General features: G+C 60.8%; 51 protein-coding genes and 1 riboswitch. Of the genes, 18 read left to right on the top strand and 33 right to left on the bottom strand.

Features of this window, described 5'->3' with window-relative positions:
* The first annotated feature begins 131 nt into the window (after positions 1–131).
* Both H7C86_RS21845 and H7C86_RS21840 read left to right on the top strand, forming a co-directional pair.
* Positions 132–614 carry a hypothetical protein gene (locus tag H7C86_RS21845; protein WP_020970103.1) on the top strand — a complete coding sequence of 161 codons (483 nt, stop codon included), beginning with the start codon at positions 132–134 and terminating at the stop codon, positions 612–614.
* 212 nt (positions 615–826) lie between these two features.
* Positions 827–2,173: a T3SS (YopN, CesT) and YbjN peptide-binding chaperone 1 gene (locus tag H7C86_RS21840; protein WP_042923120.1), complete on the top strand. Its 1,347-nt coding sequence runs from the start codon at positions 827–829 to the stop codon at positions 2,171–2,173.
* A 20-nt stretch (positions 2,174–2,193) separates the two neighbouring features.
* On the opposite strand, the gene H7C86_RS21835 is transcribed toward H7C86_RS21840, so the two are convergent.
* From H7C86_RS21835 to H7C86_RS21825, 3 genes are all read right to left on the bottom strand, one after another.
* Positions 2,194–3,561: an acetamidase/formamidase family protein gene (locus H7C86_RS21835; protein ID WP_182262221.1), complete on the bottom strand. Its 1,368-nt coding sequence runs from the start codon at positions 3,559–3,561 to the stop codon at positions 2,194–2,196.
* A 113-nt stretch (positions 3,562–3,674) separates the two neighbouring features.
* A complete protein-coding gene (locus H7C86_RS21830; RefSeq protein ID WP_047889216.1) occupies positions 3,675–4,793 on the bottom strand; it encodes a class I SAM-dependent methyltransferase in 1,119 nt (372 codons plus the stop codon).
* Between the two features lie 129 nt (positions 4,794–4,922).
* On the bottom strand, positions 4,923–6,038 hold the full coding sequence (locus H7C86_RS21825) for a Glu/Leu/Phe/Val dehydrogenase (RefSeq protein ID WP_060938982.1): 1,116 nt from the start codon (positions 6,036–6,038) through the stop codon (positions 4,923–4,925).
* Positions 6,039–6,257: 219 nt separating this feature from the next.
* On the opposite strand from H7C86_RS21825, the gene H7C86_RS21820 reads away from it, so the two are divergent.
* The gene (locus tag H7C86_RS21820; protein ID WP_003941343.1) at positions 6,258–6,770 is read left to right on the top strand and encodes an Lrp/AsnC family transcriptional regulator; all 513 of its coding nucleotides are present in this window, start codon (positions 6,258–6,260) and stop codon (positions 6,768–6,770) included.
* 46 nt (positions 6,771–6,816) lie between these two features.
* Complete coding sequence (locus H7C86_RS21815) at positions 6,817–7,278, top strand: 6,7-dimethyl-8-ribityllumazine synthase (RefSeq protein WP_003941401.1); 462 nt, start codon at positions 6,817–6,819, stop codon at positions 7,276–7,278.
* 56 nt (positions 7,279–7,334) lie between these two features.
* Here H7C86_RS21815 and H7C86_RS21810 read toward each other — a convergent pair whose 3' ends face one another.
* The 4 genes from H7C86_RS21810 to H7C86_RS21795 all read right to left on the bottom strand — a co-directional run bounded on the left by H7C86_RS21810 (position 7,335) and on the right by H7C86_RS21795 (position 9,125).
* Positions 7,335–7,541, bottom strand: coding sequence for a hypothetical protein (locus H7C86_RS21810; protein WP_232329881.1), 207 nt, complete (start codon positions 7,539–7,541; stop codon positions 7,335–7,337).
* Between the two features lie 160 nt (positions 7,542–7,701).
* Complete coding sequence (locus H7C86_RS21805; protein ID WP_259349268.1) at positions 7,702–8,229, bottom strand: DUF3558 domain-containing protein; 528 nt, start codon at positions 8,227–8,229, stop codon at positions 7,702–7,704.
* A complete protein-coding gene (locus H7C86_RS21800) occupies positions 8,226–8,540 on the bottom strand; it encodes a hypothetical protein (RefSeq protein ID WP_238077037.1) in 315 nt (104 codons plus the stop codon). Before H7C86_RS21800 ends, H7C86_RS21805 begins: the two co-directional genes overlap by 4 nt.
* Positions 8,541–8,639: 99 nt before the next feature.
* Positions 8,640–9,125, bottom strand: coding sequence for a DUF3558 domain-containing protein (locus H7C86_RS21795; protein WP_259349270.1), 486 nt, complete (start codon positions 9,123–9,125; stop codon positions 8,640–8,642).
* Positions 9,126–9,347: 222 nt separating this feature from the next.
* Between H7C86_RS21795 and H7C86_RS21790 the strand changes: the two genes are divergently transcribed.
* The 3 genes from H7C86_RS21790 to H7C86_RS21780 all read left to right on the top strand — a co-directional run bounded on the left by H7C86_RS21790 (position 9,348) and on the right by H7C86_RS21780 (position 12,894).
* Entirely contained in the window at positions 9,348–11,024 is a 1,677-nt protein-coding gene (locus tag H7C86_RS21790) for an FAD-dependent oxidoreductase (RefSeq protein WP_019749255.1), read from the top strand.
* A gap of 9 nt (positions 11,025–11,033) precedes the next feature.
* Positions 11,034–12,470: an ATP-binding protein gene (locus tag H7C86_RS21785; protein ID WP_003941311.1), complete on the top strand. Its 1,437-nt coding sequence runs from the start codon at positions 11,034–11,036 to the stop codon at positions 12,468–12,470.
* A gap of 70 nt (positions 12,471–12,540) precedes the next feature.
* Positions 12,541–12,894, top strand: a complete 354-nt coding sequence (locus H7C86_RS21780; protein WP_020970111.1) for a UBP-type zinc finger domain-containing protein — start codon at positions 12,541–12,543, stop codon at positions 12,892–12,894.
* Between the two features lies 1 nt (position 12,895).
* On the opposite strand, the gene H7C86_RS21775 is transcribed toward H7C86_RS21780, so the two are convergent.
* Together H7C86_RS21775 and H7C86_RS21770 are read right to left on the bottom strand one after the other, a co-directional pair.
* Entirely contained in the window at positions 12,896–13,225 is a 330-nt protein-coding gene (locus H7C86_RS21775; RefSeq protein WP_020970112.1) for a hypothetical protein, read from the bottom strand.
* Between the two features lie 26 nt (positions 13,226–13,251).
* On the bottom strand, positions 13,252–13,749 hold the full coding sequence (locus tag H7C86_RS21770) for a DUF3558 domain-containing protein (RefSeq protein ID WP_182262219.1): 498 nt from the start codon (positions 13,747–13,749) through the stop codon (positions 13,252–13,254).
* A 175-nt stretch (positions 13,750–13,924) separates the two neighbouring features.
* Here H7C86_RS21770 and H7C86_RS21765 point away from each other — a divergent pair, with 175 nt between their 5' ends.
* Positions 13,925–14,980 (top strand): 2,3-butanediol dehydrogenase, encoded by a 1,056-nt coding sequence (locus H7C86_RS21765; protein ID WP_003941279.1) that lies wholly within the window; start codon positions 13,925–13,927, stop codon positions 14,978–14,980.
* On the opposite strand, the gene H7C86_RS21760 is transcribed toward H7C86_RS21765, so the two are convergent.
* The 3 genes from H7C86_RS21760 to H7C86_RS21750 all read right to left on the bottom strand — a co-directional run bounded on the left by H7C86_RS21760 (position 14,970) and on the right by H7C86_RS21750 (position 17,249).
* Positions 14,970–15,293: a ferredoxin family protein gene (locus H7C86_RS21760; protein WP_007726052.1), complete on the bottom strand. Its 324-nt coding sequence runs from the start codon at positions 15,291–15,293 to the stop codon at positions 14,970–14,972. The genes H7C86_RS21765 and H7C86_RS21760 overlap by 11 nt on opposite strands.
* Positions 15,290–16,879, bottom strand: coding sequence for an FAD-dependent oxidoreductase (locus tag H7C86_RS21755; protein WP_182262218.1), 1,590 nt, complete (start codon positions 16,877–16,879; stop codon positions 15,290–15,292). Before H7C86_RS21755 ends, H7C86_RS21760 begins: the two co-directional genes overlap by 4 nt.
* Before the next feature lie 124 nt (positions 16,880–17,003).
* Entirely contained in the window at positions 17,004–17,249 is a 246-nt protein-coding gene (locus H7C86_RS21750) for a hypothetical protein (protein ID WP_020908376.1), read from the bottom strand.
* 223 nt (positions 17,250–17,472) lie between these two features.
* Here H7C86_RS21750 and H7C86_RS21745 point away from each other — a divergent pair, with 223 nt between their 5' ends.
* On the top strand, positions 17,473–17,853 hold the full coding sequence (locus H7C86_RS21745; protein WP_003941392.1) for a helix-turn-helix domain-containing protein: 381 nt from the start codon (positions 17,473–17,475) through the stop codon (positions 17,851–17,853).
* Here the strand turns inward: H7C86_RS21745 and H7C86_RS21740 are convergent.
* From H7C86_RS21740 to H7C86_RS21725, 5 genes are all read right to left on the bottom strand, one after another.
* Positions 17,850–19,643: a long-chain fatty acid--CoA ligase gene (locus H7C86_RS21740; RefSeq protein WP_182262217.1), complete on the bottom strand. Its 1,794-nt coding sequence runs from the start codon at positions 19,641–19,643 to the stop codon at positions 17,850–17,852. The genes H7C86_RS21745 and H7C86_RS21740 overlap by 4 nt on opposite strands.
* Complete coding sequence (locus H7C86_RS21735; protein ID WP_020970117.1) at positions 19,640–20,083, bottom strand: MarR family winged helix-turn-helix transcriptional regulator; 444 nt, start codon at positions 20,081–20,083, stop codon at positions 19,640–19,642. Before H7C86_RS21735 ends, H7C86_RS21740 begins: the two co-directional genes overlap by 4 nt.
* Before the next feature lie 103 nt (positions 20,084–20,186).
* A complete protein-coding gene (locus tag H7C86_RS36970) occupies positions 20,187–20,318 on the bottom strand; it encodes a putative transporter small subunit (protein ID WP_003941363.1) in 132 nt (43 codons plus the stop codon).
* A 27-nt stretch (positions 20,319–20,345) separates the two neighbouring features.
* A complete protein-coding gene (locus H7C86_RS21730) occupies positions 20,346–21,998 on the bottom strand; it encodes a sodium:solute symporter family protein (RefSeq protein ID WP_182262229.1) in 1,653 nt (550 codons plus the stop codon).
* A gap of 388 nt (positions 21,999–22,386) precedes the next feature.
* A complete protein-coding gene (locus H7C86_RS21725; RefSeq protein WP_019749264.1) occupies positions 22,387–23,643 on the bottom strand; it encodes a plasmid pRiA4b ORF-3 family protein in 1,257 nt (418 codons plus the stop codon).
* A 381-nt stretch (positions 23,644–24,024) separates the two neighbouring features.
* Between H7C86_RS21725 and H7C86_RS21720 the strand changes: the two genes are divergently transcribed.
* Complete coding sequence (locus H7C86_RS21720; protein ID WP_019749265.1) at positions 24,025–24,615, top strand: T3SS (YopN, CesT) and YbjN peptide-binding chaperone 1; 591 nt, start codon at positions 24,025–24,027, stop codon at positions 24,613–24,615.
* Between the two features lie 45 nt (positions 24,616–24,660).
* Here the strand turns inward: H7C86_RS21720 and H7C86_RS21715 are convergent, their stop codons facing one another.
* From H7C86_RS21715 to H7C86_RS21685, 7 genes are all read right to left on the bottom strand, one after another.
* The gene (locus H7C86_RS21715; RefSeq protein WP_259349267.1) at positions 24,661–25,245 is read right to left on the bottom strand and encodes an HNH endonuclease; all 585 of its coding nucleotides are present in this window, start codon (positions 25,243–25,245) and stop codon (positions 24,661–24,663) included.
* A gap of 585 nt (positions 25,246–25,830) precedes the next feature.
* A complete protein-coding gene (locus H7C86_RS21710; RefSeq protein ID WP_029255760.1) occupies positions 25,831–26,322 on the bottom strand; it encodes a hypothetical protein in 492 nt (163 codons plus the stop codon).
* Positions 26,319–27,173 (bottom strand): ParA family protein, encoded by an 855-nt coding sequence (locus tag H7C86_RS21705; RefSeq protein ID WP_003940667.1) that lies wholly within the window; start codon positions 27,171–27,173, stop codon positions 26,319–26,321. Before H7C86_RS21705 ends, H7C86_RS21710 begins: the two co-directional genes overlap by 4 nt.
* Positions 27,174–27,206: 33 nt before the next feature.
* Positions 27,207–30,131 carry a Z1 domain-containing protein gene (locus H7C86_RS21700; RefSeq protein ID WP_019749268.1) on the bottom strand — a complete coding sequence of 975 codons (2,925 nt, stop codon included), beginning with the start codon at positions 30,129–30,131 and terminating at the stop codon, positions 27,207–27,209.
* Entirely contained in the window at positions 30,128–31,645 is a 1,518-nt protein-coding gene (locus tag H7C86_RS21695) for an ATP-binding protein (protein ID WP_182262216.1), read from the bottom strand. The genes H7C86_RS21700 and H7C86_RS21695 overlap by 4 nt, the downstream gene beginning before the upstream one ends.
* Positions 31,638–33,761 (bottom strand): hypothetical protein, encoded by a 2,124-nt coding sequence (locus tag H7C86_RS21690; RefSeq protein WP_256065425.1) that lies wholly within the window; start codon positions 33,759–33,761, stop codon positions 31,638–31,640. The genes H7C86_RS21695 and H7C86_RS21690 overlap by 8 nt, the downstream gene beginning before the upstream one ends.
* Before the next feature lie 109 nt (positions 33,762–33,870).
* A complete protein-coding gene (locus tag H7C86_RS21685) occupies positions 33,871–34,971 on the bottom strand; it encodes an LLM class flavin-dependent oxidoreductase (protein ID WP_029538420.1) in 1,101 nt (366 codons plus the stop codon).
* 297 nt (positions 34,972–35,268) lie between these two features.
* Between H7C86_RS21685 and H7C86_RS21680 the strand changes: the two genes are divergently transcribed.
* Entirely contained in the window at positions 35,269–36,270 is a 1,002-nt protein-coding gene (locus H7C86_RS21680) for an MBL fold metallo-hydrolase (RefSeq protein WP_019749272.1), read from the top strand.
* Positions 36,271–36,312: 42 nt separating this feature from the next.
* On the opposite strand, the gene H7C86_RS21675 is transcribed toward H7C86_RS21680, so the two are convergent.
* Positions 36,313–37,233, bottom strand: a complete 921-nt coding sequence (locus H7C86_RS21675; RefSeq protein ID WP_182262214.1) for a universal stress protein — start codon at positions 37,231–37,233, stop codon at positions 36,313–36,315.
* A complete protein-coding gene (locus H7C86_RS21670; RefSeq protein WP_182262213.1) occupies positions 37,230–38,675 on the bottom strand; it encodes an amino acid permease in 1,446 nt (481 codons plus the stop codon). The genes H7C86_RS21675 and H7C86_RS21670 overlap by 4 nt, the downstream gene beginning before the upstream one ends.
* Before the next feature lie 159 nt (positions 38,676–38,834).
* On the opposite strand from H7C86_RS21670, the gene H7C86_RS21665 reads away from it, so the two are divergent.
* Both H7C86_RS21665 and H7C86_RS37330 read left to right on the top strand, forming a co-directional pair.
* On the top strand, positions 38,835–40,628 hold the full coding sequence (locus H7C86_RS21665) for an alanine racemase (protein WP_065351173.1): 1,794 nt from the start codon (positions 38,835–38,837) through the stop codon (positions 40,626–40,628).
* A gap of 31 nt (positions 40,629–40,659) precedes the next feature.
* Entirely contained in the window at positions 40,660–40,944 is a 285-nt protein-coding gene (locus H7C86_RS37330; RefSeq protein WP_231915212.1) for a hypothetical protein, read from the top strand.
* A gap of 558 nt (positions 40,945–41,502) precedes the next feature.
* Here H7C86_RS37330 and H7C86_RS21655 read toward each other — a convergent pair.
* Positions 41,503–42,477, bottom strand: coding sequence for a TauD/TfdA family dioxygenase (locus H7C86_RS21655; protein ID WP_153212424.1), 975 nt, complete (start codon positions 42,475–42,477; stop codon positions 41,503–41,505).
* Positions 42,478–42,588: 111 nt separating this feature from the next.
* Between H7C86_RS21655 and H7C86_RS21650 the strand changes: the two genes are divergently transcribed.
* On the top strand, positions 42,589–43,137 hold the full coding sequence (locus H7C86_RS21650; RefSeq protein WP_259349266.1) for a nuclear transport factor 2 family protein: 549 nt from the start codon (positions 42,589–42,591) through the stop codon (positions 43,135–43,137).
* A 3-nt stretch (positions 43,138–43,140) separates the two neighbouring features.
* On the opposite strand, the gene H7C86_RS21645 is transcribed toward H7C86_RS21650, so the two are convergent.
* A complete protein-coding gene (locus H7C86_RS21645) occupies positions 43,141–43,374 on the bottom strand; it encodes a hypothetical protein (RefSeq protein ID WP_080910610.1) in 234 nt (77 codons plus the stop codon).
* A gap of 280 nt (positions 43,375–43,654) precedes the next feature.
* Between H7C86_RS21645 and H7C86_RS21640 the strand changes: the two genes are divergently transcribed.
* A complete protein-coding gene (locus H7C86_RS21640) occupies positions 43,655–45,148 on the top strand; it encodes a stealth family protein (protein WP_020970156.1) in 1,494 nt (497 codons plus the stop codon).
* 51 nt (positions 45,149–45,199) lie between these two features.
* Here the strand turns inward: H7C86_RS21640 and H7C86_RS21635 are convergent, their stop codons facing one another.
* The 3 genes from H7C86_RS21635 to H7C86_RS21625 all read right to left on the bottom strand — a co-directional run bounded on the left by H7C86_RS21635 (position 45,200) and on the right by H7C86_RS21625 (position 49,014).
* A complete protein-coding gene (locus tag H7C86_RS21635; RefSeq protein ID WP_182262212.1) occupies positions 45,200–46,567 on the bottom strand; it encodes an NtaA/DmoA family FMN-dependent monooxygenase in 1,368 nt (455 codons plus the stop codon).
* Positions 46,568–46,587: 20 nt separating this feature from the next.
* A complete protein-coding gene (locus tag H7C86_RS21630; RefSeq protein ID WP_182262211.1) occupies positions 46,588–47,934 on the bottom strand; it encodes an LLM class flavin-dependent oxidoreductase in 1,347 nt (448 codons plus the stop codon).
* Positions 47,917–48,030, bottom strand: a riboswitch (SAM riboswitch). (Overlaps the previous gene by 18 nt.)
* A 78-nt stretch (positions 48,031–48,108) precedes the next feature.
* Entirely contained in the window at positions 48,109–49,014 is a 906-nt protein-coding gene (locus tag H7C86_RS21625) for a phosphodiesterase (RefSeq protein WP_097387149.1), read from the bottom strand.
* A gap of 339 nt (positions 49,015–49,353) precedes the next feature.
* On the opposite strand from H7C86_RS21625, the gene H7C86_RS21620 reads away from it, so the two are divergent.
* Complete coding sequence (locus H7C86_RS21620) at positions 49,354–50,727, top strand: dicarboxylate/amino acid:cation symporter (RefSeq protein ID WP_042952395.1); 1,374 nt, start codon at positions 49,354–49,356, stop codon at positions 50,725–50,727.
* Positions 50,728–50,819: 92 nt separating this feature from the next.
* Here the strand turns inward: H7C86_RS21620 and H7C86_RS21615 are convergent, their stop codons facing one another.
* Positions 50,820–51,938, bottom strand: coding sequence for an alpha/beta hydrolase family protein (locus H7C86_RS21615; RefSeq protein ID WP_019749282.1), 1,119 nt, complete (start codon positions 51,936–51,938; stop codon positions 50,820–50,822).
* Positions 51,939–52,050: 112 nt separating this feature from the next.
* Here H7C86_RS21615 and H7C86_RS21610 point away from each other — a divergent pair, with 112 nt between their 5' ends.
* The gene (locus H7C86_RS21610; RefSeq protein WP_182262210.1) at positions 52,051–55,233 is read left to right on the top strand and encodes a DEAD/DEAH box helicase; all 3,183 of its coding nucleotides are present in this window, start codon (positions 52,051–52,053) and stop codon (positions 55,231–55,233) included.
* Between the two features lie 113 nt (positions 55,234–55,346).
* Positions 55,347–55,922, top strand: coding sequence for a TerD family protein (locus H7C86_RS21605; RefSeq protein WP_003940660.1), 576 nt, complete (start codon positions 55,347–55,349; stop codon positions 55,920–55,922).
* Between the two features lie 82 nt (positions 55,923–56,004).
* On the opposite strand, the gene H7C86_RS21600 is transcribed toward H7C86_RS21605, so the two are convergent.
* Positions 56,005–57,324, bottom strand: coding sequence for a plasmid pRiA4b ORF-3 family protein (locus H7C86_RS21600; RefSeq protein WP_259349265.1), 1,320 nt, complete (start codon positions 57,322–57,324; stop codon positions 56,005–56,007).
* Positions 57,325–57,671: the final 347 nt, after the last annotated feature.

Genomic DNA, 57,671 nt, shown 5'->3' with positions numbered 1-57,671 from the left:
CGCGTCGACACCCGGGGCCTTTTGTGTTCTACGCCACATAGATTCGCGTCCTGCCCAGCAGGCCCTGATACTCCATTGCGGCATCTTTTCGCCTACAGTACTTCCGTACTGCTCCCGAAGGACAGGTGTGCATGAAAGACAGAACAGTCATGATCGGCGCTGTCGCAGTGGCCGCTCTCTCTCTGACATCAGGCCTCGTTTTCGGCGGAGCAGCCGGCGCATTCGGTTCCGGCGGCCCTGTGGTGAAGCCTCCCGCTCTGGTCTCGTCGGTTTCCGTGGAGTCCGTCGCCGGGATCGAACCGGCCGCGTTCTACAGCTCGGTTGCAGTTCCCACGGTTGTCATCCCGCCGACGCCGACCTGGCGAATCGCCGACGAGACGACTGCTCCTCGTAATCAGCCGCTGGTGGTGACCGCGACAAGCACGAGCTCCGCTACGTCCACTACGACTGCAACGAGTACGACAACACCGGTCTCGTCCACGACCACCGCGTCGGCTACAGCGACCTCGTCACCGACCGCGACAGCCACGACCACCAAGACCAGCACCACCCCAGTTGTCACGACCGGGTCCACGCCGCCCGTCGTCGAGGTCTCGCCCGTTCTCGCCGGATAGTCATCGCCCTTTCGCCTGCATACCGCCTGGCGTGACGGCGGTTACAGGCACACTTCAGTCGCCGCTCTCAAATACCCGATCTACCTGCGACAACCTTCCTAGTCGTCACGGTTCGTGGCCCGCTGCAATCCGGTCGACCGGAAAAGGACAGCAGCATTGTCGGGACCTCGCGATACCGTATAGGTCTGAGCTTTTGCGGAAGGAGGTGGCTGATGAGCGCAATGGGCTTCGATCTCGATGTCAGTGTCGACCGGGCATGGGCAGAATTTCAACGTCGCCTCGGCGATCACATTTCCATCATGGTCGACGGCGACGTGCTTGCCGTGGAATCGTCCACCGGCGACTTCGATCCAGCTGACGGCGCAGCGCCATGTGTTCAGTTCCTCGTGTGGGACGAGAACACAGTCCGCTGCGAGGTTCCTTCCAACGACTTCCTTCATCCGCGCTATCGACTCGAAGATGCCGACGAACAAAAGTTGATCGCACTCGGCTGGAATCCGCCTTCCGAGAATCTCGAGGATCCGAACAACTCCCCAGCCTTCTGCGTCGACAAGGCGCAGAACTGGGCCGATCAGCTCGCAGCGATGACTGTCGCTGCGTTCCGTGATGTGTTCGGTGTGCAGCACCCGGCTTTTCTATCCAGCGATCTCACCGGCAACGAGCAGACTCCGGATTTCGATCCGTCGGTTGTCGAGTCGACAGAACTTCCGACACTCGACCCCACCGCGGCCTACATGCCCAACGACGTCGACCACCTCAAAGAGTTGGTCACTCTCGCTTTGCTTCCCATGCTCGGCACGCTTCCCGAGCGGGACAGCGACGGCGACATACCAATTCGGGTCGGTTCGACTGTCATGTTCGTCGGTCCGCTTTCCGAGTCCATGGACGTGCAGTTGTTCTCCCCACTCGTTCAGGACATCAGCAACCGCACTCGTGCAGCCGAGGTCATCGCCGATCTCAACCGCAAATGGTCGCGCATCAAGTTCGTCTTGATCGACGACCGTCTGTCGGTGTTCCTCGAGGTGGCGGGCTCACCATTCGTTCCCAAACAACTCACCGATACATGCGCAGCCTTGACGTCGTTCCTGCGTACCGTGGACGACGAGTTCGCCGCACGCGTCGGCGGAGACCTCTTCTTCGCGAACAAGAGCGGTGACTCCTCCTCGCTGCAGCCCGATCTGACGGCCGAGGACCTGCCTCCCGAACTCGAGACCCTGCTGCATCTCGATCTGGACGTGGCCGAGGATCTCGACGCGGTAGCCGATGTCTGCGGGCGCGATCGCGATCTGATTCTTCAGCTCCTCCACATCAGTAACGAATGGCAGATTCAGCTCCGCAGTCAGGCGGTGGACGCCCACAGTCGCGGGGACGCCGAAGAGGCTGCAGGATACGAGGATCAGGTCGGCGGGTGGGAACTCATGGTCGACCGTCTGCGCGGGGCTTTGCGACTGGTGGTCCTGCCCAATTCTCGAACCGAGACGCCGGCAAAGCCGCAACCTGAGCAGATGGGCCTGTTTGCCGATCCCTTGCAACAGAGTCTCTTCGACGATCCGTCCTGACACCACGGATCGCCTTCCCTCTATTCGAAGTGGGATTTGAAGATCTGTCCGTGGACGCCCACGGTTCGATCGACTACCTGCGAGACCGTGAAATCCGCTGCGGCAGAAAGATAGGCGTAGGCCGTCGCTCGATCCATTCCGCGATCATGCTCGAGGAAGTCGAGCGCGTTGACCACCGCGCGCCGCATGGCGCCGTTGAGGTCACTGTTCTGCCCATCGACCGAACCGTTGGGGTCGGACAGGCCGATCGGAATCCAGGCCTCCTCGGTCTCGGCGAACGGGTATCCGAAAGCCACCGATGGAGCGTCACCGGAATCCTTCTTGCACACGCTGAGTCGGAACGTGCCGCGCAGCGATCCTTCCATCGCCGTCAGCGCCGCCTCACCGTCGCCCATGGCCATGTGTGGGTCACCGACGTAGAAGAGGGCGCCTTCAGCGAATACCGGCAAATAGAAGGTTGATCCGACACCGAGATGCCTGATGTCGATGTTTCCGCCGCCCAGGGTCGGAGGAATGGAGTTCGACGACGGGGACGTCGGGTCGGCATCCGAGGAATAGGCAACTCCCATCATTCCCATGAAGGGCCGCAGGGGAAACCGCACCTTCGACTGTCCGAAAGGCATCACGCCCTTGCCGTCTTCGATCGCCGTGAAAGTGGAAACACCGCCGTACTTCAACGGGTCCTTGGTCGCGCGCCCGTCTGTGGCGACCGGCGGCATGACTTCGTCCAGAGTGATTCCCGCTGGAGCGGTTCCGTCTGCTGTGACGGCGAGAGCGCCCTTGCCATGTCTGCTCGACACAACGCCGTACGGCACGCGGGGAATGGCTTCGAGAGTCTCGATCTTGAGTACGTCTCCAGGCTGGGCGCCTTCGACGAAGACCGGGCCGGTGACGACGTGCGGTCCGTCCTTGTCGAAGTTTCGTTCGGTTCGGTTGTATTCGGCCGCAACGGCAATCGCATCTTCGAGCACGTCCTTCTCGGAAACGCCTTTGCTACCGAAGTATTCGAGAGGATTGCGCCCTTGATCCTCGAGAATTCCCTCGTGCGAGAGGGCGTCGATCGTGACGGTCTGGCCCGACTTCATCCGCATCACCTCGCGGGTGTGGATGTTGGGCACATAACCCCACATGACGTCCGACGGATCCGAACTCAGATAGTGATCGCCACTGACGTTTCCACTGCCCGGTTGCAGAATCGGAATGCCATCGGCGAACGGTAGTGCAGAGGAGGACGATCCAGCCGGTGACGCGTTCGAGTGCGCGCATCCCGAAGCCACACCGGCAACTCCTACGCCCGCACCGAGGGCAGCGACTGCCCTCATGAATCCGCGTCGGCCAAGACCTTTCGTCAGGTCCTCGGCTGCGTTGCGGGCAAGAGTGTTTTCCATCGAGATTCCTCCGGAGTGCGTGACGATGTGCGACTGCGAAGAAAGCTAGACCCGATTTGTTACTCGTTCATTACCATTTCATGGCAAGGAAATACCGCTGACTGAGAATGAATTCAGCGACGGCGAAGCCGCCAGAGCGAGGTCGTCTCTCGTGCCCGGGCAGCGTGAAGCGCATCGGTTCGGTCACTGACCTTTGCGTGCGTCGGTTTGACGTCGATGCGATCGACAACAGTGAGCCCACCGGCCGCAATCAGGTCGTGTAGTTCGGATCGCGTTCGGAGACCGAGGTGTTCGGCAATGTCCGAGAGGATCAGCCACGCTTCTCCCCCATCGTCCAGATGCGCTGCGACACCAGTCAGGAAGCCCTTCAGCATCGCTCCAGCAGGGTCGTAGACGGCGTATTCGATGGGCGAGGTGGCCTTGGCCGGAATCCAGGGAGGATTGCAGACCACCAACGGAGCGGTGCCTTCGGGAAAGAGGTCTGCTTCCACCACATTCACCTGATCGCCGTAGCCAAGCCGCGACAGGTTGGTGCGCGCGCATTGCAATGCCCGGGGGTCCTGGTCGGTGGCCGTCACTGTCTGAACTCCACGCCGCGCCAGGACGGCAGCAAGAACGCCGGTACCTGTTCCGATATCGAAAGCAGATTCCGTCGACGGTAGCGGAGCAGACGCGACAAGATCGACATACTCCCCGCGGACGGGTGAGAACACTCCGAAGGCGGGATGCACTCGTGCGTCGAGAGCCTCGATGAAAACACCTTTGCGGTGCCACTCGTGAGCGCCGATCGCGCCGAGGATGTCACGCAACGAGCGGACCGAAGGCTCACCGGTAATCCCGAAGGCTTCGGTCAACGCTACTTGCGCGTCCGGGGCTCGCCGGAGTGGAATCGACAGATCCGCATCCAAGGGAATGAGCAGCATGCCGAGGATCTGCGCGCGGCGTCCTTGGGTCTGCCGGTGGAGATGGAAGGCTTTGGCTGGGTCGTCGGACGCTCGGCGCGGCTTGCGGTCGATGCGCGACGCGACGGCCTTGGTCAGTTGGCGAGCGTTCTGAAAATCTCCGCGCCACAACAACGCCGTGCCTTCGCAAGCCAAGCGATAGGCGTCGTCGGCCTTCATCGTGTCGTCGGCGACGACAATGCGCTTGGGCACCGGGGCGTTGCTCGTCGAACCCCAACGGGCCGATTGCTCGGCGTCGTTCTCGGTCCACACTGCGAATTGTTCAGTCATGTAAGCCCTTCCGGCGTCCGACGCATAGCGGCCGGTCTACCGGCTGATGTGGTCCAGATCTGCAAAATCTGCTCGTCTGGTGTCCACACTAGTCGGGACCGGCCGCACTACATGACTGCGAGAGGGATGTCAGCCCTTGGCGACGCGAGCCGCCTCGGCGATCCGAGCCTCGGCGACCGCGTCAGCAGCCTCGCCGGCGAGGATCCCGTCGTTCTTCGACTTCGCGAAGATCTCGGTGACCGTGTCGAAGATCTTCTCGACCTTGAGCTTGACCTCTTCGGCCGAGTTGCCCTTCAGCTCGCCGGCAACCTGGATGAGGCCGCCGCCGTTGGCGACGTAGTCGGGGGTCCAGGTGATGCCGCGGTCGCGGAGGATGTTCTCGACCTCGGGCACGGTGAGCTGGTTGTTGGCAGCGCCGCAGACAACCTCGGCCTTGATCGAGCGTGCGGTCGTGTCGGTGAGGGTTGCGCCCATCGCACACGGTGCGTAGACGTCGAGATCGGCGTCGATGATGCTGTCGACGATGCTCACCTGCGGGAAGTCAGCCTTGACGCGGTCGAGTGCTCCGGCGTTGACGTCGGTCGCCAACACGGTTGCGCCGTCTGCGAGGAGAAGCTTGATGAGTTCGTAGCCGACCTTGCCTGTGCCCTCGACACCAACAGTCTTGCCTGCGAGCGACGGAGTGCCCCAATGCGACTGTGCCGCGGCGCGCATCGACTGGAATACGCCGAGGGCCGTCATCGGAGCGCTGTCGCCGGAACCGCCGACTGTAGCGTTGCGGCCGACGACGAAGTCGGTGTTACGACCGATGATGTCAAGATCGTTGGAGTTGGTTCCGACATCACCAGCGGTGATGTAGCGGCCGCCGAGGGTCTGGACGAATTTTGCGTAGGCGCCGAGCAATTCGTCGGTCTTGGCCGTTGCGGGGTCGCCGATGATGACTGCCTTGCCGCCGCCGAGGTCCACGCCGGCAACCGCAGCCTTGTAGGTCATTCCGCGCGAGAGACGCAAAACGTCTGTGACTGCGGCGGATTCGTCGGAGTACGGGTAGAAGCGCGTTCCGCCGAGCGCGGGGCCGAGCGTCGTGGAGTGGATGGCGACGATGGCCTTGAGGCCGCTCGCGGGATCCTGGAAGAAGCTCACCTGCTCGTGGGGGTAATCGCGCAGGTAGTCGGCGCGATCGAACACGCCCGCAGTGTCGTCATGGGAAACAACAGAGTTCACGGGCTCGGCGGTGAGAGTCATTGTGGGATAGACCTTTCCGAAGGATAAACGGGGTGCAGTCGAAACATTGGGACGAAATGGCCGTTGGGTACTATTGGGGACAAATAACCCAAAGAGAATCCCGCTGAGCAATTCGTGGAACCAATGCTCTGCCTGAGCTACGATTTGGTCAATGCAAATCTCTTGAACTAGTCAATTCGATCATCCAGTGACCCATATCACTGAGGAGAGGTTCACAAAGTGCTCAGCATCGACAAGCTCGACGTCCAGTTGCTCGGACTGCTCAGCAAGGACTCGAGGATGAGTGTGGCCGAGTTGGCCAACTCGTTGGGCGTCGCCCGCAACACCGTCCAGTCGCGAATGAAGCGCATGGAATCCAACGGACTTCTCACCGGGTTTCGGCCGAATCTCAATCTCCCCGAGGTCGGTATCCCAATTCAGGCATTTGTCGGTCTGGAACTCGAGCAGGGCAAGATCAGCGCAGTCGCTCGGAGTCTGACCGAGTTGCCCGAGGTGATCGAAATTCACGCCACAACCGGTCGCGAGGATTTGCTCGTTCGCGTCGCCACCTCGACGCACGCGGCGCTGCAGAAGTTGGCCGAGCAGATCGTGTCACTTCCAGGCGTCACGCATTCGACCACGACCATCGCTCTGACCAATCCCCTTCCGTATCGAATTCAGCCTCTCCTCGAGCACCTCACCAATGACGCCGGATGGGGTCGCTCGACCGCCTTCCCCCGTCAGCAGGACTAGGACGGGTGGTCGCGTCGATGCTTCCAAGTGCGCTAGTTTCATGGTTATGAGTGAGATCCAGGGACAGCGCATCGCGTTCATTCAGGCGACGTGGCATCGCAACATCGTCGACCGTGCACGCGACGGATTCACCGACGCGATCGTCGAGCTCGGCTACCCCAAGGACACGGTTGATTTCTTCGAGGTACCGGGAGCTTTCGAAATCCCGCTGCATGCTCGACGCTTGGCCAAGACCGGCCGCTACCAGGCGATCGTCGCCGCAGGTCTGGTCGTCGACGGCGGAATCTATCGGCATGACTTCGTGGCGACGGCTGTCATCGACGGTCTGATGCGCGTGCAGCTCGACACCGACGTTCCGGTCTTCTCGGTGGTCTTGACGCCGCATCACTTCCACGAGCACGCCGAGCACGTCGACTACTTCAGCACGCATTTCGTGAAGAAGGGCGCCGAGGCTGCTCGCGCGGTCGACGCCACCGTCAAGTCGTTGAAGGCCCTGCCCACCAGCTAGTCGTTACCCAAGTCTCGCTGAGTCGAATGCCATCGGCTCAGCGAGATTTTTTGTGTCTATCGAGGGGTGTCGACGCTTGCCAGTGCGGAGGCATTCGAGCCCTCGACTTCGCCGTAGCGGTCGACGCATTGCTGGAAGAAGTCCCGCATCTCGGTGACCACCTGGATGTGGCTGGTCAACGACTTCTCCAACGAATCTTCACCATCCTTAGCTTTCTTGGAGAACTTCTCGGCCAGGTTGATTCCAGATTGGAGCGTTCCCATTCCAGAAACATTCGCAATCACGAACAGATTTCTGCGCATTTGATCGAGTTCGCCAAGAAACCCTTCGCATGCCGCAACCACATCACGTGCGATGTCTGGCTCAACTTCCAGTCGCGAGTCGTCAGACCCATTGCTTCGATCAGACCCACTCACCGAGACCTCATTTCGGTAGCGTCGGTTCAAGATTGACCGACAGACGCTGCACAACAACACAACTGGACTCTTGCCGAGCCTCAGACAGCTTTCGTTCTACGTTGAACCAGATTGAGCCGTGTTCGACCGAGAAAGCAAGGTAGCAACCATTGTTGTCCCCGTCGTCGACGCGCTGATACTCGATACCACGCCGCCCACCGACATTAAGTTCCTCGAACCCTCGGAAATCAGGATTCCGTCGAACATCGTCGACGGTGTACGACGATGAATACACGGTCAAGAAATACCAGGACCCGCTCCACCCACAGATCTTCCATCCTGGCTGCTCCACGCCCGCCGCACCAGCTTCCTCGGTAGCCGGATCAAGCCCCACTTCTTCCAGAACTGAGTCCGGAATTTCCTTGCATGGATCGAACAAACCCTCTTGACCCGACGCAGGCTGCGGCGACCCTTGTACCGACGCGCCACACCCGGCTGCCAGTGCGCCCGCGAACAGAACGGCCACCACACTGCGGGCCTTCATCCGAAAGCTCACGAGCCTGGAAGGTCCTGTCCTGCAAGCATGACTGCGTTGGAAGCATCGACACCGCTGTAGCTGTCCAGACACTTCTGAAAGAAGTCCCGCATCTCGGTGACCACCTGGATGTGGCTGTTCAACGACTTCTCCAACGAATCCTCACCGCCGACGGCCTTCTTGGAGAATTTCGCGGCGAGGTCGATTCCAGATTGGAGCGTCCCCATCCCTTTAGCGTCCTTCACAACTTCTACGCTTCGAAGCGCTGCCGCCAGTTCATCGAGCAGCGCCTTGCAAGCCGAAGCCATCCTTGCAGCCGTGTCGAAATCCAAGGCGAAATGATCAGAACTCAGTCCAGTCATCGTTCCCATCCGGTCCACTCCGGGGCGAGTGCTCGCTCGCCCAAAATCAACATTGGTGCAAATCCAGCGCTATCTAGGCAAGGCGCCCAACAATGTGCGTGCGTACTCAGACGCGAGACCACACGTCGAGCCTTCCTGCTCTGCAATACCTTTCGTGTCGACCACGATCCAGATTGAACCCTGTTTCGCTTCCAACGCGATATAACACTTGTCGATTCTGACGTCTGAAGCTCGGTGGTACTGAACGCCACGACGCTCGTTCAAAGAGATCTCTTCAAAGCCGGTGTAGTCGGGGTTCTTCTTGGCATCGTCCACGGTGAAGCGGTTCGAGTAAATAATCAGGTAGTACCACGGTTCTGTCCACGAACAGATCTTCCAGCCGGGTTGTTCGACGCCCTCGATGTCAACTTCCTCGGTAGCCGGATCAAGCCCCACTTCTTCCAACACCGAGTCCGGGATATCCTTGCATGGATCGAACAAACCCTCTTGGCCGGATGCAGGCTCAGCCGCCCCCTCCACGACTGAGCTGCATCCTGCCGCAGCCCACACCAACATCCCAGCCATGAGCAGTCGCCCAACCCCCACCGACCCCCGCATGGCACCCCCTGTTGATGTGGACCCACTCTATTGGATGCATCGGAGGCTCGATCGGTTCCCGCAATCTTGAAATTCCCAGGTCACGATCGCTGGTTCACTCAGAGCGCATCTCCAGCGATTGACGCTCAGCTCAGCAGTCGCATACTGGAGAGGTTGACTACAACTTCGGGAAGGCACCGAGTGAGCGCACCGAAAGCCCCGGCCAAACCAGCGATCCTCAGCGTCGACGACGATCCTGGTGTTTCGCGTGCCGTCGTTCGAGACCTCCGCAAGCGGTACGGCGAGAAGTACCGAATCATTCGTGCGGAGTCCGGCGACCAGGCTCTCGAAACCTTGCGCGAAATGAAACTTCGCGGCGATGCAGTCGCTGTGATCGTCGCCGATTACCGCATGCCCGGTTTGAGTGGAATCGAGTTCCTCGAACAGGCAATGGACCTGTATCCCGTAGCTCGGCGCGTTCTCCTCACCGCGTACGCCGATACTGATGCTGCGATCGACGCCATCAACGTAGTCGACCTCGACCACTACCTCCTCAAGCCTTGGGATCCGCCGGAAGAGAAGCTGTACCCCGTCATCGATGCGCTGCTTGATGCCTGGGCAAGCTCGAGTCATCACCCCGCCGAGGAAACCAAGGTGATCGGCCATCGTTGGTCCGAGCGATCATCCGACGTCCGAGAGTTCTTGGCACGCAACCAACTTGCCTATCGCTGGTACATGTCGGACGAGCCGGAAGGCCAACGACTGCTCTCGGCTGCCGGTACCGACGAACTGCGGCTTCCCGTCGTCATCGCATCCAATGGGGATGTCCTCGTCGAGCCCACTGACGCCGAACTCGCCGACAAACTCGGGTTGAGTACCACCCTCTCCGAAGACTTTTACGATCTCGTTGTCATCGGCGGCGGCCCTGCGGGTCTGGGCGCTGCTCTGTACGGCGCTTCGGAGGGGCTTCGGACGGTTCTCATCGAACGGCGAGCGACAGGCGGTCAGGCCGGCCAGAGTTCGCGGATCGAGAACTACCTCGGCTTCCCCGACGGAGTCTCCGGCGCACAGTTGGCCGATCGGGCGAGGCGCCAGGCAACCAAGTTCGGCGCCGAAGTCATCACCGCTCGCGACGTCACCGGTTTGGAAATCAACGGCTCGGCCCGCACAGTGCGTTTCGACGACGGTTCGTCGGTCGACGCTCATTCGGTCATCTTGGCGACCGGTGTTTCCTATCGCCAGCTTTCGGCGCCGGGACTCGATACATACACCGGCCGAGGGGTTTACTACGGATCGGCCGTCACCGAAGCCGCACGGTGCAGCGAGCAGGATGTGTACATAGTCGGCGGCGCCAATTCGGCAGGCCAAGCTGCGGTCTATCTCTCCCGCGGAGCTAGGTCCGTCACCATTCTCATTCGCGGCAACTCGCTCGAAGCCTCGATGTCCTACTACCTGATTCAGCAGATCGAAAAGAATCCGAAGATCACCGTGCGCACGTGCACGGAGGTAGTCGGCGCTGAGGGTGACGATCACCTCGAACGAATCACACTGCGTAACAGAGCCACCGGAGAAGAAGACACTGTCGATGCTCAGTGGTTGTTCATCTTCATCGGTGCCGCTCCACTGACCGACTGGCTCGGAGACGTGGTGGTCCGCGACGGAAATGGCTTCGTTCTTGCCGGCCCGGACCTTCCGTCCGAAGGCGTCACACCGGACGGGTGGCCGCTCGACCGCGCACCACATCATCTCGAAACCAGTGTCCCCGGAGTGTTTGTCGCCGGGGACGTACACGCCGAATCGGCCAAGCGCGTCGCGTCGGCCGTCGGAGAGGGCGCGATGGCCGTGATGTTCGTCCACCGCTATCTCGCTCAACAATAGGGAGATTCGATGTCCATTCCTGAATGCAGCCCAGACTTGCTTCGCACCCTGTTCCTGTTCGAGAAGCTCACCGACGATCAGCTCGAATCACTGTGCCAGGCAGGCCATATCACCGAGATCGATCGAGGTCAGGTCTACCTCGAAGGTGAGCCTGCCACCTGCTTCTACGTCCTCATCGAGGGCGAGGTGGTGCTGTCCAAGCTGTCGGGCGGCGAAGACATCGAGATCAACAGGACCACCCAGCGCGGCGTCTACTCGGGAGGCTGGACGGCGTATCTCGGCGATCGTGTACCGCAGGTCTACGCGGGGTCGATGCGAGTGACGACTCCTTCGACGTTTTTCGTCCTGGACGCCGACAAGTTCGGCAACGCGATGCGCGAGTGGTTTCCAATGGCGGTTCATCTACTCGAAGGTGTTTTCTTCGGCAAGAAGAACACTCAGCAGATCATCGATCAGCGAGAGCGACTCCTTGCACTCGGATCACTTTCGGCCGGGTTGACTCACGAGCTCAATAACCCTGCAGCCGCAGCGGTTCGAGCGACCGCGTCTTTGCGCGAGCGTGTCGCAGGTATGCGTCACAAACTGGGAATGGTTGCATCGGGCACCTACGACCGCGATGCCCTCGTGACGCTCATGCGGCTTCAAGAGGAAGTTGCAGAGGTTGTCGCCAAGGCGCCGACGCTCACTCCCCTCGAAGCCTCGGATCGAGAGGATTCGTTGGGTGAATGGTTCGAGGATCATTCGATTCGAGAGGGTTGGGATCTGGCTCCGACCTTCGTGCAGGCTGGTCTCGACACCGCTTGGCTCGAGAATGTTGCTGCAGCCGTTGACGAGTCCGTACTCGAAGGCGCAATTCGCTGGCTGAATTACACCATCGAATCCGAACTCCTGATGAACGAGATCGCCGACTCCACAACGAGGATTTCGACTCTCGTCGGTGCGGCTAAACAGTATTCTCAGATGGACCGCGCGCCCTTCCAGACCATCGATGTCCACGAACTACTTGACAGCACGTTGATCATGTTGGGGCAAAAGATCGGAAGCGGAATCGAAGTGGTCAAGGAATACGACCTCGCGCTGCCACCGATCGACGCCTACGCCGCCGAACTCAATCAGGTGTGGACCAACCTGATCGACAATGCGGTGTCTGCCATGGACGGATCGGGAACACTCACCGTTCGGACAAGCCGCGATGGCGACCGCGTGTGCATCGAGATCTGCGACACCGGCGCCGGGATTCCCGATGACGTCATCGACAGGATCTTCGAACCGTTCTTCACCACCAAGCCGGTCGGCGAGGGAACCGGTCTCGGCCTTGATATTTCGTGGCGAATTGTGGTCGGCAAGCATCGTGGTGAGCTGCGGGTCACGTCTGAGCCCGGTAACACCCGGTTCAGAGTTTTGTTGCCAATCGCGGGCCCACCGCGGGATACGCGCGACGACTAGTCGCCCTTGCACGGCCGGTAGGCAAAGCGCACGATGAAATGACCGACTTCAGTCAGCGAGAGGGTGGACCATGACCGACGGACTTCCAGCGGGGATCGATCCGAGCGTGCCGCCCAGTGGCGCGGGATGCGTCGAATGCGATGCGAGCAGCGGTTGGTGGGTGCACCTGCGTCGATGCGCGCAATGCGGTCACGTGGGGTGTTGTGACTCCTCACCGTCACAGCACGCGAGCAAGCATGCGGCCTCGACGAAGCATCCGTTCATGCAGAGCTACGAACCCGGTGAGGATTGGTTCTGGAGCTTCGAAACCAACGAGGCGTACGACGGACCTGAATTGGCGGCGCCCACTTCACATCCCGTAGATCAGCCGACGCCGGGACCTAAGGGTCGTGTCCCAGCCGATTGGCAGCAACACATCCACTGACTCAGTTCGGTTGGTCGATCGACCTCAAAGTCGAGACGTTCGACGACTCCTGATCCAATGCGTTGTCGATGCAGGCTTGAAACTGAGCCTGCATTGCCTCCACGACCGCGATATGACTCGCCAACACATCGACCAGCGCATCGGGACCACCGACAGCCTTCTGCGCGAACTTGTCCCGCAACGCCTGCGCCGAACCCAGAGTCCCGAAGCCGTCAACTGTTCCCAATCGCTGAGCGGGAACGGAGAGGTTGCGCAACTCAGCAAGCCAGTCGCCGCAATAATCGCGCAGTAGTTCCGCAGTTTTCGGATCGAGTGAAAACATCTCAACCATTGCCGCCATCCCTCTCAACGCAAGTATCACTTTGGTAAGTACGCCAGCAGGGCGATCGCCTGGCGGGTCGCCAATGCACAGACTTCCTCCTGGTGTCGCTCGCCCAGAAATGCGTCCACTCTTACGAACACCGCACCCTGAACAACTGGAATCGCGACCATGCACAGATTTTTTTGGACGTCGGTGACCTCGCGAAAGGTGACAGCGCCGGGAGCAACCATTGGAGCATCACGGATGTCAGTGTCCTTGGGATTTCGACGAACGTCGTCAAGCGTGTGAAATGTCGACCAAACGCCCAGCGCGTACCAGTCGGATTCCCAGCTACAGATTTCGAACTCCGCTTGACGTACGCCGAGCACTCCATTGTCCTCCGTCCCGACATCAACGCCAAGACTCGAGACAACATCGTCCGGGATCGCCGAACATGGATCGAAGAGTCCATCAGCTCCATCTGGGCGAACCGCATGCCCCTCGACCGTCGAGGAACAACCCCCAACCAACAGCGTGGCCGCGACCAAGACCACTGCACACCTCACTCCCACAGCACTCCCCCCATTCGCGGCCCGCTCACAGTATTGGACGCTCCCCAGCACCGATCGGTTCCACCCCATTGCATTCCGTTGCAACCCTTCACCCACGCCGATAATCGGCCTAACGTCGATCTACCAGGGGATTCACAACGAAGTGAGGTGCGGATCAATGAAGGCAGCACGGTTCCACGGGCAGAAAGACATCCGGATCGAAGAGATCCCTGAGCCCGAATTGCGGCCAGGAACAGTCAAGCTGAAGGTCGCATGGTGCGGAATCTGCGGCACCGATCTCCACGAGTACCTCGAGGGACCGATCTTCATCTCCGCACCCGGACACCCGCATCCACTCTCACACGAGAATGCGCCGGTCACGATGGGCCACGAGTTCTCCGGCACCGTCGAAGAGGTCGGCGAAGGTGTCACGGACGTCGAGGTCGGCGAAAATGTTGTCGTCGAGCCGTACTTCGTCTGCAACGAGTGCGCCCCGTGCAAGGCGGGCAACTACCACCTGTGTACGAAGATGGGGTTCATCGGCTTGGCTGGCGGAGGTGGCGGGCTCAGCGAGAAGGTCGTCGTCGACCGTCGCTGGATCCACAAGATCGGCAACATCCCGCTCGACGAGGCAGCTCTCATCGAACCGTTGAGCGTCGCCCATCACGCCGTCGTACGCAGTGGAGCCGAAAGCGGCAACGTCGCCATCGTGGGCGGAGCCGGACCGATCGGACTCCTCGTTGCGGCAGTCCTCAAGGGTCTGGGTGTCACGACGATCGTCACCGAACTCAGCGAAGCCCGCAAAGCCAAGGCCCTCTCCAGTGGAGTCGCCGACTACGTCATCGATCCCACCACCGAAGACGTCAAAGCGCGCGTCCTCGAACTCAGCGGAGGCATCGGCGCAGACATCGGTTTCGAGTGCGCAGGCGTCAACGCAGTACTCGACACCATGCTCGACACGGTCAGGCCTGCTGGAGTTGTTGTCAACGTGTCGATTTGGGGCAAGCCCGCGACCATCGACATGCAGAAGCTGGTCCTCAAGGAGATCGATCTACGCGGAACCATCGCGTACGTCCGTGACCATGAAGCGGTCATCAAGATGGTCCAGGACGGTGTCGTCGATCTGGCGCCATTCATCACCGGTCGTATTCAGCTCGAAGAGTTGATCTCCGAAGGATTCACCACTCTGATCGAGCACAACGACACTGCGGTCAAGATTCTCGTCAGGTCGTGACCGGACGGGGCACCTCGGGACCCACCGCGGTCAGCGACCCTGGTGCCCGCCCCTTGCCCCATCCGATCTTCTCTCGGTAGCGGCCGATGTGATCGTCCTCGATCACATCGGCCGTTTCCAACGGTGTGGATTGCGGATGCACATACAGCGCATCCGTCGGGCAATAGGCCTCACACATAAAGCAGGTCTGGCAATCCGATTGGCGCGCAATCACCGGGACGCCCGAGGGCGTCCGGTCGAAAACATCTGTGGGACAGACGTCTACGCACTTGTCGCAGCCGATGCAGTCAGGCGCAGAAACCAGCTCGATCATGACGCCACCAGTGCAGACCCGGCAGATTCAGAAGTTCGGGTCCACACCGCATCCAAACCGCCGGTAAGAACGTGATGGTGCTGCGTCACATCGAGTTCGGGATAATCGTCACGCTTGCTCATTCCCCGAGTCTCGGTCCGCGCCAACGTCGAGTGGTACATCCAGCGACCGACGGCCGTGATCGCGGCAGCCTGCCGCGCCGCCATCCGACCTGCTGGATCCGCGCCCAGATCCGCACTCACTGCACCCCACAGCGATTCGAGCTCAGCGAGCGCTGCGGATACCCGATCACCGCTGCGGAGGTAGTTCTTGTCGAAGGGAATCAGCTGCGCCTGAGCAGCTTTCACCACATAGTCGGCAGTAAACCCGGTTCGTGCCGGATTACGCAATGCGACGGTTCCGGCTCCGCGTAGACCACTGGTAGACCCACGTCCGACCGACAGCGCATAGCGCGCAGCACCGGTTCCCGCCCACGAACCAGAAGACATCGCCCACGCGGCGTTGTGACTTCCCCCGCCGGTAAACCCTCCGCAGATTCGCTCTCGGGTCGCAGCGTCCCCGGCGGCAAACAGTCCTGGAACGGATGACGCGCAATCGTCATCGACGACGTTGATTCCCCCAGTGCCGCGCACCGTGCCTTCAGCGAGCATGCCGACCTCGAATTTGTCGGTGAAGGGATCGATTCCGCGGCGATCGAATTGCAGGAAGAAGTTGGGTTGCCCCAGCCTCATTCGACGCTGCACCTCAGCGTCGGCCCGATCGATCTGCGCGAAGACCGGCTCGTTCCGCAACGTGCTGGCGATGACGGACCTCCCCTTCGCCGAACCGGCACCTTCGAGCACGCTTCCGTCTGCGTGGAAGAACGTCGCGTACGCGTAGTAGGCAGTTTTGGTGATCGTCGATCCGGCCGCTGCGATTCCGTACGCGTTGGAGAACTCCATGCCGGAGAACTCGGCTCCGACTTCGGCTGCCATCAATGCACCGTCACCGGTATCGACGTTGGTGCCCAAAGCACCGGAGAGGAACGCACAACCTCCGCTGGCGACCACTACCGCGCCTGCCGACACTCGGTAGTCCTGGTGTTCGTGGCGTTGGTAGCCCGCAGCTCCGCGAACTCGCCCGGCGTCGTCCACCAACAACTCCAGCGCCGGCGAATGGTCGAGGATTCGCACCCCGGCTCGACGAATCCAGGTGCGCATCCGCCGCATGTACTCAGGCCCCTGCAAGCCGGTGCGTATCTGCTTGCCCGTGCTGGTGTCGACGGGGAAGGGATATCTGCCCTCCACCGCGAGGTGATCCATGTTGGAGTAGGTCTGCTCGAGGACGCGGTCCATCCAGTGGTGGTCGGCCAGATATCCGCCGAGCGCCTCGCGTCCGGCCTTTGCCCGCTCACGGGCAGTCGTATCCGGTTCGACGTACCAAACACCCGTTCCGGAAGGGGCCGTCGCGCCGCTCGTTCCGCAGTAGCCCTTGTCGACCAGGACGACGTCTGCACCGGCCTTTGCCGCACGCAACGCCGCCCACGCTCCGGCGGGGCCACCACCGATCACCAATACATCGGTGGAGAGTTCGAGGACGTCCGTCACTGGCCAGCTCCTGTCAGAGGTCTACGCAACACTTCTGTTGCCGCAATATTCCTCGAACGAACTACCCAGCGCCACAGTCAGAATCACTGTGAACTCAACCAGTCACCGCCGCATCGGCAGAGCGCTACGACGCTTCCCTCTCCTCATCGGTGCACAACGCGGAGTACTTGGCGAAGGCTTCCTGCAAGGTCAGCGATTTGCGTCGCTCGGCGATGTCGCGGGGCTTTCCCTGTGCAACACATCGACGAGCATGCTCGATCACAGCTTCACGAATGACGCTGGAAATGTCCGCGCCCGTGAGCTCTTGGAGGGTCTCTAGGGCCCTCAGTTCCTCTACGTCGAATCTCACCGTTACCGATCGTCTAGCCACGCTCAGGATGTTACTTGCGGGTACACCAAATTTGGCGAGTTACATATGCGTCGAGTCCAATATCTTTGGGCGCCAAAACCTTCGAATTCCGATCTACGTGGGTAAATAGTTTTCCACTCACGGCACTCATGTAATGCAACGCACACGGCGCTAGCCAGCGTGCCGACGGACACTGTCGCTGTCTATGCTTGCGAAACACTGCCTTCGATCGGAGATATACCGCGTGAGCATCGACCACATCGTTTCCGCAGTCGACGGCGACGCTGCCGAGCGAATCAAAACGGCCCTGGCCGAGAGAGCCGCAACCTCGACGGACACGACCACGCTGGTGTTCGACGGCGTGAGCATCGAGATTCCGCCATCGGTCGGCGACGCCGTCGTGCAGCTCCTGACCTACCTCGCTGCCGGGGACAGCGTCGCCCTCGGGCCAGTTGCAGAACTCCTCACCACCTCGCAGGCAGCAGAGATCCTCGGCGTTTCGGACACGTATGTGCGCAAACTCGCCGACGCCGGGAAACTCCCGATCGAACTACGCGGCACCCACCGCAGGTTCCGCCTCGATGACGTGATGGCTTACCGCGAGCAGTTCCCCAAACGCGCCTAGCTCTTCGCGTACATTCCTTCGATCTCCTTCGAGAACCGATCGACGACGACATTGCGCTTGATCTTGAGCGTCGCTGTCATCTCACCGTCTTCCTCGGTCAGATCGCGATCGAGAATTACGAACTTCTTGATCGACTCCGCATGCGAGACAGCGGCATTGGCGTCGTCGATGGCCTTCTGCAGCTCCGCTCGAAGGTCCTTGTCATCACGTAGTTCGGCGACGGTGGCGCCGGAAGGCTTGCCGTTCTCCGCCTTCCACTTCTCGAACACCTCGGGGTCGACGGTCAGCAGCGCCGTGATGTAGGTCTTCCCGTCGCCGACGACAACTGCCTGCGAGACGATGGAATGCGAACGGATACGGTCTTCCATCGGGCCCGGCGAGACGTTCTTGCCACCCGCCGTCACCAGAAGATCCTTCTTGCGTCCGGTGATGGAAAGGTAACCGTCGCTGTCGAGTTCACCGAGATCCCCGGTTCGCATCCAGCCGTTGACGAATGTCTCTTCGGTGGCCTTGTCGTTCTTCCAGTAACCCTTGAAGACAACCCCGCCGTTGAGTTCGATCTCGCCATCCTCGGCGATGCGTACCCCGTTGCCGCCCATCGGCTGTCCGACGGTTCCGATCTTCTGAGCACCCGGCACGTTGACGCAGTGCGCCGCAGTGGTTTCGGTGAGGCCATAGCCTTCGTAGATCGGAACTCCGAGCCCACGGAAGAAGTGCCCCAGTTCAGGAGTGAGGGCGCCGCCGCCGGAGATCGCGAACCAGCACTCGCCGCCGAGAGCCTCACGAAGCTTCGAATACACGAGTTTGTCTGCCACTGCGTGCTTCGCCTTCAAGATCAGCGAGGGACCGCCCTTGTCGAGAGCTTGGCTGTACTCCTTGGCGGTAGCTTCTGCGAAAGCGAAGATCGCGCCGGGGACCTTCCCACCGGACTCCGCCTTGCGTGCTGCGCCGTCACGAACTTTTTCGAAGACACGCGGAACACCGAGGATGGTGTTGGGCTTGTAGCGCTCGAATTGGGTTGTAATGGTGGCAAAGTCGGACCAGTGGGCCTGCGACGCACCAGCTTCGAACGTCGCGAGGGACACCGCGCGGGCCAGTACGTGAGCGAGCGGCAGGAAGGTCAGGACTCGGTTTCCCGGAACCGCCACCTTGCCGATCGATGCCGTGAGAATCCCGCGCACCTCGGACAGGAAGTTGCGATGTGTGAGGATGCATCCCTTGGGACGGCCTGTGGTGCCGGAGGTGTAGACGAGTGACGCCAGATCGTCGGCTTTGATGCCCGCGAGTCGCTTCTTCAACTCGGTGTCGTCAACGTCGGCGCCCTGTGCGGTCAGCTTTTCGACTGCTCCGTCGTCGATCTGCATGACGGCCTTGAGAGTGCTCGGCGCGTCCTGGAACAGCTGCTCGTGCGCGCCGGTTTCGACGATCGCGATGACGGCCTCGGAGTCTTCGAGGATCCAGCTGACCTGCCCCTGAGACGACGAGTCGTAGATCGGAACGGTAGCCGCGCCGGCGGCCCAGATGGCGAAGTCGAAGAGCGTCCACTCGTATCGGGTCGCGGAGAGGAGTGCGACGCGGTCGCCTGCCTGCACCCCGGCTGCAATGAGACCGTTTGCGACGCCGGTGACCTGCTCGGCGAACTCCTTGGCTGTGACGTCTACCCAACCCTCTCCCTTGGGGCGGGAGAACACCGTCAGATCTGGCGTGCGCTCGGCGTGAGTGAAGACGGTGTGCACCACAGACTCATTGTCGGAGATGGTGAACTGGGCTTTGGCGCTGTACTCACTCACAGGGTGTCATCTCCGTTGGTCTGCGATTCGATGCTGATTCTGAAGCGGTGGAGTGCGCGGGCGAAGTCTGCGACCTCGGACTCGGTCCAATCGTGCAGCCTGCCGGCGACTTGGTCGAGCCGACGCGCGTCGGCGGCGTCGAGGTATTTGCGGCCAGCCGCCGTGAGATGCAGCGGATTGCCCTGACGAACGGATCCCGGATCGGCATACACCCAGCCAGCCTCGATGCACCCGCGCACTTGGCGCGAGATGGTCGAACGATTGACGCCGAAGACTTCGGAGATCTCCGTGGCCTTGCAGCCGTCGTTGCGGCCGATGAAGGAGAGGAAGGAATGCTGCGCGATCGACGGGTGGTCATCGGAATGCCGATCCCCCGTCATCAGCTGCCGCGTCAGGTGCACCAGCTCGTCATGAACGGCTGGTGGACCGGTGAGCGCCATTGCTCCGTCGTGTTGCACTGGGCAACTATAACGCTGCCCCTAGTCCCGATTGCAATATGACCGCCGCCACCGACAAGAAGTCCGTCGGTGGCGGCGTGAAAAGTTAGACCAGATCCTCACCGTTGCGGCGAGCAGTTGCCCAATCCTTGAAGAATCCCTTGCTGATGACTCCCAGCACGACCAAGACCAACGCCGGCCAGATCAGAACATAAATGGTCAGTAGGGCTGTACTCATTCGTATTCCTTCTACTTGTCTCGACGGTTACTTTCCGGACGCTCCGACAGCAGGAAGCTCGTCATCGTCGAAGTCTCCCGTCCGCTGCTTGATGAGTTCGAAATCGAACGTCTCACGCTGATTGACGGACATCGCAAAGCACACGACGGTACTGACGGCATAGGCCACCAAAGATCCGCTGAGCGTTGGGTAGTCGTGCAGGAAGCCGATTGCGAATGGTGCGGACAGCACGATCGCCAGGCCACCGACGATCTGCGCAACCTTCAGACCGAAGAATCCAAATACCATGAGCCCCAGCACCACTCCGATACCGACAACGGCAACGATGTCGGAGAGAATCCCGAACATCCCATCCATCGGCACCCAACTGAATCGGACGGGCAAGAAGGCAGCAAGAGCCACCAGCACCGACACAGTGAAGGCCTTGTTGGTGACCTTTCCCCAATAGAAGCTCGCGATAACCGGGAACACCAAAGCGCCCCACAGCGCGCCGACGAACACCAACAGGTCCAGAATGCTCAATTGCAGACTTGCCAAGGAGATAGCCGCCGCCGTGGCAACAATCATCGTTACTCGGCCGATGAGCAGCATCCGGCGAGGGTTCGCTTTAGCCTTGCCTGCGACGGCTTGGCCGTACACGTCGGTCATCACGATGGACGAGAGCGCAGCAAGGTCCGAGTCCGCCGTCGATGACAGCGCGCCGATGATCATGACAAAGAAGACAGCCAGCAAAATTCCGGGCAGGTACGACGCGGCCATCTGCGGAATCAGGTTGTTGACGTCACCATCCATCGGCTCGATTCCGAGGTATAGAGCGAGCACACCCAGCATTCCGACGCCGATGACCGTGGCGCCATATCCCACGGTTGCGGTGATGAAGGTGGGCTTGATCAGGTCTTCGCGGACCGCGAACAGACGTTGGGCAATGGTCTGGTTGCCGATTGCGTAGGCAAGAACTGCCGCGATGTACGGCGCCCCCTGTTCGAAGAAGGCAACGCTCGAGAAGAAGTTGCCCTGCTCAGCAGTAAGGTTGCTTGCCCCGGATTCGAAGGCTGCCGGGAACCCCGCCGCAAAGAAGATGAACGGCACCAAAACCGCTACCGCACCGAGCATTCCGATCAGCTGAACGAAGTCGGTCAACACCGAAGCACGGAAGCCCGACCACAGCGTGTACAGCAAAACGCCCAGCGCGACGATGAACACACCCTGGATGAAGTTGAACGGCGAAAGCAACGCGATCAGCAGACCACCAGCGAGGAAGTTCGACATCAAACTGATGAGACTACCGACGATATTGGAACCCGCGAGCATCAGCTGACTCGAGCGTCCGTGCCGCGCGTACATGACCTCGGCCAGCGTGTGGGCTTTCGGCGCTACTTTGCGAATTCGCTGGCCAAACGGATAAATGAAGAGAATCATCAACGCGCCCCATAAACCGTAGTGAATGGGGCCGGAGATTCCGTAGGTGTAGCCAGAAGTGGCGGATGCGTACATCGACGACGCCCAAATCCAGGTGGCCGTCATACTCGCGGCCGAAACACCAAATCCTAACTTGTTTCCGGCGGTCATAAAACCGTCGGCATTTTCCTGCTTCTTACCAATACGAAGAGAAATCAGAAAAGTTCCACCATAAAAAGAAATAAGCAGTGAAACAATTACCAAGGTACTGAACTGGACCATGTCGGACCCCGTCACATGCCACATCCTTCGCACATAATCGGCAGAACAAAGCACAAAACCCCTGTTCAGGATCTTTGCGCTTCGTTTCTGCACGCCCTAGGAGCGACCGCCATACCAACACCGGTCACATATTCAATTGACTAGCAACACGCACTTCGTCTTTTCGGAAACCCAACCTCCACAAAATAAATCTTCTGCGCAAGCTTTTGGCTCGACCACGCAATTTAACAACCGAGAATCGACCATAGCATGATGGCAATTTCGAACAAAAACTCCAATATTTTCCCACCCGAAAATATTCATGATTCCGCCGCAGAAAAATCATGCGCTTCCAGCGCATATAACAACTCCGCATCGATTGAAATCGATGCTCGATTCGATCGCTCAGCTACTTCGACAGGACCATCCTGGCAAACCGTCGACCCCACTCGGGATCGGCGGAAACATGCTGGTCCAGCGGATTGGAGACAATCGCCCCGATCATTCGCAAGTACACGAGCGTGTCTCGCACCATCCACGTCCAGTCGTCGTCTCCGAGTCGTGTTCCGTCTGTTGTCGACCAACCCAATGCCGTGAGGCCTTCGATCATCACTTCACTACGTTCGGACTGCGACAAGCCGGCAGCCAACGTAAGGAACAGAATTCGGCCGGCTTCCTGCGCCAACTCACCCTTTCCCAACGGCATGGCCGTCACGATGTGACGCCACAGCTCGCCTTCATACGCAAGAACTGACGCGCCGAGTCCAGTCAAAATCAATGTGCCTCGGAGTTTTCTGACCAATCGCAGTGTCTTTGCGACTTCAACGAGAACTGCCAATTGCGAGCCGCTCCCTGCCGTGACACCGATCCACTCACTGTCCCAATCGAGTTCGTCTCGGGCAGACGCAACAAGGTCGGGAGGCAGTGACCCGAACGCCGTCAAGACAATCCCACCACCTCGCGCGGAGTTCAGCAGCCACAGCAGTTGACGGGTTGCTCCTTCACGCATCACCTCGAAGTAGTTGTCGTATCCGCCACGAAGCTCCGCTTCGGCAACTGCGGCAAACAGTTTCGGCGCGGAATGAACAGACAAGCGGCGCAAGAACTTCTCGAACAGCGAGCTTCCCACAGGCGGTGACTTATGCAATGCCACTGCAATGGTGACTGCTGCATCGGACTCTGCGGGAACAAAACGTTCGGGATCGAACAGTCCATTACTCGCCTGCCCGTTCAGGAACTCGCGATACCCGATCGGACCGCCAGAATCCTCCGGCGGGCACGCCCTCGCACCGTCAAGACAAGATGGCTCAGAAATCGGCTGGTCTTCGACAATCTGCTCCAGAACCAACGTGTGACTCCACCTTGCGCGGGCGTTGTACTCATAACGGACGTACTCCCCGACCGCGGTAACTGCCTCGTCGATCCGGACTTCGTCCTCACCAAACTCGTCTTCCTGGTATCCGTCGCGCTCGATCACCTCTGGCGCGATATACCGATCTGGGCCATTGCCCGTTGAATGATGGACACTCACCCACTGATGAGCGTGTTGATCTCCCCATCCCATCACCGCCTGCACAATCGAATGAAGCTGGTCCAGTTCGATATTCGACGGAACCGAAAACCGTCTCCAAATAGGCGGCGTGATGCAATCGATTTCGATCCGCATGACAAAGTTCGCCGCCGCCGGCCGTCGAGGCTGATTCCGCATCTGCCTCGGCGTAAGGACCTTCATCTGGCTTTGCACCGCTTGATATGCAGGTACCAAACGCAGATGTGAAGCTCGCCGAACTCGCTGACCCGTCATGTATGGAGGCTAGATCTACCTACCGACAGCCGAGATACTCACTGCCACAAGGTTGCCCGATTTGTCGGGGCTTGCATGACGTCGCTGGTCGGCTGTCAAGTCCAGATCAGTGCGGACCTAGCCAGGCATCTTCAATCATCCACTGCGCGGACAATAGTGTGCGCCGATTACCGTAGACCTGACACCTACCGCACGAAAACCGTGCCCAGCGCCTGCTCGGACTGGCACAGAACATGAGGATCCATGAGCGACCACGACACGACCGCCGACCAGCCCCTCCACATCAACGGCGCAATTGCCTTGGTGACGGACGAGCGCGACGAGTTGGTTCGCCTGTGCGTCCAGACCCTCGCCGAACTACTGGGCAGTGAGCCTGCCACCGATGACGACGGCGACATCGTCGTGCCGGTTCACGGATTTGTCGTCTACGTGACAGTTGCGGATGACGGCCCCCAGATCAACGTCTGGTCTTCGGTTCTGACCGGCCTCGGCAATCCCTCGCACGCTGCAACCCGGTTGATCGAACTCGCGCAGGAATGGCCGCGCCTGCGCTTCGCTTTCAGCGGCGACCACCTGCTGGTCTCCACGATGCTCGACGCGGACCCCTTCGCCCCGCAGCATCTGCTGAACTTGATCGACGAGGTTCACGACTTCACTCACGAACTCGACGACGATTTTGCTGAATCCTTCGGCGGGTCCCTCGACTGCGACGCGGATGACGACAGTTACGCCGGCGACTGCAATCCCGGCGGTTGCGGAGGAGACTGCGACTGTGCGTGCGGCGCCAATACAGACGCCGCCGACGGCGATCTTGGTATTAGCCAAGTCAAATAGACTGGCCCTCTTCGATCAGTTCCGCAGAGCGCCCGCTGGCGTTTGTCACGAAGCGACATAGATCTGCGTGCGGTGCCAGTCCAGATAGACAACGTCCGGACGCTCCGCCTTGTCCGGCAAGATCAATCGATCTCTCAGAGGTGGCTTCCCGAGTGCGGCGCGAAGCGGGCTTTCGATCTCCATATCGCTCTCGACGCCGGGCGCGTAATGGAGGTTCAAGTCCTCGTCGACGGTGATGAGCCCCGTATCGAAGGCAATGTCATGTGTCGGACACGCGGTGAAGCCGTTGCGACGGTCAAGTCGCTCTTTGTCAGTGCTGTCTCGCCAGGGCTTGATATGGCTTGCAGTAAGGAGGCGCGGCCGGCGTCGGCCACCGATGTTCGCGCTAAGGCCACAGAACACGCAACGGTGCTCGTGATTGCTGAGTACGCCAGCGGCGAACCGATGCTGGCCGATCCGAACTCTGGAGGTCAGCAATCGCTGAGTGGTCGCGATGGGAATATCGTTACGCTCGCTAGACCACTTTTCGAGCGACTGCTCCAAGGATCTCTCGATCTCACTTTGGACTAACTCTTCTTGTCCCGCCAACCACAGCGTTTCGCCGTTTTCCAATTCGAGGAAGTCTGGCAACGCATGTTCGTCAATTCCGCGGGAACGCGCCGATCGCAGAATTCGAAGGTATACGTCCTGCATCAACACGCTGTCCGAAAGCATCAACGACGCGACTTCGACCTCATGTCGCCCGCCATGACTACGTGTTCCATCCAGGTTCGCCATCTTTGCGATAAAGCTCGTGGGCCGACGCTTGAACAAACTCGCAAAATGCTGGACCGGCATTCCCGCACGATGTGCAGAAGAGCTACCGAACCGGCGATGGTCAACCAACAGCGATGCACAGAGCGACAACACGACCTCGCTCGGAACGAACGGCACCTGTCGGCTTCCCTTCGGTACCTCCTCGCGTGCGAGTACCGATTTCCATTGCGCCGCCAGCGCGGCGGGCGACGGATCAAGAAACTCGGAGATTACCGAAGGTGCCACTTTGCGCCTTCCTGGTAAGTGTCCAACCCGCAAGTTCACACACTAGCCGGCGCCGCGCGGAATCGTTCGAAGCCACTCGTGGGGGATCGCCATCCACCGATGAAGGATTCCGGCGAACGCGTGTGCCAATCTGGCGGCCCCAAGGACCACAACGGCGCACTGGGCCGCAGGCCCCTACCGGAACGCACTCCCCTTCGAGGTCAGTGCCTTCACGCGCTCGACAGTCCAGATCGCAAGCACATCCACCTTGCGCTTGCGACCCGTCTCCTTGTGCGTGTCGATCTCCTGCTCCGCGATGATGTCCTTGATACCGTCCGCATCGAGAGCTGAAAGACGCTCCAGCAGAACCGCTTCCCCGTCCGCCTTGAAGACCTCGAACGGGTCGAAAGCCCCCGGCTCCCGTTTCACCTTCGGGGCAGCAGCACGACGACGCGGCGCCGGCACAGCAGCAGGCAACGCAACCGTCGCTCCATCCGATGGAACCGCAAAAGCCTCTTCGATTGCCTTCGCAAAACGCGGAGTGCGGGCGGCTTCCTCCGCCACGACCTGAACGAGCTTGGCCAGCAACACCGATGCTGAGGCGTTGGTTGCTCCCAGTTTCAGGAGCGCTGCACCGGTTTCCTGCACCTGCACCCGACGACGCGCTTCATCGATACCCGCACTCATAGCTTCGCCTGCGCTTCCGTGAGAATGTTCTGCGTGATCGCACGCATCTGATCGAACTGACCTGCGTTGCCGTACTTCACCTTCAAAGTGCTGTACGGGTGAAACTCCGCCGACGCGGCAATCTGATTCGACTCCGCGAGATACTCCGGCAGGACGTGAGGAACGTTGGGATCGCGTCGAAGATTTCGCACAGTCGTGCGGTGCACCGCCGAGTTGGACTTGTACTTGGTGATCACCAACCCGAGTTCGAAGAGTTCACGGCCGAGTTCTTTGCCGAACTTCGCGATGTGCGTCTGGATCTGCGGAATGCCGTACGTGGAGAGCACATCCGGGATCGTAGGGATCACGTAGCCGTCTGCCATTGCCAATCCGTTGAGTGTGATCGGCCCGAGATTCGGCGGGCAATCGATCAGGACGTAGTCGTAGTACGGCATCACCGGTGCGACGGCATCCCTCAACAATTCAACCGGCTTGGTGGAGTTCCGATCAGCAACCCGAAGGGCACTGATCTCCTCCTGCAGCTCGATCAAATCGAGAGATGAGGGAAGCAGATCCACACCCGTCACTCGCTTGACCGGCGAGACTCCGCGCTGAATCGAGGCTTCGAGATCGAAGTTCGACGTGCCATCGACGGCGTCACGGAAAATGGTTGCGCTGGTCAGCCCTTGCTTGTTGAGTTCGAGCCAGTGATCCTCACTGATCATCATCGTCGTCAGATTGATCTGCGCGTCGAGGTCGATCAACAGCACGCGCTGACCGAATTCGAGCGACATGAACTCGGCCAACCCCGCGGTGATCGTCGTCTTACCGACGCCGCCCTTGAGGTTGATCGTCGCAATCGTCTTAGCCATCAGAACCCATTCCTGTCTCCCACCACAACACACCTAGTTCGCATCGACGATCGCCCCTGTCCCTGACTGCTTCACCCGAAAACCGATTCGCCCCAACGGCTCCGCCGCGTGCGGAAGCGCGTACGAGAACAACGTCGCAAAATCGCGCGAGTCCACGGGACCAGCCTGTGCCCGTTTCAACTGACGAGGAGCCGGATCGTTCGCAAATACCAGAATCAATGCACCGCGAGTCTTCCGATGAAGAGCACCCGCAAGCGGTCCGCCGTTCTTCTTCGGGCTGCCCGCAATGTGCTCGATCGCATCGCGCTCACGAACGGCCGTACCGGTGAAACCTGTTCGGTACTCGCGTTCCTGGCGTTTGCGATTGACGATCGGAAGTTTCTCGTGCCAACCCTTGATCTCGATCGGCTCCCGGGTCTTGGGGTACGGAAGCAGAACTGCGAAGTCTTCGAGCAATCCGGATTCGATTGCGGTCGAGAGCGCTTCGCGGTGGGGACCGAAATCCCACCCGTTCGCCCACTCGAACTGGTCGACGGCCTCCAACACCACATGGGCAGGCACGATGCCGTATCGCGCAGTGAACGATCGCGAAACGTCATCCTTGTCAACGAAATTGAAGGACCCTGTTTCGTCCAACGACTTCAACAATGGTGTAACCGCCTCGAAGTGCCGAGCGTTGATCGAACCGTCGCCTCGCGGGGGCTGCATCGTGAAGCTGAAACTTTCACCACCCATGCCTCGATAAACCAGATCGGCGTTGAACATCTTGTTTCGAGCCGTTGGTCTGAGCCACGGCAGCTGCTGAAACACCATCGGCGGCACATCGCGTGGAGTGACCCACGGTTCGCCCTTCTCGTTCACGCCGCTGAACCTGGTGAGCTCGTTCCGGAACTCCTGCTCATCCCGAACGATCGCCTCGAACGCCTTGTACATGTCGTAGTCCGCGCCGGCGGGTCCGCCAACCGTGCGGCCGATGAACAGGCGCACCAAGTCTCGGTACCCGGGGCGGAATCCGAACCAGCGTCCCATCTGCATCAACGTGTCAGCTTGGCCCGTGCGACGCGTGTAATAAGTGATGGTCAGGCCCTCGACTGTGAAGCCGCGACTCAGCTTTGTTCCGCCGACAAGGATCTTCCATACTCCCCGTTCCTGGAAGTCGAGGGAATCCTGTTTGTAGTCCTTCTCGGCCGCCCCGTTCACCACGATGACGGGGCTGGTTCCCTCGGAAATCTTGTCGTAGGCGGCGCCGATGAACTCCTCCAGCTCACCGAACGAGCTGGGATTAGCCAACTCGCTACCACGCGCAGCACTCACCACAGCAAAGTCCCCGGCCCAGAGCTTTTCCAGCCTCGAGAGACTCTTAGCCTGGCTGTACCCCGCCGACTTCCACAAGGCCTTGAAATCATTGGCCACAGCGTCGTGCTCGGCCTGCTTCACCGATTCGTGCACCAACATCGTGTGGTGCCGATACTGCTTGGCGCCCTTCGATTCCCGGAAAAGCTTGATCGCCCCGGTCAGGACAAACGAGTCGAGGGCCCGCAGTTGCTCGGCAGAACGATCCTCGTCGCACTCGGCCCGGAGATCCCGTACGTACGCTTTCTGGTTCGAATTGGCCGGAGTCTTGTCGTCGTCTTCGAGATCGTCGAGATCGTGGAAGTCCGCACCACCCATGTATGGGCCGGGCCGCTCGAGACTGACGATGAAGTCCGAAGGAAAGACGTTGACGCTGTCCTCCGGATCGACAAACACATTGGCAAAAGGTGTTGCGGTGTAACCGATGTACTGGGCACGCTTGAGTAGACCGAGGATCTCAGCGATCTGACCGTTGATCGCCGTCCGCTCGATCTGCTCGGTTTTCATCTTCTTCGGATCGATCGTGTTCACCGATGCCTGATCGGCTTCGTCGTCGATGATCAGGGCAGGGATCTGATCGAGCTCGGTCGGGACTTTCTTCAGATCGGCCACCAGCTTCTTGAGGCTGGAGACGTTCTTCTTCACGACCGCGATACGAATATTGCTCGGGTACAGATTCTTCGGATCATTGAGTGGAAGAGAGTGATCCACAGTTTCGAAGTGCAGTGCGCTCAAGCCCGCGAGCAGACTCTTGTAGTCAAAGGTCGAGGTGGTGAGCCGGCGGATAGCCGGGATTTCATTCGTCTTGTTCGGATCGATTTCGTGTTCGAGAAAGTTCCCGTCCCGCCAGTCCTCGTCGTTGGCGTAGTCGTCGTCGACGCCGGCACTGATGTTTTGACGACCGACCAATTCCATGTCGAGGCGTCGCTGAGTCTGGCTCCGGAGAATCTCGATAGTGCCGGTCAGAACGATGACCAAGCGGTACCCAGCGTCGATCGCCTTGGCCACTACGCCACTGAAATTCGCCGTCTTCCCGCTCTGGACGTAGCCGACCACCAAACCTTTGGACTGATACGGCTCGGGCCGCGTCGGATCCGCAAGCCGGTGCACAACCTCAGTGGTTGCAATGTCCAGCTTTCCGATTGTCGCCTCGTCCCAGTTCTTGTCGGCTAGAACTCGCTTGTAAGCGCGCCAATAGAAGTCGTGCTCGCGCCGGCGCTCGGAGGTGTACCAGGGGTCCCACGGCTGCTGAGCCGCAATGACAACGGGCCCACCTTCGCGAGGGAAGCGCGCATCCATCTCGGCGTGCGCGTCTACCGGCAGTCCCAACAGGTCGTAGATCCGAGCTCGCCGTTCCGGGCTCTGCGGGGTAGTCGAACCTACCCATGTCTCAACACTTTCCGCATCCCACTGCCGCAGACGCGAGGTGAGCGCCGTTCGTACACCGACCGCACTGTCGTCGAGGAACACATCGATGACGTCCGCGATGGTCAGGCCATCCGGATAGCTCGCTCGCAGGCGCGCGTTGACCGGGTAGAGCACGTTCTCGGGCGGAAACCCGTCACCGAGTTCACGTGCAACCGCACGGAATACTTCATCACTCACTGCACTACCTGCTCCCGGTGCGCTGCCACTGCGGAAATCAACACTTCCTGCCACGCCTGCAACTTTTCCCTCTGACGAGCGCCGATTCTCGTTCCTTCGAACATCTCACTCACCAACAGGAAGACAAGAGTCTTGAGCACCGGAGCATCAGCCGGGTCAAGGCTGCGGCGTCCGAGCAGATCACGCCGAAAACGCGCATTGATCCACAAAGTACGAGTCTTGAGGTCGACTTCGAAGAACTGATCACGCGCCAAAGCTCGCCAACCCACGGCAACAGGATCATCGCCGACACTGAATTCGAAGGCGTCGCTGAAGGAATCGAGCACGTCTTCCGGAAAGCCGGATGCCGGCTCGATGACGCTGATCGGCCGAGGTGCAGAACTTCGGGCTGCCCGCACCGCGCGCTCGGCGTCGCTCAAATACGAGCGGAATCCACCGTTCCCCTCCGTGAAGACGGCCCCGTCGACGGCAGCCGACGCAGTGGCATCAAGCGTCACCCCCGATTTCTCGGGATTGATTGTGATGTGCTGCAGCAGAGAATCGTTCAGATCGACGGCAATTCGTGCCAATCCGTAATCCGGTCGGCCCCGCACTATCGCGTTCCATCCACCGATCTGCAGGAGTCGATCGTGCCGATAGAAGTAGAGCCCCTGCTGGTCGCGGCCGGGGGCGCCGTGGATACGGAATTCCGGTGCATTACTCCGAGCGGGCCACACGTGAGCTTCGGCGGTTACTGTGGCACCGGCGATCGACACGGTAAGTGTCCGAGGGTAGTTGAGGTCACCGGTGCGCGGATACCGGAACGGGTCGATGGCGCTGACCTTGCGCAGCGCGCCAGCGCGTCCCGCTTCGACGTCGAAGACATCGACAGTCAGAGCAATCCGGCCGGATTCGATGAGACGGTGAAATACGACGCCGAGATGACTGCGCACGTCGTTGATGGTCTGTTCGAGCCAGCTGGTCTGCTCGTCCGCGTGTGCGGACATGAGAAAGGTTGTGATGCCGCGCCATTCGACAACAGTTCCGGTGTCGAACGGAAAGCGAGGCGTGACTGCGTCGAAGAATTCGGCGGCTTGCCGGTCCTCGATCACCGAAACTGACTGACGCCCCTGCACTGAGGCGGAGTCGATCTCGCGGCCCTGCGTCGGGTGGCCCGACTTTCGAGACCACACTCGTAGCAAACGAGCCTGACTCAACGACGCTGCCTTCATCCCCACACCGAAATGACCCAGGTCCTCGGCGGCATAGTCGCGTCGACGGCCGTAGGTCATCGCAGCATCGATGGTGTCACTGTCCATGCCGGAACCGTTGTCGATCACCATCATCGACACGATCCGTGTGCCGTCCTGAACGAACCTGATCAGCACGTGGGAGGCCGCGGCGTCGAGGCTGTTGTCGATCAGATCGGCGAGCGCTGTCGCGATGGTGTGGTGCAAGCCAATGGCGCCGGCGAGGGACTCGTCCGCCGCAAGGATCTTGGTGCCCACTATGCGGGTGCCCGCGACGTCAGTCATGAGATGCATCCTTACCGTCTGCCTCGTCGATTTCGGATGATTCGCCGCGCCTCCACGCCGCCTCCAAGAAGTCCAGAATCACGTCCTCACCACGATCTTCGTACGCGCGCAGTATCTTTCGTGGACGGTCTTCGCCGTCCAGACACACGGCTTCGGCAAGGATCCGCACCACATGTCTCTCGGCAGTTCGCAATGGCTCGCGATTGCCAACCTCTGCGAGTGCCTGACGTAGTGGGTCGATGTCAGAGTGGACGATCGCCGGTCGAACCACGCGGAAGGTTCCGTCTTGCCACAGCTCGAGCAGCACGTCTTCGCCCTCGACAGCGGAGAGTTCACGCAGGAATCGGCGGATAGTGCCGAACGTCGGCTGCGCTCCGGTCCACCGAACTGCTTGAACGCCGAGGTGGCTCTCCAACTCGATGGTCTCGCCGCGCACACAGCCCGCAGCGACCGCAACACCGGCGGGCACCGCAAACCCGGAACCCCGTAGATGATCGGAGGTCACGGTCAGTCGATACCGCCACGTACTACCTGACCGGTACAGGCGGCGAGTCAACTCTGGCGTCTTCGCAGTGTTACGTGTCCGCTTGCGCCGGACGATCCCGTCACCACCAATGTTGAACTCACTGGTTCCTTCAGCCTCTCCCGAAGAAAGCGATTCCTCCCCAACGGAATCCGCACTTCCCCAGGCGTGCAGCCGCCACACTGCGCCGTCGAGCGCCACGCGATCGTCGGCCTCGAGCGCGCGCTCGATCGACCGGTCACTGCGATCGGACTTCAGCAACTCCACAAGCTCGACGACGGACTTCGGCGATCCGACGGCTTCGAGCGCGCCGACTGCCAGATCGGAGATCCGACGCGCACGCGTCAGCGCAGACTCCGCCACAACGACAACGCCGCACCACGCAAGCCACTTCTCCAGTTCGCCGCGTGACATCGACACCACTTCGGCGACGTCGTCGAGTGCAACCACACCGTTGGGGGACTCAAAGTCTTCCAGCAAGGTCTGAGTGCGTTTCTTGGCCTCCGCGACGCCCGGAGCGGCAGCCCAACCGTCAGTCACCTCGAAGTAGTCGTCGAGACGGTCCAGAACCAACCACAGCGGAACTCCGTAACCAGGCACCTCCGCCGCGATGCTCGGATGCACGTCGAGGAGGCGATCAAGCGAAGCTACCGGCTGAATCTCGACGCGCAGGCTGGCAAGCAGGTTCCCCACCGCCGTCCCGAATCCGCACGCCGCGTTGAGTTTGACTTTCACGTCGGCCTCGATCTGCCCGACTCGCCCCGAGCCCACACCGAGCTTGGCTCCGATCGCTCCCCTGCGCTGCGGAACTCGCGCCACGATCCGCTCACGCAACACCAACGACTCCCGCTCATCCAGCTGCGAGAAGAGATTGTCGATCTCGTCCATCGCGTCAGTACGGTCCGTGTCGGGCAAGTCGTTCGGCGTCAGAGCCGAGATCCGGGCGGCAACTTCCTGAATCGAGGCCGGAGATTCATCGTCGATCTCGACGGTGACGAGTGGTCTGCTGTCCTGGCCTCGGACCCGTCGCCACATTGCCAGCTGAGCGAGATCGTCGAGCAGCGCTGTGATCGCGGGTGGGGCAACTGCTTCCTCAGCGGTCTCGACGCGGGCGAGCGGAGTCGTCATGACCGCACAGACCAACAGGTTGAGCACTATGTCGTGCACCGTCTGTTCGCTAGTTCCGCGCACGCCGAAGATCTCAGCGGTCGTGTGCGTCAGCAGTCCGCCGATTGCTTTGTCGGTGGTGAGCCGTGACAACGCCGTCACTGCGCGAGTATCGAGACTCAACACCTCCAGCGGGAGATCTTCACCAAGGAGCGGAAAGCTCTCGTGTAATACCGCTGCCGCGTGGTGAGCGATGTAGAGGGACGCCAGCTCGGAGAGAACCTTCTCGAGATCGACCTCGAGAACAGTGAACGACGGCGCTTCGCTGAACCACCAATCAGGCGACGGGGCCAGCGGCTCGAGCAGCGCAGCACGATCGGATACGTAGTCGTCCAACCAAGGAAACAGATCGACCCACAGCGTCTGACTCAGCTCGTTCGCGGGAAGCGAGTTCACACCCAACGTCAACGCACTACTCCCACTCACGGATACCTTCATTGCAGTCAAAACCGACCGCGATGTCGGTAACAAGTTACTGCAGCTCGTGAGCGGTCGCAGCGCCGGACCTGCTTACCCGACAGTCAGGCTTCTCCGCTCAATCGACGGCGGTGAAACCCTTCGCCCGATCTTTGTCGGCCGAGGTCCACAGCGTCGTCGACAGTTCGGCCTTCACCAGCGGGATAACCTCCCCCGCAAATCGGCGCAGAGTGTCCTTCTGCTGCTCGAAGTCGAGCACGTGATTGACCGACACCGATTGGAAATCGTGGCCGTAGCTCTGGTGGTAATCGAGGATCTTCTCGGCGACTCGCTCCGAAGACCCGACCAATGCCGGCCCACGGTCGACGGCTTCCTCGATGGTCCGGAAACTCGTCGACTTTCCGACAGCTTTGGGATCGTGCTTGCGTTTGTCGGCCTGCGCAACGGCGCCTTCGTAGATCGGACGGAACTCTTCGATGGCCTGCTCGGTGGTATCGGCGAGGAACAATCCACCCGAACCCGAGCCGACGTACGCCTTGGACGGGTCGTGCCCGTACGCCAGGTACTGCTCGCGGTAGTGGTCGATCAGCACTTTGTAGTTCTCACGAGGCTGGAAGGCGTTGGCGGTGACGATGGGGTCGCCCCACTTTGCCGCGAGTTCGACGGCCTCGAACGAGGTAGCCGATCCATGCCAGATACGGAACGGGCCGTCGTAGGGACGCGGTAGAGTCGTCGCGTCCTCGAGCGATGGTCGGTGAGTCCCCACCCACTTGACGTTTTCCTCGCTGATCAGCAGTTTGAGGAGTTCATAGTTCTCGGTGAGGTATTCGTACTGCTTGGCGATATCCAGGCCGAGGAGCGGGTACTGAAGGACCTCGTTGCCCTTGCCGATCACGATCTCGAGGCGTCCCCGGCTCAGCTGATCGATGGTTCCGAAATCTTCGGCGACTCGAATCGGGTCCAGTAGCGACAGAACGGTGACACCAGTCGAGAGCAGGATTCTGTCTGTGGCCTGCGCAATTGCCCCCAAAACGACGGTTGGCGCCGACGAAAGAACCGGCCCGGCGTGGCGCTCACCCACCGAGAACGAATCGATACCCAGTTCTTCGGCGAGAACCGCCAGTTCGACGACGCGGTTGAGCCGATCGGACGGGGCAACTTCCTCGCCGGTCACTGGATGGGGTGGGTTGAAAATGATGTCCAGAACCTGAAAACGCATGACCCGTCTTTCTCGATAACCACACAGCACGCCTGTCCCTCGGAGGCTAGTGCGCGACTGCTCGACGGATCCGCGATCCGAGGACGCGCCCAACGCAACGAATTCGCGAAACACGCTATTCAGAAGGATCTTTCGACTCAACGAGACCATTCAGTCGATAAAACTCTCACCGATCCGAAGTCGACCCAAAACATGCCGAACTCCCGCCAGGCAGGACCTGTGTCACCGACCAATCAAGCGCACGGTAAACATGAAGTACTAAGAGTGCGTTCCCTTACTCGTCAAGAGGTACTTGTTATGAATGGTGCGGCAGCCATCGGTGATGGCATATTCCAGATTCCTGTCCCGATCACGGACAACCCGCTCGGGCACACGCTCGTCTACGCCATGGAATCCCCCGGCGGACTGATCTTGGTCGACGCTGGCTGGGGTGACGACAACGGCTGGCAGGGCCTCAACGCGGGGCTCGCCGAGATCGGGCATTCGGTGACCGACATCGAGGGCGTCGTGGTCACGCACTTCCATCCGGACCACACCGGACTGTGCGGACGGGTCCGCGAGGCATCCGGCGCTTGGATCGCCATGCACGAGGACGACCACTACCTGTTCGATCAGATGGCCACTGCGCGTAACGAGGAGTGGATGGCGTACCAGCTCGACAACATGGAACGTGCCGGAGCGCCCGCAGCTGACCGTGATGCCTTCCGACTGGCTGCCGCGGGTGAGTCTCCGGTGGGCCCCGAGTCCGCTCCCGACCGCCTTCTCGTCGACGACGAGATCATCGCACTCACCGGCCGCGGCCTCCGCGTTGTCTACACCCCCGGCCACACGCCTGGTCACGTCTGCTTCTACCTCGACGACGCCGACATCATGTTCACCGGCGACCACGTCCTGCAGAAGACAACACCGCACGTCGGGAACTTCGTGTACCCCCTCGACGAACGCGACGCCCTCGCCGATTTCCTCGACTCGCTCGCACGAGTGCAAAACATGAACATCACCCGCGGTCTCGGCGCTCACGGCATTCCGATCGACGACGTCGGTGGCCGCGCCGGCGAGCTGATCGAGCATCACCAGGAGCGACTCGATCACCTGCTGCAAGAGTTCGCCGACGACAAGCTCACCGTGTGGGACGTCGCGGCAAAGATGAAGTGGTACAAGCCGTGGGCCGAGATCTCCCCGATGGGCAAGACGATGGCGCTGTCCGAAGGTGCAGCTCACCTTCGCCATCTGGTTGCCCGAGAGCAGGTCTCTCAGGTTCCCGGCTCCGAGCCCGCGCTCTTCGCTCGCTCCATCTGAAAGATCAGGGCCGACAAGCACTCCGCTCGTCGGCCCTGATCTCTATTCCGCTTCGGCCTGATCGACCATTCGGGTCGACGCCGATCGCGGGACCACCACCACCGGAACCGGTGAGTACCGCACGATCTTCGCCGCCCGACTGCCGAGGAACACCCGCGCCAGTGGACCTGCCTTGCTCGAGCCGACAGTCAGAACGTCACCTCGGTCCCACTCGACGCCCTCGAGCGCCTCGGCCCAGTTACGACCATGGCTGATAACCGATTCCATGACGTCGGGTATTTCGGGCAGTGCACGCACGCGCTCGAAGGCAGCGTTGGTCTCGCGCTCGACCACCTCGGCCCACTCGGAGATGATCGGTGAATCCCCCTCGGTCCCGAGTGTGGTCGTGTACTGCGCGTTTGCGCGAACTGCAAACGCCGCCAGTCTGAGTCCGGCATCGACACGCGCAGCCACGGTCGCGGCGGCGAGCACCAGGTCGTCCTGATCGGGTGTGCCCGAGTACGCGGCGGTGACGCGGCGAACCACCTCACCGGGTTTGGTTCGAAATCCCCTCGGCGCCAGCGCGACCGGGACGTCGGAGCTGTGCAGCAAGCGGGAGGTGACGCTGCCGAGAGCCACGTGGCCGAACACCCCGGCTGTGGACGAGTCCAGGACGATCATCTTGGCTTCGTGCTCGTGAACGAGATCGAGCAGGCCACTCGACGTCGACTGAGCCTCATGCACGACATAGGTCACGTCGACGTCGGAGGGCATGTCTGCCCGCGCTTTCGCCAGCGCCGCTTCGGCTTCTGCTCGCAACTGCTGGTGGTATTCGGCGTCGACACGCGCCATCCCGGGCGGTGGCGGCGAGGGAATCACCGCGCAGATCACCAGCTGTTCACCGGACGAGCGCGCCAACAGCGTTGCAAGATGGACGGTTCCGGAACTGTCACCGTCGGGCGCGTATCCCGCGAGCAGCGTCATGACTCAGACTCCGATCCCAATTCGGCGCGGTTCTTCGCACCGAGGCGCGAGTGCTTCATACCGTAGGCGAAGTACCAGATGATCGCGACGGTCACCCAGACGAGGAACACGTAGATCGTGACGGTTCGGAGGTCCTTGATGATCCACAGGCAACCCAGGATCGAGAGGATCGGCGTCACCGGATAGCCGGGAACTTTGAAGCTGCGCGGCAGGTCCGGGTCACTGCGCCGCAGGATGATGACCCCGATCGAGACCACGAGGAAGGCCACCAGGGTTCCGATACTGGTCATTTCGGCGAGGAAGTTGATGGGAATGAAACCGGCCAGAATGCTGATGACGACGCAGACGATGATGGTGTTGGGCACCGGCGTCAGAGTCCGCGGGTTCACCTTGTGGAAGATCGACGGAATCATGCCGTCGCGTGACATCGCGAACAGAATGCGGGTCTGACCGTATATGACCACGAGCGTGACGCTGCAGATCGAGATCACCGCACCGGCGGCCAGAAGTGTTCCCGGCCAGGTAGATCCGGTCACCTGTTCGAGGATGGCGGACAGCCCGGCTTCCTGACCTTCGAACGATGCGGAATCCTGTGCACCGATCGCCACGGCGACAACGGCGATGTAGATCGCGGTGACAGACACGAGCGCAATAAGGATCGCGAGAGGGAGATTGCGACGAGGGTTCTTCACTTCTTCGCCGGCGGTGGACACAGCGTCGAGGCCGATGTACGAGAAGAAGATGATTCCGGCGGCGGACATGACGCCACTGAATCCGAACGGTGCGAAGTCGGCGAAGTGATTGCTGTTCCATCCGGCGATGCCGACCACGATGAAGAGCAGCAGAATTGCGAGTTTGATCGAGACCATGATGGCGTTGGCCTTGGCCGATTCACTGGCGCCGCGAACGAGCAGAACACCGCACAGGCACACCAGGATCACTGCGGGCAGATTGATGATGCCGCCCTGCTCCGGCGCTTGTGACAGCGCGTCGGGGATCTGGAACCCGAAGAGGTTGCCAAGTAGCTGGTTCAAGTACTGCGACCATCCGACGGACACCGCCGCGGCCGAGACTCCGTACTCGAGAAGCAGACACGCGCCGACGGCCATGGCCGGAAGCTCTCCGAGCGTCGCGTAAGCGTAGGAATACGACGAGCCCGACGCCGGGACAGCTCCGGCCAACTCCGCGTAACAAATCGCTGTGAGTCCCGCGACGACACCGGCAACAACGAAGGAGATGATGACTGCCGGACCCGCAACCGGGACTGCCTGCGAGAGGACGAAGAAGATACCGGTGCCGATCGTGGCGCCGATGCCGAACATGGACAACTGCGCCAAACCGATACTGCGGGTCAGCTCACCGCCGTTGGTATCTGCGCCGGTCTCCTGGTCTATCTGCAAAGCCGGCTTGCGCCGAAGTACGTGTTTGACGAGAGTAGCCATCGACGCTCCTCTAGAGTGCCTGGTAGGAAACTGTTGTATCCTCATACTGCACGTAAGTGTCCTGCGACACAACAGTTGGAGCAAAGTTGCCCAGCTCACGCCAACCGTCCGGTCTGGAATGCCCGGATCGTGAACCGCCTTCGGAGAAAACGGGAGATCATGACCGGACCGACCATCACCGTCGACCTGCGTCGTATCGAACAGAATGCGCGCGTCCTCGTCGAAGCGTCCAATGCCAAGGGTATTGCGGTGGCGGGCGTCAGCAAATCTACATGTGGCTCCCCCAAGGTGGCGCGAGCAATGGTCCGCGGTGGCGTCGCACAGATCGCCGACTCCCGCCTGGACAACCTGGCCCGCATCCGCCGCGACGGCATCACCGTTCCCCTGATGCTGATCCGCGCACCGTCGTTGAACGAGATCGACGACACGATCCGCTACGCGGACATCAGCCTCAACTCGGAGTTGACGACGATTGTTGCTCTGGGCAGAGCAGCACGGGCGCGAGGAGTAATCCACGACATCGTGCTGATGATCGACCTCGGAGATCTCCGCGAAGGGATCCTGCCGGCGGAGGCGTTGGATGTAGTCGCCGAAATCCTTCCCATCGAGGGCATCAGACTGATCGGAATCGGCGCGAATCTCGCGTGCGTCGGCGGCATCCAGCCAACCGTCGACAACCTGTCGAATCTGGTCTACATTGCCGACGAAATCACGAAGCGGTTCTCGATCGAACTGCCGATCGTTTCCGGCGGCAATACGTTCTCTCTGCCACTCCTCGAGACCGGAACGATGCCCGAGGGGATCAACCATCTGCGTTTGGGTGCCAGCATCGTTCTGGCCGAATCACCGACTCCCCCAGGACTGTACGAACTGCTGAACAACGACGCCTTCACTCTCACCGCGGACATCATCGAGGCCAAGATCAAGCCGTCGCGGCCGTATGGAGTCTCAGGGGAAGACGCGTTCGGCCGACGCCCCGTCTTCGACAACGAGGACAAGCCGAGCCGACGCCTGATCTTGTCCATCGGCCGCGAAGACATCTCGCCGGAAGGCTTGACCCCGATAGATCCGCGCCTGAAAGTGATCAGCGCCAGCAGCGATCACCTCCTCGTCGACGCCGGAGAAACAGGTGACGAATACCGACTGGGTGGCACGGTCGACTTCACGATCGACTACGGCGCGCTCTTGATGGCAATGACATCGCCCTACGTCGAAAAGCGATACGTTCTGGGCACCGAACCGATCGATGCCAATGCGACCGTCGAATTGATCGACCTCGAAACTACCGGCCTGGCAAGCCATCTCCTCGATCACGGTCTACGTGAGGACATGTCCGGAATCGGTTTCGACTGCATTCAAGCAGAGAATGCCGCTGCGGATCTCACAACGCTGCCGCTGTGGCTCACTGCCGAAGCCTGGCAGAACACCAGAATTCCGATCGCCACCGAACCTGGAACCGATTTGGGTGCAATCATTTTCGCTTCACACGGTGACATCGAACAATTGCTGTCGTCGGCGGCGGATCTGCACGGCCCCAGTTTGGAGAACACCGTCTTGGTGGGCGTCAAGAACGCCACGGTCGATCACAAGCGCGCACTCGACGAGTACGGGGTATTGCTGGTGACGATCGACGAGATCGATCGCCATGGCATGGCGGCCTTGATGCCTCGCGTCCTCGCCGCGGCGGGCCAGGGTGTGAACGGCGTCCACGTCCATTTCGACATGGACATCATCGACGGACGTGTTCTCGGAGTCGACGACACGACACATCTGGGCGGCCTCACATTCCGAGAAGCGCACCTCGCCGCCGAATTCATCAGCGAGACCGGCCTGACGAGATCGATTTCGATCGGCAGCGTCGCGGCAGCGGATTCCGATCCCCTCGGACGGCAAGCGACCTTCGTCGACGGACTGGTTGCATCGCTGCTCGGGCGCAAGGTGGTCAAAGCCTGACGCTGTCGGCAGCCCTTGCGAGAATCGTCCGATGATCACGCGGAGCTCCGGTCAGCACGTATTCATCGCACTCGGCACGCCATGGATCGATGCCGTGGTCGCGTTTCTCGAACCCCGAGCCCGTGTCGATCCCTGGATCATGCACGGAAAGATGGCCATCGGTGACCTGCTGGTCACGGTTCTCGACACCACTCCTCGCACGCTGCTCTGCATCGAGACCGTGGCTGCGCCCTTCGACGGCACGTCGCCGATGGAAGTCGATGAACGCCCGTACGAACTCCACGGTTTGCCCACCGTTCCAGAACTCGAACAATGATGGTCCATCACGTTTCCTACGGATCCTGGGCCGGTCGACGACGCACTGGCCGACCGGATTCTCACGGCCGGCCAGTCACACTATGCGCACTACTTCGGCGACATCGACACGCTGGATCCGACGTCCACAGCTGCCCACGCCCGAACGTTGATGAACGAGCGGGGCAACTGCACAGGTTGCAGCTCACCGATGCCGTTGCGAAAGTTCAACAGCAGCGATCGCCTTCACTTTCATTCCGCATCACGGATCTTCAGGCAGGCTGAACCTGGTGACGACTACCCAGCCGTCCTGTGCCGCAAGTGCACCGGAAGGATGGCCACGTCTGGGCACACCAACTTCATCGACTACATGCTGGCGAAGAATCCGTCGCGCCCACTCTGCGGTGCACACAGAACCGCTCAGTGTGCACCGGGGATGCCGGTCCATCCGTTCGATCACCTACCGGGGCTCGCCGTAACTGGCTGCGTCGTGGGACCGGACACCCCGGAATGGACGTGCCGAGCGTGCAGTCACTCATGGGGACAGATGTTCCCGCCGGATCACCCGCAGCACGACTGATCAGTTCGCGGCGAAGCCGGGAAGCCGATCGATGTCCGCGATGATCGAATACTCCGCGGCGTCACCCTGGAGGATTCGACTCTGCTCGCCGTGGACGTCGACGGGGACGTCGCCGGCCAATGTCACTCGGTGCACACTGCGCGCCTGAGTCCCGTAGTCGGCGATACCGTAATGCTGAGTCGCCTGGTTGTCCCAGATCGCCAGGTCGCCGGCCGACCAGTTCCATCGAACAGTGTTTTCCAACTTGATGATTCGTGCCTGCAGGATCTGGTAAAGAGCTACCGACTCCGACGGCTTGAGCCCGACGAACTCCTTGAAGAAGTGACCGAGCAGGAGGGTCTTCTCCCCCGTCGCCGGATGGATACGCACCACCGGATGTTCGGTCTCGTAGATCTCACGGGTGAATTCGGCGTAGTAGGCCTGGCGCTGCGCGTCTACCGGGTTCGCCTGATCGACAACCTCGGCATAGTCGTAGGCATTGGTGTGAACGGCCCGCAAATTCTCGACCAAGACCTTGAGCGAAGGCGGCAGTTGGTCGTACGCAGCGGTCGTCGACGCCCACGTCGTCGCTCCGCCGTACTCGGGAATGGTCGTCGCTCGCAGAATCGAGGCTTTCGGAATGCGGTCGACAAACGTCACGTCCGTGTGCCAACTGTTGGCGGCTCGGTCGAGCACCAACAGCTTGTCGCCCCTGGACTTCACCGTCGGATGCGGGGTGGTCTGGGTGCCGAGGGTTCCGGCGAATTCGTACTGCGACGTGTCGTCGAGATGATGCTGCCCACGGAAGAACACAACCTTGTGCGCTGCCAGCGCATAGTTGATCGCGTAGGCGGTCTCTTCGGACAAGTCCCCGGAGAGATGGACGCCGTCGATGCGGGCGCCGATCAGTTCGCCTACTTTGTGGACGGTGATTCCGCCGGCAGCGTAGATCTGCTCCGGGGTCTGGGTGACACGTTCGAGTTCGGTGACGGACATGGCGATCTCCTGTGAGTCGGTCAAGCCTACGGGCGCGGCAGTCATCATGGCGCTGCCTACTGTGAACACTCAATCATTTACGCTGCGGGCTCGAATACGGTTGAACTCGAGGTGATCTCAAAGTTCGCCGCTCCCTCGCCGGAGAATATTGCCGCTCACTGGGACGAGGCCGTCGTCGTTGTCGTCATGAGCTGTAGCGTGCGATCTGCCGCACCCACGTCTACGGAGGACAGCATGCAACCCGAGGGCCCTGCCGAACAGATTCGTTCAACGCTCGCTCGCATCGCGCACCTTGCCGATACCGGCTCGGTCGAGGATTACGTGGAGCAGTTCACCCGCAAGGCCGAATGGAACATGCCGGCCAATCCCGATCGCGGTATCCCCGCACAGGTACGACGTGGCCGTGAAGAAATTGCTGCTGGAGTTCGCGAGCGTCGCGCGGCCGGCATTCAAGGTCCGGGCACATTCACACGCCACGTCACCACGGCGATCGCCGTGGACGTGACCTCGGAAACTACAGCCCGCGCGAATGCGGTGTGGGCGTTCTACGTCGACACGACCACAACTCCCAAGCTCAGTGGCGTCGGGAGCTACGCCGACGAGTTCGAACTCGAAGATGGGCGGTGGCGACTGTCGCGACGAGTGATCTCGCGCGGCTGACGTTCAGTCTTCTTCGCCGGTGATCAACTCACACCAGTCTTCGACCTGATCGATCCCCTCTTCCGTCCATTCCGGGCTCATGTCTTCCAGTGCATCGAAGACCACCTCGCAGGTCAGCATCTCCGGTGAACCCTCCGACCCCGCCGTCTCGGCGCCTTCAGCAGAAGCTGTGGCAACTGGGCCGGCGGCCAGCGCAACAGCCATCGCGCCTGTTCCGACCATCGCTTTCACACGCATCGGTTCTCCTCCTTCACTCTCGCTTCGGTCCTCGGGGTACCCGACTCGCCCCGCCCTACCCATCGCCGTCACTCATGTCCGACTTTCGGCGCCGACGGCATAGACTGAGCTCGTCGCCACCACGCTCTCGCAGCGTCGGGGGCGACAGATACACAGCTGGATCAGAATCGGAAGGCATCCCATTACAGAATCTCCCGCTCCGCACGACATCTACTTCGTACCCCCGGAGCAGGACAGCCCCAATCCCGTGGAACCGGCGTCGGCCGCGTCACGCGCACGGATGGGCGAGCTACCCGAGACCGTCCGATTCAAGAATCGTTTTGCCCTCGCGATCACGACCACCACGCCGCTCGAAGCGATGGTCGAAGATCTCCTCTTCATCCGCGACATCCTCGACGCCGCAGGAATCGAGTATCTACTCGTCCGCGGAAACGACGAGCGCCCCGTGATCGCGGTGAGCTGGACCGAGCGCAAAAACCTGCGGCAGGCACTTGTCGAGGGATGCGCCAACGCACCCTTCTATTCCAAAACCGTCGACGCGAAGAAAAGTCCAGCGCTCCTTGTCGCGGACGGTGCCCTGTCGAAAACCAACAAGTCACGGATCTTCCGCTTGTTCCGTCCGAGGGTTCACGTCGCAAGCGGCATGAACTACGGCGCCAACATCGGAGTTCAAATCGAATTGTGGTCGATTTCCGACGAAGAAATCGTCCTACCCGTCGAGAACTCACTGACACGACGAACCGTCCTCCCCGAAGAAGCTGTCCGAGGAACCGTCGAGCGATTCGGCCGGATCTGGCCGACTATCGAGAACATGTTCGCCGATCATGCCTCCGATATCAGCTTCGATATCGATCTGGTCTTTTCCTGGGTCGACGGCTCTTCCAAGGAGTTTCAGGCTCAGCGCGCCAAGCGCATGCAGAACTACATCGTCGGAGAGGGCGACGAATCAGAAGCGCGCTTCCGTCAGATCGACGAGCTCAAATACGCGCTTCGATCCATCCACATGTACGCGCCGTGGATCCGGCGGATCTTCGTCGCAACCGATTCCGATCGTCCGGACTGGCTTGCCGACGATCCGCGAGTCACGTTCATGCCCAGCGAAAAATTCTTCGCCGATCCAAGTGTGTTGCCTACCCATAATTCTCAAGCTGTCGAGTGCCAGCTGCACCATATTCCGGGTCTGGCAGAGCATTTCCTCTACTCCAATGACGACATGTTCTTCGGTCGCCCCGTTGGCCCGGACATGTTCTTCTCCCCCGGTGGGATCAGCATGTTCATCGAGGCCGACACCAGAATCGGATTGGGACACAACGACAACGACCGCAGCGGGTTCGAGAATGCGGCTCGCGTCAACCGCCGACTACTCCAGGACCGCTTCGGTCTGATGACCACCAGGCATCTGGAGCACGCAGCGACGCCACTACGCAAAAGCGTGATGGCCGAGATGGAACGCGAGTTCGCCGAAGACTTCGCCGCAACAGCAGCAAGCACCTTCCGCGCGAGTTCCAATATCTCGGTGACCAATTCGCTGTATCACTACTACACACTGATGAGTGGACGGTCGGTGGTACAGAAGTCCGCAGCCGTCAAGTACGTCGATACGACGGTCAAAGCCGGGTTGCGCGACATGGACTCACTGCTCGCCAAGCGCTCCATGGACTTCTTCTGCCTCAACGACGGCAGCGCTCCGGAGATCGATCTGGAACTTCGCACACGCAAGATCACGGAGTTCCTGGAGAGCTACTACCCCATCCCGGCGCCCTGGGAAGCCTAGACAAAACAAGGGCCCAGCCGATTTCGGCTGGGCCCTTGCTACTTCGGTCGATCAGCGTGCTGTCACATGCTCCCGTTGCACCGGAATGGGCAGACCGAGATTGTCACGCAACGTCGTTCCTTCGTAGTCACTGCGGAGAACACCTCGATCCTGCAGCAGCGGCACCACGTCGTCGACGAACTCGTCGAGGCCGGTCGGCACGAGGTGCGACCCGAGGATGAACCCATCCGAACCGTCGTTGCTGACAAACGAATCTATTTTCTCGGCAACCTGCTGCGGTGTACCGACGATCGGTCCACGCTCGAACTGATCGATCACCACTTCGCGCAGATTCAACTTCTTGCTCTCGGCTACCGCGCGCAGTTTTGCGACGGTCGCGAAACGATCTTGGTGAATGAAGGCGCGGCCCTGGATGATCGGCGGAGCCTCGGGATCCGGAGCGATGTCGGGTAGTGGTCCTTCGGGGTCGTACTTCGACAGATCGAGATTCCAGATCTGTTCGAGCAGAACCAAAGCGGTCTGGCCGGTGACCTGCTGGTCGCGAATCTCTCGGTATTTCTCGATCGCATCTGCCTCCGAGGTGCCGAGAACAAAACTCGCCGACGGCAGGATCTTGATGTCACCCGGGTCACGTCCGGCCGCGACGGCACGTGCTTTGATATCGCGATAGAAATCGGCAGCCTCGGGCAACTGACCGTACGGTGAGAAGATCGCGTCGGCATTGCCGGCAGCAAAATCGCGCCCCTGCGGCGACACCCCGGCCTGCAGAATAACCGGGCGCCCTTGCGGGCTACGCGGCACTGTGAATCGGCCGTTCACGTCGAAATGCGATCCATGAAAAGCGAATTCACCGGCATCCGGTCTCGCGAGAAAGCGCCCTGATGCCTTGTCGGCCACGATGTCGTCGCTTCGCCACGAATCCCACAGTTCACGCACCAGCGCTACGGTCTCCTCCGCACGCTCGTATCGTTGCGCGCGGTCGAGGTATCCGCCGCGGCGAAAGTTCTGGCCGGTGAATGCGTCGAACGAGGTGACGACGTTCCAGGCGGCACGCCCTCCGGACAACTGATCGAGCGTCGCGAATTGGCGGGCCAGTTCGTACGGCTCGTTGAACGTGGCGTTGATGGTGCCGGCCAATCCGAGGTGTTCGGTTACTGCCGCCAACGACGCAAGGACCGTGAAGGTGTCCGGCCTACCGATGATGTCTTGGTCGAAAATCTGTCCCGCACGCTCACGAAGGGCGAGGCCTTCGGCGAGGAAGAAGAAGTCGAACTTCCCACGCTCGGCGGTTCGAGCGGTGTGCTCGAAAGAATCGAACTCTATCTGGCTGCCCGCCTGCGGATCCCACCATGCAGTGTGATGGTTGACGCCGCCGAGGTAGGCACCCAGGATGACCTGCTTACGCTTATGAGAACTCATGAAAATCTATTCCTCGTCTGTCAGGCGGCCGGAGTGCCGGCGGCGTAGCGGTTGGGAACGTCGATGGGTAGACCAAGGAGTCCGCGAAGATTCGTCTGCGGATATTCGGTGCGGAATACGCTGCGTCGCTGCAGTTCAGGCACCAGCTCACCTGCGATGGCGTCGAGGTCGTCCACGAGGACGCCCGGCCGCAACCGGAAGCCTTCGATTCCCAACTGCTGCCACCGGAGCAGGAGATCCGCCAACTCCGCAGCAGAGCCGGTGAAGGTCAGCGCGTCCGAACGGTATTCGGCGCCGGCCTGCGCGTCGAGGCGAGCGAGCCGTTCCTTTCCGGTTTCTTCCGGCGCATCGAAGAAGACGACGATGTCGGTGAAGGCCCGAAGAGGTTCGCCGGTGCGCTGCACGTGTTCTTCGGCGGCTCGCACTTCACCCAGGATTGCCGTGACCTGCTCGTCGTCGAACGGCGTCACGAACACCAGATTTGCCGTCCGCGCCGCCAGCTCGTACGCGACCCGCTGATGTGCCAACGCGGTAACGACGGGATGCCCCTGCGGCGGGCGCGGAGTCACCGACGGTCCACGGACCGAGAGGTACTTTCCCTCGAAGTCGATGTAGTGCAACTTGTCTCGGTCGATGAACCGGCGCTGCTCCACATCGCGGATCTCGGCGCCGTCCTCCCAGCTGTCCCAGAGTCGCCGGATTACGTCAGCCGCCTCCGCAGCTTCGTCGAACAGGTCGCGCACGAAGTCCGGGAGGACGCCTGAAACGATCGACTGACGGTCGGCATCGGTGAGCGCTGGGATGTCGCGACGCCCGAACTGTGCTGCCTCGGATTCCGACGCCGAAACCTTCACCTGCCATCCGGCGCGACCGCGCGAGGTGTAATCCAGCGTGGCAACGGCTTTGGACACGTGAAACGGCTCGGTGTGAATGGTGGTGATGGTCGGGATCAAGCCGATGTTGCTCGTGATCGGTGCCAGTCGGGCGGCCACGAGATGTGCGTCGAGCCGAGCGCGCACCCGATCAACCGCGTCGTCGACGGGCTCGAGTGGGTTGGCCGGCACCGAGAGACTGTCCTCGATGGTGACGAAATCGAGCAGACCACGCTCGGCGGTCGTCACCACGTCAGTCCAATACGACGCGCTGAACAGCTCACTCGGGCGCGAGTGTGGCTCTCGCCAGGCTGCAGGGTGCCAACCGGCACCGTCCAGCGCTACGGCGAGATGCAACGGAGCAAGATGAGAAGAGGGGGTGGAGGTCATCGGCGCATACTCCTGTTCGAGAACTACTCGGGAGCGCACAGTGCCGACCGCAGAAACCGTCAGCACCCGACTGACGGTTCTCGTGGCGACTGCCGCTTGCGACACGCACCGCGCGTATCGCCAGGTGTGATTCCGGGGCACCCCATCGGCATGAAGGGTTGCCGTCCAGCTAGCCGGTCCTTGTTGCTGGAGCTCTGCACCTACCTCGACGGTAGTGAGTATGCGACAGCCCGGCAATCACCCAGAACTGCGCCGGGGTGCCGGAAACCGCCTGCCACCTCAGATGATCGAGCGTGCCGCCTTTTCGCTCTCGAGGATTCGAATACCGGCAGCGCTGAGCCTCCGGGCTCCCTCGGGCGCGTCGACAGGCTCACCGACCGTCACGTGCGCGCCGAGTGGAACGACCGAATGAACAATTGTCTCGTCGTAGACGTGCACCAGGTTGCACCCCTGAGCCCCGTCACGACCACGCTGACCACCGACTTCCACGTTCAAGTCCTGGGTGTAACACGTCGACGACGCCACGGACACCGGAATGCCGGCGAACGTCGCCGTCGTCGAATAGTGCAGATGCCCAGCAAGAATCGCCCGGACGTCGCTGCCACGCAAGACGTCTGCCAACCGGGACTGATCGCGCAACTCCACCAGAACCGCGAGATCCTGAATGCACGGAACCGGCGGATGATGCAGCGCCAGAATTGTTCCGTCGGGCGCGGGCACCGCCAATTCTGAGCGTAGCCAATCCAATTGACGATCCGAGATCTCACCGTAGTGGTGACCGGGAACCGACGAATCCAGGGTGATCACCCGCAGTCCGTCAAGGTCGTAGACGTTGTCGACGGGATGATCGGTGGCGTCCTCGCCCAACAGCAGAGACCTGAAAGTAGAGCGGTCGTCGTGGTTGCCCATCGCCCAGATGACCTGCGCATCGATCTCGGCCGCCACGGGTTCCACGATGGCTTTCAATTCCGCGTATGCGTCGGGGTGTCCCTGGTCGGTCAGGTCGCCGGTGAATATCAGTGCATCCGGGCGTGCGCCCGAGGCCACGATCCCGCTGAGCACTTCCCGCAATCTCGTCGACGCATCCACGGCGTCGTACAACTCCCCCTGAGCCACCAGATGCGTGTCACTGAGGTGCACCAGGAAATGCTTCGGACGCGGGTACTCGGCATTCCGAACGCTCATCGGTCTCTCGCTTCCGCTTGCCGACGCTTAGGCGCCGGTGCGGCACCTACTGATCGTCGAGACTAGTCAACCGACCAACAGTGACTGATCGGGGCACGCCCGACGAACACGAAGCGAACTCCCGCGGCGACCCTCGGGATCGAGTAGTTGAAGCTGCGAGTAGTGTGTGGACAGTGTTGTTCCTGACCAGTCGGCGTTACGTCGACCTTCGCCTGCAGGCGAGCGCAATGTGTACGCGCTCGCTCTGACCTGACGCGTACCAGGAAACATTTCTTCGAATCTGCCCGGCCTCTGGTGCCGCGCTGCGTTTCGCTCCCTTGATTTTCGAAAGGCATAGTCATGCCCAGCTCCACCTCCACCGGCGTGCCGGAAAAGTCCACGTCCCGTTTTCCGTCCTGGGCGACGGCATTCGGACCGCAGATCGTCGCCGGTCTCGTACTCGGCGTCATCATCGGTCTCGTCGCCCGGGCAATGCCTGATGCAGCCGACGGCAACGTCAACTGGTTGGTCGGCACCGTGCAGACCATCGGTTCGAGTTACGTCAAGCTGCTCACCGTTGCGGTGATCCCGCTGGTGTTCACCGCCATTGTCAGCTCCATCGCCAACCTGCGCCAGGTCGCCAATGCAGCTCGCCTGGCCGTGCAGACCTTGCTCTGGTTCGCGATCACCGCTTTCATTGCTGTGATCATCGGCATCGTCGTCGGCCTGATCACTGATCCCGGTTCACGGACCGACGTCGCCGCCGAAGCAGCGAAGGAACCCAAGAGCTCCGGCTCGTGGTGGGCGTTCATCACCGGACTGGTTCCGAACAACTTCCTGGGGTTGGGTGCAAAGACTTCCGTCGCCGAAGGCGTGGCGACTACATCGCTGAGCTTCAACGTCCTGCAGCTGCTCGTCATCGCCGGCGCAATCGGCATTGCTGCACTCAAGATCGGTCCCAAGGCTGCGCCGTTCCTCGAGTTCAACGCTTCGCTGCTCGCGATCGTCCAGAAGGTCCTGTGGTGGATCATCCGCCTCGCCCCGATCGGCACCGCCGCGCTGATCGCCAACGCTGTCGCCACCTACGGCTGGGATGCGATCGGCTCGCTGGGCGTCTTCACCGCCGCCATCTACATCGGTCTGGCCATTGTCTTCTTCGTGGTCTACCCGATCCTGATTGCCGCACACGGTCTCTCGGTTCGAAGCTTCTTCTCCGGTGTCTGGCCCGCGACTCAGCTCGGATTCGTCTCGCGCTCGTCGATCGGCACCCTGCCGCTGACCGAACGCGTCACCGAACGCAACCTCGGCGTTCCTCGTGAGTACGCCTCGTTCGCAGTTCCGCTCGGTGCCACCACGAAGATGGACGGTTGCGCCGCAATCTATCCCGCGATCGCGGCAATCTTCGTCGCCGGCTTCTACGACGTTCCGCTGACCTTCACCGATTACCTGCTGATCGTCGTCGTTTCGGTCATCGGCTCGGCAGCAACGGCCGGAACTACGGGTGCGACAGTCATGCTCACACTCACACTCTCCACCCTGGGTCTTCCCCTGGCCGGCGTCGGACTGCTCCTCGCAGTCGAACCGATCGTCGACATGGGCCGTACCGCAGTCAACGTCACCGGCCAGGCTCTGGTTCCGGTCATCGTCGCAAAGCGTGAGGGCATTCTCGACAAGGAACGCTTCGACGCTCCCCGCAACGGTGATCCCTTCGCCGAGGAACTTGTCGACGCGTAACCCTCGCTGACAGCAGCAGCGTCCCCGCACCCGAGCAACACGGTGCGGGGACGCTGCTTTTCGACCGGAACTGCACAGACTGTTGTCGACCGTCAGACGCCCAATGCCCGGGACAGAGTCGGCCACGCCTTGGGCAGTCGTTCACGCCAATATGCCCACGCGTGTGTGCCGTTCGGCTCGTAATCCACCTGCGCCGGAATCTTCAGCTCCTGCAAACGTGCGTCGAACATCTTGGTGCAGGCGTGCGCAGCAACCTCGATGCCGCCGCCGATCACCAGACGCTCGAGTAGTTCCGGAGTCTGCAGCGTCTCGTCAGATCCGGGACGACCATTTGCCGTCGACACGTAGATTTCCTTGCCACGCAACTTCTCTGCGTTGATCAACGAATCGTGTGCCTCCCACTCCGGACCCCCTGGCACACCCCAGATATTGGCCGGATCTCCGCTTCGAGAAGAAATCGTGGCCTGCACGGCAGTTCGGCCGAGCGGATCCATCGTGGAATAACAGCCGCTGAACACGGCAACGCCGCGATACATGTCCGGAAAGCGTTGGGCGAGCATCATTGCACCCATTGCGCCCATGGAATTGCCGGCAATCGCGTTGATTCCGTTGGTCTTGAGTCGCGCGTCGATCAGCGGTGGCAACTCCTCGGTGATGAAGGTTTCCCACTTGTGCAGTCCCAGCCGCGGATCCGGATTCTCCCAGTCCGAGTACAGGCTCGCGATCCCACCGTTGAGCATCACGACGTTGACGTTCTTGTCGGCGAAGAACGCCGGGGCGCCGCCGATCGTCATCCATCCGCTGCTCTTCTCTCCGGCGTCGACGCCCTCGAGCATGTACAGCGCCGGGCGCGGAACCGAATTGTCCGCGGGTAGCAAGATCTCGACGCCGACCTCGCGTCGAAGTGCAGGCGACGCCACCGTCAGCCTGACTGCCTGCGGTGCGGTCACCTTCTCGCCGACGATGGCCGGGACGACGATGTCGTCGCGCAGCTCCGGCTTGGGGCCCGGATCCTCCTGAAGCGGTCCTGGGATCGTCGACCCCGAACTCACGCTGCCCTCGACGCTGCCCAGACTTCCCGAGCTTCCCGAGCTCCCGGAACTCGGCGCTGCCGTCGACAGTCCGCCCAACTGCAAAGAAAGTGCACAAACGGCCAAACACACCGCACCTGTGCGCGCAGATCGGATCCACGCACGCCGCTCAGTCCTCATGAAACTCCCAAACCAGTCAAAGATGTTTCCGTGAACATACCGTGCAGTTCGGACTTTCTTGGACAAACGACCACGACAAGAACTGTCGGTCGCCGCTACTAGGCTGGCCCCCGTGCAACCGGATTCAGTCAGGGCCCTCGACCTCGACCGAATTCGCGCTGTCGTGGGCACAACCACCTACGAACGCGGACTTGTCTACCTGCGCCAGAATGCAGTCGAATCCATCGGATGGAACGACACCGCTGACACCTTGACCGGCGCTGTATCGGGAACTGCGCGAGAGCCGTACACCTGCACGATTTCGGTAAGTCGCAGCGCGGCCGGTACAGCAATGTTCACGCGTGGCCTCTGCACGTGTCCCGTGCGGATGAACTGCAAGCACGTAGTCGCGTTGGTGCTCGCAGCGGTTGCCGAGGCGAACAAGACTCCACAACACCTCGGATGGGACAGCGCGCTCGAGGAGTTGCTCCGACCAGACCCGGCCGGCCGCACTACACGTGGACTTGGCATTCAATTCACCACCCGAACCAAGGGCGCATCGACAAGGCTCATCGTCAAACCCGTACAACCAGGAGCGAGAGGGTGGATCTCCGGCGGGCTCGCCTGGAACAAGCTCGGAAGCACTTTTCAGTTTCCCTCGGATCACCTCCGGGTTCTACGCGACATACATCTCCTCCACAGCGCCGGCAATTACTACAGAAATCAAAATGCCGCGGAAATCGATCTTGCCGGGTTCGCGAGCCCGCAACTCTGGTCTCTTCTTCGTGAGGCGATCACCGTGGGCGTTTCACTCGTTCACTCGAAGGCCGGCCTCGGCAACATCTCCCTACTCGACGATGCCAGCATCTGCCTCGACGTCCACGGTGCAGAAGACAACAACCTCCGCCTGACGCCCCGAATTCAGGCCGGTGGGCACATCGTCACTCATACCGACTGGGGACTGGTCGGCACGCCGGCACATGGCGTCTTCGCGCTCGACGCCGCCAACGCGATCACTCTCGCACCACTGCACACGCCGATAACCCACCAACTGAGGCAATTGATCGACTCCGGAAAATCGGTCGACATACCCGCCGAGCATCGGGATGCATTCACTTCGCGGTTCGTGTTCAAACTCGGAAACCTCGCTCCCGTCATATCTTCCGACGGCGCCTACAACCCACCGACTGTGTCCGGTCCTCGGCTACAACTGGTCGCCACGTACGCGGACAACCACCGCATCGACATCGAATCGGCATGGAAGTACACAGTCGATGCCGACGAACTGATCATTTCTACCGCGGACACAACCACCGACGAGTCCGAGATCCGCAACCACGTTGCCGAAGATGCCATCGCCAAGAGCCTCGGTGCGGCCGCGGCGAAGGCCACTCTCGCGGGAACGTTGGCCGGCCTCGATTCCATGCAGTTCACACTCGACCTCCTCCCCCAACTCGCATCGCACGACGAAGTCGACCTCACCGTCGCGGGCACTCCCGCCGACTATCGGCCCGCAGACGACGCTGTCGTGATCGGCCTCAGCACGTCAGCCACCGACGGGAGCAGCGGATCCGACTGGTTCGACCTCGACGTCACCGTCGACGTTGCGGGACAAGGCGTTCCGTTCACCACGCTGTTCTCCGCCCTGAGCAAGGGTGAGACTCACATACTGCTGCCGGACGGCGCCTTCTTCCGACTCGACGCACCTGACCTTCTCGGTCTACACCGACTCATCACCGAAGCGCGGTCGCTGCTCGATCGACCAACCGGCAAACTCGCGATCAGCAAGTTTCAAGCCGGGCTGTGGGAAGAATTGACGGCGCTCGGAAGAGTCGAACATCAGGCAGCAGCTTGGAAGAAGCAAATCGCAGGATTGCTCGGCAGTTCGGGCATCGATCCCGTCGACGTCCCCGACACGTTGACGGCAACACTGCGCCCCTATCAGGTCGACGGATTCCGCTGGCTCAACTTCCTCCGGCAGCACAGCCTGGGCGGCATACTCGCCGACGACATGGGCCTGGGCAAGACCCTGCAAACTCTCGCAATGATCTGCACTGCACGGCAATCGAATCCAGCGGCGCCGCCCTTTCTGATCGTTGCTCCCACCAGCGTGGTCTCCAATTGGAAATCCGAGGTGGCCAAGTTTGCACCAACCCTCCACACCGCTGTCATCACGGATACTCTGCGGCGCAGAAGAACCGACCTGGCAACACTCGTCGACGGGGCGGACATCGTCGTGACGTCGTACGCTCTCTTTCGCCTCGACACCGATGCGTATTCGGCGGGCGTCTGGTCCGGACTGGTACTCGACGAAGCCCAATTCGCCAAGAACCACAAGTCCAAGGTCCACAAGTGTGCGACGGCAGTGAACGCACCCTTCAAACTCGCGATCACCGGCACTCCCATGGAAAACAATCTCATGGAGTTGTGGTCGCTCCTCGCGATCACTGCACCAGGACTGTTCCCCAGTCCCACCACCTTCACCGACGTCTACCGCAACCCGATCGAAAAGGACGGCGACACAGAGCGATTGGCGCAACTTCGGCGGCGCGTCAAACCGCTGATGGTTCGGCGCACCAAGGAACAGGTGGCTGCAGACTTGCCGCCGAAGCAGGAACAGATACTCGAGATCGAGTTGCATCCGAGCCATCGCGCGATCTACGACACCCATCTGCAACGCGAACGGCAGAAGATTCTCGGACTGCTCGACGACGTCGACAAGAACCGATTCACGATCCTGCAATCGCTGACGGTGCTACGCCAACTCAGTCTCGACGTCTCGCTGGTCGACGAGGAAAGCGGACCTGTCCCCTCAGCCAAGGTCGACGCTCTCGTCGAGCAATTGGACGACGTCATTGCGGGCGGACACCGTGCGTTGATCTTCAGCCAATTCACCGGGTTCCTCGGTTCTGTCCGCAAACGACTCGAAGTGGAAAAAATTCCGTACAGCTATCTCGACGGTTCGACGCGCAATCGCGGTGAAGTGTTGGAGGAGTTCAAGTCTGGCGCAGCCCCCGTATTCCTGATCAGCCTCAAGGCTGGTGGCTTCGGCCTCAACCTCACCGAGGCCGACTACTGCTTCATTCTCGACCCTTGGTGGAACCCGGCCGCCGAGGCACAAGCGGTCGATCGCACTCACCGCATCGGGCAGACACGAAACGTCATGGTCTACCGTCTCATTGCCAAAGACACGATCGAAGAGAAGGTCATGGCGCTCAAGGCCAAGAAGTCGGCATTGTTCTCGAATGTCATGGACGCCGAAGGGACACTCGGCACCGGACTCGACGCCGAGGATCTTCGCGCGCTGTTCGAGTGAGGTAGCTATTCGGTCGAACCGCACATACCCGCTCACGGTAATGTGAGTCGAGAACGGACAACACAGAACTCCCGAACGAAGAAATCCACTTCGTTCGAACGAGAGGAACCTGAATGGGCGTCACACTTGCCAAGGGCGGCAACGTATCTCTGTCGAAAGCCGCACCCAACCTCACCAAGGTCGCAGTCGGTCTCGGCTGGGATGCACGCAGCACCAGTGGTGCCGACTTCGACCTCGACGCCAGCGCGTTGGTCACCGGCCCGGAACGCAAGGTTCTTTCCGACCTGCACTTCGTCTTCTACAACAACCTTCGCTCGCCCGACGGATCCATCGAGCACACCGGCGACAACCTCACCGGTGAAGGTGACGGCGACGACGAAGTCATCAACGTCGACCTCCCGGCTGTACCGCCCAACGTCACCAACATCTTCTTCCCCGTCTCGATTCACGACGCAGATGCCCGACTCCAGTCCTTCGGGCAGGTCACCAACGCCTACATCCGCGTCGTAGATCTGTCGAATGGATCCGAGCTGGCACGATACGACCTTTCGGAAGACGCTTCCACCGAGACCGCCATGCTTTTCGGTGAGCTCTACCGCCACAACGGCGAGTGGAAGTTCCGCGCAGTCGGACAGGGCTACGCATCCGGACTCGCCGGCATCGCCCGCGACTACGGCGTCAACATCTGATCTCTACCAGGACACGAAACGGGGTTCGATTCGGCTGTGCCGGATCGAACCCCGTTTCGGTTGTCTGCATCGAACGCGCGAGTTAACGCTGCAGGATCGCCCTCGCCAGGTGAGCTGCCCAGGGAGAGTCCTCTTTGGTGCCGAACTTCCCCAGCTCGTACCCCGTAGCGCCGATCAAACCGAGCACCTCTACGGTGCTCCCGGACGTGTCACGTTTGGAAGTCTGAGCGCCGGACATGAGGATGCTTGACGACCGAATCGACTCCAGTGCTCCCGCGACGAAGCGATGACGATCTGCCGGCGACAAACCAGCGGCTACGGCGAGGAGGACAAGAAGTTCCACTGCTCTCTGCGAGCCGCCCGGCGCCACCGGAACGCTGTCGACGATCACCGACCACATGATTGATGCGTCCCGCTGCGCTGACTGTCCCCGCTTCGTCAGCACAATCTGCCCTTTGTGCTTTCGCACCAGGCCAAATCTCTTGAGTACTGCGAAGAGTGATCGCCCCTTGGGAAGGTTGACAGGTCCTAGTTCGGGTTCGTCGAGCATCGCGTCGACCGTCGTGAAGAAGTCATCAGCGTCGACCCCTTCGACACCGATCAGCGTCAAGACCGCTTGAAGGCGTTGGCCCGCCTCGACGTGGACCAACTCTCCGATTGCCGACTCATCGTCAATGCCGGCTCGGGCGAGGACCGCGCGCAGTTCCGGGACTCGCGAGGGTTGCAGGCATTCGACGAGCATTGCGGTGTCGTACGGCGCAACGATCTCGTCCGGTCGAGGTATATGAAGCCGATTGTTGACCTCAGCGATCTCGAATCGTGTCGGCTCGAATTCGGTTTGCGGCCATTCGAGGGTCCATTCGTGGGAGCGCAACTTCTCCGAAGCGAGGACACCGAGGAGCTGCTCGTACTCGTCAGGCCCGACGCATTCCTCCGGCGGACACGCACCGCGACCCGCGGCACACACAATTTGGAATCCGTCGGGCAGTACTTCCGAAGATTCAAGTGTCAGCGTGTGACTCCAGTTTCCGAAGCGTCCGTAGCGATATCTAAGTTCATCGCCCGGCGAGACCATGACCTCGTCCAGACGTACCGCAGACTCCACGATCGCCACTCGTCCGGCGAGGCGCTGCTCGGCGTTGCTTCCGGAAGCTACATACTCTTCGACCTCGCCGGGAAATCGGGTTCCTGACTTGGACCACGCGTGCGAATGACGGTCACTCCACCCCATTGCCCGTTGAACCACCGAATGCAGGTCACCCAGATTCAAATCCGACGCGACGAGAATTCGTCGCCAGATCTGAGTGGATACATTGTCGACGCTGATACGTATCGCGTATTGCGCCGGAACCGCGCGCCTCTTCGAACGTAACGATCGCGCAATCTGAATGCCCCCACGCACTCCGCCAGCTTCTTGTACAAACCTTTGCAGTTCTTCAGGTTCCGTCGGAACGAGTCGCAAATGCGACACCCGCGAGCTGCTCAACCCCACCATGACACTCAGCCTAGGCCAAAGTACTAGGGACAAAGGCACAAAATCGGAGAGTACTTCGCACCTATGAGAGGGTTCACAATCTGTACCTTGGCTAACCAGTCGCTACGTGCGTCGGCGCTGGCATCTTCCTCACCCGATTCCTGCCCTGATGGTGCCCTGATCGTGCGAACGGTACGTTCGGTCGATCTGAGGCGGTGAGAGTGTCGTTCGCTCGATCCCGGACGGGGTGGTGAGTCGGCCGTGCGCTTCTGCTC

The sequence above is a fragment of the Rhodococcus sp. UFZ-B548 genome (assembly GCF_903819475.1).
Lineage (GTDB): Bacteria > Actinomycetota > Actinomycetes > Mycobacteriales > Mycobacteriaceae > Rhodococcus_F > Rhodococcus_F erythropolis.
This window is presented reverse-complemented; position numbering and strand designations above follow the sequence as displayed.

Excerpts from the sequence above, each read along its gene's own strand:
- H7C86_RS21845 (WP_020970103.1), top strand. The coding sequence starts at position 132 with ATGAAAGACAGAACAGTCATGATCGGCGCTGTCGCAGTGGCCGCTCTC.
- H7C86_RS21840 (WP_042923120.1), top strand. The coding sequence starts at position 827 with ATGAGCGCAATGGGCTTCGATCTCGATGTCAGTGTCGACCGGGCATGG.
- H7C86_RS21835 (WP_182262221.1), bottom strand. The coding sequence starts at position 3,561 with ATGGAAAACACTCTTGCCCGCAACGCAGCCGAGGACCTGACGAAAGGT.
- H7C86_RS21830 (WP_047889216.1), bottom strand. The coding sequence starts at position 4,793 with ATGACTGAACAATTCGCAGTGTGGACCGAGAACGACGCCGAGCAATCG.
- H7C86_RS21825 (WP_060938982.1), bottom strand. The coding sequence starts at position 6,038 with ATGACTCTCACCGCCGAGCCCGTGAACTCTGTTGTTTCCCATGACGAC.
- H7C86_RS21815 (WP_003941401.1), top strand. The coding sequence starts at position 6,817 with ATGAGTGAGATCCAGGGACAGCGCATCGCGTTCATTCAGGCGACGTGG.
- H7C86_RS21810 (WP_232329881.1), bottom strand. The coding sequence starts at position 7,541 with ATGGGAACGCTCCAATCTGGAATCAACCTGGCCGAGAAGTTCTCCAAG.
- H7C86_RS21795 (WP_259349270.1), bottom strand. The coding sequence starts at position 9,125 with ATGTTGGTGTGGGCTGCGGCAGGATGCAGCTCAGTCGTGGAGGGGGCG.
- H7C86_RS21785 (WP_003941311.1), top strand. The coding sequence starts at position 11,034 with ATGTCCATTCCTGAATGCAGCCCAGACTTGCTTCGCACCCTGTTCCTG.
- H7C86_RS21780 (WP_020970111.1), top strand. The coding sequence starts at position 12,541 with ATGACCGACGGACTTCCAGCGGGGATCGATCCGAGCGTGCCGCCCAGT.
- H7C86_RS21775 (WP_020970112.1), bottom strand. The coding sequence starts at position 13,225 with ATGGTTGAGATGTTTTCACTCGATCCGAAAACTGCGGAACTACTGCGC.
- H7C86_RS21765 (WP_003941279.1), top strand. The coding sequence starts at position 13,925 with ATGAAGGCAGCACGGTTCCACGGGCAGAAAGACATCCGGATCGAAGAG.
- H7C86_RS21760 (WP_007726052.1), bottom strand. The coding sequence starts at position 15,293 with ATGATCGAGCTGGTTTCTGCGCCTGACTGCATCGGCTGCGACAAGTGC.
- H7C86_RS21735 (WP_020970117.1), bottom strand. The coding sequence starts at position 20,083 with ATGGCGCTCACCGGTCCACCAGCCGTTCATGACGAGCTGGTGCACCTG.
- H7C86_RS36970 (WP_003941363.1), bottom strand. The coding sequence starts at position 20,318 with ATGAGTACAGCCCTACTGACCATTTATGTTCTGATCTGGCCGGCGTTG.
- H7C86_RS21730 (WP_182262229.1), bottom strand. The coding sequence starts at position 21,998 with ATGGTCCAGTTCAGTACCTTGGTAATTGTTTCACTGCTTATTTCTTTT.
- H7C86_RS21725 (WP_019749264.1), bottom strand. The coding sequence starts at position 23,643 with ATGCGGATCGAAATCGATTGCATCACGCCGCCTATTTGGAGACGGTTT.
- H7C86_RS21720 (WP_019749265.1), top strand. The coding sequence starts at position 24,025 with ATGAGCGACCACGACACGACCGCCGACCAGCCCCTCCACATCAACGGC.
- H7C86_RS21710 (WP_029255760.1), bottom strand. The coding sequence starts at position 26,322 with ATGAGTGCGGGTATCGATGAAGCGCGTCGTCGGGTGCAGGTGCAGGAA.
- H7C86_RS21705 (WP_003940667.1), bottom strand. The coding sequence starts at position 27,173 with ATGGCTAAGACGATTGCGACGATCAACCTCAAGGGCGGCGTCGGTAAG.
- H7C86_RS21695 (WP_182262216.1), bottom strand. The coding sequence starts at position 31,645 with ATGACTGACGTCGCGGGCACCCGCATAGTGGGCACCAAGATCCTTGCG.
- H7C86_RS21685 (WP_029538420.1), bottom strand. The coding sequence starts at position 34,971 with ATGCGTTTTCAGGTTCTGGACATCATTTTCAACCCACCCCATCCAGTG.
- H7C86_RS21680 (WP_019749272.1), top strand. The coding sequence starts at position 35,269 with ATGAATGGTGCGGCAGCCATCGGTGATGGCATATTCCAGATTCCTGTC.
- H7C86_RS21675 (WP_182262214.1), bottom strand. The coding sequence starts at position 37,233 with ATGACGCTGCTCGCGGGATACGCGCCCGACGGTGACAGTTCCGGAACC.
- H7C86_RS21670 (WP_182262213.1), bottom strand. The coding sequence starts at position 38,675 with ATGGCTACTCTCGTCAAACACGTACTTCGGCGCAAGCCGGCTTTGCAG.
- H7C86_RS21665 (WP_065351173.1), top strand. The coding sequence starts at position 38,835 with ATGACCGGACCGACCATCACCGTCGACCTGCGTCGTATCGAACAGAAT.
- H7C86_RS37330 (WP_231915212.1), top strand. The coding sequence starts at position 40,660 with ATGATCACGCGGAGCTCCGGTCAGCACGTATTCATCGCACTCGGCACG.
- H7C86_RS21655 (WP_153212424.1), bottom strand. The coding sequence starts at position 42,477 with ATGTCCGTCACCGAACTCGAACGTGTCACCCAGACCCCGGAGCAGATC.
- H7C86_RS21645 (WP_080910610.1), bottom strand. The coding sequence starts at position 43,374 with ATGCGTGTGAAAGCGATGGTCGGAACAGGCGCGATGGCTGTTGCGCTG.
- H7C86_RS21640 (WP_020970156.1), top strand. The coding sequence starts at position 43,655 with ATGGGCGAGCTACCCGAGACCGTCCGATTCAAGAATCGTTTTGCCCTC.
- H7C86_RS21635 (WP_182262212.1), bottom strand. The coding sequence starts at position 46,567 with ATGAGTTCTCATAAGCGTAAGCAGGTCATCCTGGGTGCCTACCTCGGC.
- H7C86_RS21625 (WP_097387149.1), bottom strand. The coding sequence starts at position 49,014 with ATGAGCGTTCGGAATGCCGAGTACCCGCGTCCGAAGCATTTCCTGGTG.
- H7C86_RS21620 (WP_042952395.1), top strand. The coding sequence starts at position 49,354 with ATGCCCAGCTCCACCTCCACCGGCGTGCCGGAAAAGTCCACGTCCCGT.
- H7C86_RS21615 (WP_019749282.1), bottom strand. The coding sequence starts at position 51,938 with ATGAGGACTGAGCGGCGTGCGTGGATCCGATCTGCGCGCACAGGTGCG.
- H7C86_RS21605 (WP_003940660.1), top strand. The coding sequence starts at position 55,347 with ATGGGCGTCACACTTGCCAAGGGCGGCAACGTATCTCTGTCGAAAGCC.